This is a genomic window from Litorilinea aerophila (assembly GCF_006569185.2).
Classification (GTDB): Bacteria; Chloroflexota; Anaerolineae; order Caldilineales; family Caldilineaceae; genus Litorilinea; species Litorilinea aerophila.
Genome location: NZ_VIGC02000028.1, coordinates 1 through 56,994 on the forward strand (window position 1 = coordinate 1; position 56,994 = coordinate 56,994).

Here is a 56,994-nt window from a genome sequence, read left to right on the forward strand (position 1 = left end):
GTAAATCCCGGCAGAAATTCGCCGATGGTTTCCACCAGGGGGAGCGCGCCCAGAGGGCACCCGGAATTTCGGCCGTGGTATTTACGCCAGACTGTAACTGTACTCGTGCCTGGGGCGGCGGTGATGGGGACAGCAACACCTGCCAGGCAGGAACTGATCCGTTTGAGTGGTATCTACTGTGCCAGGGATCCTGGATCTGGGAGCGATCGGTCGATACAAGTTTGTCGATGCGTATCGACAAACTGCGTTGACATGATAACAGAAACCGAGAGCCCTTGTCAATCCGCCCAAAATGCCAAAATGTTGACTTCACTGCAGAAGCCACGGATTTTACAGATGGGCCGATTCTGTGTAGCCCGCCCTTCCCCCTTCCTCCGCCGGAGGAAGGGGGAAGAGATCGGAAGGGCTCAATAGCTCAATTCAGTTCGTTCTTCGATCTTCGCCTCGTCCAGCTCCATGCCGATGCCGGGGCCGGTGGGCAGGGTCACGTGGCCGTTCACCGGCTTGATGGGGTTCTTCAGGAAAAACTGGTGGATCTCGTTCCACTTCACCAGGTATTCCAGCAGGGGGCAGGTGGTCTGGGGCCAGGCGGCGATGAGGTGGACGGTGGCCGGCACCGAGTGGCCGTGGGGGATCACCGGCAGGTCATAGGCCGAGGCCAGGGCGGTGATCTTCATGGTTTCGGAGATGCCGCCCGCCCAGTAGATGTCCGGCTGTAGCACGTCGCAGGCGCCCGCGTCCATGAGCGCCTTCAGCCCCCAGCGGGTGTACTCGTGTTCGCCGCCGGAGATGGGGATGCGCACGTTGCGGCGGATCTCGGCGTACTGGGCGATCTTGTCTGGCAGGACCGGCTCCTCGATCCAGCGGGGGTGGTATTCCTCCAGGCGGGCCGCCATCTGGATGGTGTAGGGCACGTCCCAGCTCATCCAGCAGTCCAGCATGATGTCCACGTCCGGGCCGACCGCTTCCCGCAGGGTCCGCACCAGCCGCAAGTTGCGCTGGATGCCGGCCACGCCGTCGGTGGGGCCATCCCGGAAGAACCACTTGGTCGCGGTGTAGCCCTGGCGGACCACTTCCTGGGCCCGTTCGTGGACCAGCTCCGGATCCAGGGAGTAGCCCAACATGCTGGCGTAGGCGGGGATGCGCTCCCGGGTGGGGCCTCCCAGCAGGGTGTAGACGGGCGCGTTGGCCCATTTCCCCTTCAGGTCCCACAGCGCGCAGTCCACCACGCTCATGGCCATCATGGCGACGCCCTTGCGGCCGTGGACCATGAAGCGGTACATGCGGTCCCAGATGCGTTCGATGGCCAGGGGATCGTGGCCCAGGAGCAGGGGCTTGAGCTGGGTGCCGATGATGTAGGCCTGGTCGGCCGGCATGGGGCCGCCGATGCCGGTCAGCCCCTCGTCGGTCTCGATCTCCAGGAAGTGGGCGGTGATGCGATATTGGCCCTCGCCGGCCGGCTCCAGCCAGTTGGGGCCTTCCTGCTTGTGCTCCGGGTAGATGTCGATGGGGCGGATCAGGCGCTCCTCCCAGAATTCGCCCTCATGTTCCAAAATGCCGCTCAGCCGGAAGAGACGTACAGCGGTGATCTTCATGGCTTCCTCCTTGGTGAATGGTCTGGTGGATGGGCCACTCCCCACCAGGACGCACCGGTCTGGCTCCCGGAGGAGCCGGTGTGGACCGCGGGCATTGGGGAGCGCGTCCTGGCCGGTTGTGGGCAGGTGGGTGATTCACGGGTCGATCATACCCGTTCTTGGGACAATCATCAATGCCTCGACGGCAGAAACCACAAATTCCACAGATGAGCACGGATGCAGCCCTTCCCGATGGTGGCCCATGTGCGGAGTGCGCCTCCTCCGATGCGTTGTAATCCGTGGAATCGGTGGCTGAAAACGAATCATGATGGGCGTGAGCCGGGTAGGGCTCACAGCCCGGCCAGCAGATCTCGTTCCACCCGGCCGTCGGGCGCGGGGAAGGCCCGGGTGTAGGTATCTGTGGCCAAAAAGCGGCGTCGGAGGAAGGGCGGCAACACCCGGATGAAGGTGGGGCCGCCGCTGTACTGGCTGGCGTGGGCCTGGCTGGCAGCCAGCTTCTGGGCCAGATAAGGGCCCACGTCGATGCGGGCGTGGACGGGCGTGTGCCAGCGGCTGATCTCCACCAGGTTGATGTCCCGGTTACGGCCCACGGCCGTCGGGTCCTGGCCCATGAAGGGCATGATGCGCACCATGAGTTTCAGCATCCGCTTGTCAAAGGCGGTGTAGTAGAGCTTCTGGGGGCCGGGCCACTCGCTTCCGTTGACCCCGGGCATGGGCCGGCTGCGGGTCACGTAAAAAGCCGCGGTGGCCGCCTGGCAAACCCGCACATGGTCGGGATGGCCATAGCCGCCGAAGGGGTCGTGGGTGATGATTACCTGGGGCTGGAGCCGCCGGTAGTAGTCGGCCAGCTCGGCCACCAGCTTCTCCACCGGCTGCTGAATCAGGGCGTCCGGGTGCTGGTTGTCCGGCGAGTTGCGCATCCCGCTGTCCCGGTAGGGGAGGGACCAGATGCTGGTCAGCCCCAGGGCCACGGCCGCGTTGGCCAGCTCGGCGGAACGGACCTGGGCCAGGGTCTCGTGATCCCGCAGGCGGTGGCCCTCTTCCATGGAGCCGGCGATGCCATCGGTGGCAATGATCACGTGGACGGCCGCCCCCTGGGCCGCATAGCGGGCCAGGGTCCCGCCCGGGCCAAAACTTTCGTCGTCTGGATGGGCGAAGATGCCCAACAGCACAGGTCGCTTGTTCATCGACGTTCGTCCTCTCGACTCATGAATCACTCTTGATGGCTCACGGCAGAACTTCCAGGCTTCCCAGGAGGACATGGTCCCCGCCCCCGGCGTCCCCCTGGAGCCTCAGCCGTTCTCCTGACTGGGGCGAATACAGGCCCACCCGCAGCAGGTAACTCCCCGGGGAGATGTCGCCCTCCAGGTGGAGGGTCAGGCGATGGGCGATGATGTCCCCCGGTTCCAGGCCCCGCAGCGCGGTACGCCAGCCGTCAAACTGGGCCACGATCTGGGCCGGGTCGGTGCCGGTGAGGTGGACAAAGCTGGAGAGAGGGACGCCCCGGGTGGGCGCGGGCATGGGCATGGGGCGGCTGCCCACCTGCCACACCAGGGTCATGGCCACGTCCTCGCCGGGCCGCGCCGACGGAGTCTCTAGCTGGTAGCCCAACAGGGTGAAGACATCGCTGAAGTTGGCGTTCACCGGCTGGAAACCCGGCCCGGCGGGTGGCCGGAAGCCCTCGCCCAGGGGGTAGATGGTGGCCTCGTCCGACCGGCGCCACTTGACCTGCACCCGCCGCCCTGGCTGCAGGCCCAGCGCGGTGGGTGAAAGGTCCGAGGCTGCTTCGCCGGTGAGCACCACCCGATCCACAGGCGTCTCCGGCGGGTAGCTCACCTGGTAGAGGTAGATGGAGTAGCCGGCCCGGGCCACCGGCGTCAGCTTTCGGAAGTAGGCGTAGAGGTCCACTGTACCCGGCAGGGTCAGGCCCAGGCGCAGGCTGGTGGCGCTGATGGCATACCAGCCCGGCGCGGGGGTGTATGGATTGTAGGCCTTGAGTTCCTCGCCCTGGACAAAGCGCAGGTAGCCCGGCAGGGGCCGGTACTGCACACCGTAGGCTTCGGGCACTGCCTTGCCGAAGTAGGCTAAGTTGACCGTCTCAATGCCCAGCTCGTCCATCACCTGGCGCAGGGCCGGCAGATCCTGCCCCCAGTCCAGGTTGGAGTCCACCAGGATGCGGCTCCAGTTTTGCCAGCCGCCGGCCAGCTCATTGAAGTAGGCTTCCTGGTGGGGGTAGATGCGCGCCTGTCCCAGCACCACCCAGAGAAGCATCAGGCCGCCCAGGTAGGGCATCCAGGGGCGCAGCCGCGGGTGGAGCCGGGGCAACTGGACGCTGTAGCCGGCCAGGAGCATCAGGTAGGGGATGGCCGGCAGGATGTGGCGGTAGCCGATGGTCAGCACTCCGGTCATGCCCAGGGCCATGAACGCGCCCGGCAGCAGCCAGAGGATCCCCTGCCGGCGCCAGCGGGGTCGCCTGGCCAGGCAGTAGATCCCGACGGCCGCGGTCAGCAGCAGGGGCAGGGGCGTTTTCACGGCCAGGGCCACCGGGAAATAGGCCACCCAGCCCTGGGTGGAAGTCTGGCCCAGGAGAAAGCGATAGTGGATCTCGCCGGGGTCGACGATGCCCCGATAGGTATCCCAGAGCTGCTGCCAGTAGAAGGCCGCCGGCACCGGGATGGAGCCGGTCAACCCGGGGATGGGGCCGAAGTCAAAGCGGTAGAGGGCCCACAGCACCCCCCACGCCACCAGGCCCATGGCAGCCAGGGACCCCAGCCGGGAAGCGGGCGCATCCTGCCGGTCACGGGGCGGGTAGAGCAGGATCGCCACCAGGGCCACCGGCCAGAAGAGCAGGCTGTTGTACTTGGCGCCCATGGCCAGCCCGGCCCAGAGGCCGGTGGCCAGCAGATCCCGGCGGCGTCGCCGTTCCAGCCAGGCCCACAGCCGCCAGCCGGCCAGGAACAGGAATACGGTGATCCCCAGGTCGGTGGTCACCAGCCGGCTGTTGGCCACCAGGTTGGGGTCGAAAGTGGCCAATGCCAGTGCCAGCCAGCCACCCCATTCGCCGGTCAGCTCCCGGGCCCACAGGAAGAGGGCCACCACCAGCAGGAGCCCCACCGCCACCACGGGCACGCGCGCCGCCACCAGCAGGCCCTGGGGATCGGCGTTGACCTCCCACAGGAAGCGGTCCGAGAAGATGAAAAAGTCCCCCGCCTGCCACGAAGGATCTTCCAGGGGCAGCACCACATCTCTCCGGGGCAGCAAGGCCAGCCCGGCCAGGGCGCCCATCAGGAGAGGATGGTCTGTGGCCAGGCGGAAATCCCCGGTGCGCAAATATGCGTATCCGGTGGAGAGATGGTATTGTTCATCGAATGCAGCCGACTTCTGGGGCGAGGCCAGCAGCGCCTGCCCGGCAAAGAGCAGGAGCGCCAGGCCCAAGAGGGCCAGCTCCCACCCGCGGAGTCGGCCTGGGCCGCCATGGGGTGCATCCGGGTTGTGCATGGATCTCCCTGCTCTGTGCGCTGTCTGTGTCTTCATCCTGGTACAGTCTGGCGTAAATACCACGGCAGAAATTCGGCGGCATTCCCTCTGGTGGAAACCATCGGCGAATTTCTGCCGGGATTTACTGGGCGTCCGCAGGACATCGCGCAAGAAGCGGACGCGCGCCCGGCATGGCCCCCCGACCTGGGCTATGATGGACCCAGGCGGAGCGGGATGCCTCCAAACCCATCTATTTTGGCACGAATGGGGAACAAAACCCAAACCAGTGCGTAATGATTATGATTGTTACATCCAACCGTGGGGGGAATCGCTAGCCATGCGCATTGCACTCTTTTCCGATGTCTATAAGCCGGTGACCAATGGCGTGGTGCACCATGTGGCCATGCTCAAACATTACCTGGAAACCTGGGGCGAGCAGGTCTGGCTCTTCGTGCCGGGCAGCAGCCAGCAGCCCGACGACGAGCCCAACGTGATCCGCATCCCCGGCATCCCCATTGCGGACACGGGCTATCACCTGAGCATCGCCGTGGATCACCGCAGCCGGGAACTGTTGCAGCAGATGGACGTGATCCATGTCCATCATCCCTTCGTGAGCGGCAGTTTTGGCCTTTTCTTTTCCAACCGCTACAACATTCCTCTGGTCTTCACCAACCACACCCGCTACGATCTGTACGTGAAGCAATACCTTCCCCTGTTGCCCTCAGCCCTGTCGGAGACGGCCCTCCAGGCCTATTTTCAGATCTTCAGCCAGCGCTGCGCGGCCCTGATTGCACCCAGCGAAAGCATGGCAGAGGTGATGCGGGGGTGGGGCGTGGAAGGGCGCATTGTGGTCATCCCCAATGGCATCGACCTGGACCGCTTCGAGAACCCCACCTGCCAGGTGAACCGCAGCCAGCTGGGCATCCCCGAGGACGCGGTGGTGGCCATCTACGTGGGCCGGATGAGTGGCGAGAAAAGCGTGGATCGCCTTCTGCGCCTCTACCGCTACCTGGTTCAGGAAGAACAGGAGAGCCACCTGTTGCTGGTGGGCAGTGGTCCAGAGCTGGACGACTACCGGGCCCTGGCCCAGAAGCTGGGCATCACCGACCGGGTTACCTTTACCGGGGCCGTGCCCTACGACGAGATCCCGTGCTACCTGAAGCTGAGTGATTTCTTCGTCTCGGCCAGTGTCACCGAGGTGCACCCCCTGTCGTTCATCGAGGCCGCGGCCTGCCGCCTGCCGGCCCTGGGGATCCGCTCGCCGGGCGTCAACGACCTGATCCGCAACGGTGAGACAGGCTTCATCGCCGAGGACAACGACTTGAGCTTTGGCCTGCGCTTCTTGACCCTGGTGCGGGATGGAGATCTGCGCCGGCGCATGGGGGAGGCCGCCTATGCCTTCAGCCGGGGACTCTCTGCCCACAACAACGCCCGCCGTGTATTACAGCTTTATCAGGAGCTCCAATAGTACATTCGTATACTGATTGGCGGCGAATAAGGGTTTACAATGCTTTACAATAATGTTCTGTCAAGTTTTGACGTGGCTTGTTTGAGCTAGATAGGAGCAGGAGAAGTTTGTCTATGCGACTTGGCCCTGTGTTTCGGGTGATCGGGGCCCTGATCTATGGGTTCATCGGCTATTATCTGGGGATCGCCCTGGCAGGGACCACCCAACTCACCACCCAGTCGGCGCCCATCATCTGGGGGGCGATGCTGGCGGGGGCCGTCTTGGGTTACTTACTGTCCCCCTGGATCGTGATCGCACCAGCCCGGGCGGCGCGCAATAGCCTGCGCAGTGTGCCGCTGGTGGACCTGGTGGCCGGCACCATCGGCCTGGCCGTCGGCCTCTTCATCGCCGCGCTGCTGGCCTATCCCCTCTCCCGGCTGCCACCGCCCTTTGGCCCCATCATGCCCCTGATCGCGGTGGTCATTTTCGGCTACCTGGGGGCAGCGGTCATGGTGTTGCGCAAGGACGACCTGATGGCCCTCTTCCGGGGGACTCGGGGACTCCCCCTGGTGGATAGTCAGGAGGCCGCGCCCCTCCTCTTGTTGGACACCAGCGTGATCATCGATGGCCGCATCGCCGACGTGGCCAAAACCGGCTTCATCCTGGGCAAGATGGCGGTGCCCCGCTTCGTGTTGAACGAGCTGCAATACATCGCCGATTCGTCGGACGCACTGCGGCGCAACCGGGGACGTCGGGGCCTGGAGATGTTGGACCGGCTGCAGCAGAACCCGGATGTGGCGATTGAGTTCATCGACATCGACCCACCGGATGCCCAACAGGTGGACGACAAGCTGATCAGCCTGGCCATGGAGCTCAACGCCGCCATCATCACCAACGACTATAACCTGAACCGGGTGGCCCGGCTCCAGGGCGTTAAGATCCTCAACATCAACGAGCTGGCCAACGCGGTCAAATCGGTCTTCTTGCCGGGTGAAGAGATGCCCATCAAGATCATCCAGACCGGCAAGGAGATCGGCCAGGGCGTGGGTTACCTGGAGGATGGCACCATGGTGGTGGTGGAAAACGGCCGCCAATACCTGAACCAGGAGATCCTGGTCCAGGTCACCAAGGTCCTCCAGACCAACGCCGGCCGCCTGGTCTTTGCCGTGCCCGAAGAGTCCTGAGTCCATATTTCGCGAAGGTTGCCCATACGCGGAGCGCGCATCCTCCGATGCCGACCCGGACAGGACGGCGCCGCACCGGAGGATGCGCGCTCCGCGTCGTGGTGGTAATCCTTTCGAGGAGTGCGCATCCTCAGATGCGCACTCGCCCCATGTGGCGTTGTGCCGTCCGGGTCGCTGCGCAGCCGTTGCCGTCCCTGCACCTGTCCGGATTGGGTGCAACCCGTGCGTAGGGCGGGGCTCTGGCCCGCCGTGGGTGGCTGGTTCGACCGCGACAGCGGGCGGGCACGGAGGCCCGCCCCGACGGGAACGGGCGCCCTTCCGGGCACCACCGTGCGGCCGGAGACCGCACCTACGAGAGGAGCCGTCATCCGCGCAGATCGGACGCCACGGATAGGTGGGGCGGCTGTGAAATCGATGGGGCGGATCTGCAAAGATAGTGATCCGTGTTATCTGTGCAATCTGTGGCTGAAAATAAAGTGCAAAGATAAAGGTGATCCTGGATGCCAACGTCTACATCAGCTTCGGTTGCTCTCCCAGCAGATGCGTCACCGTCCACCTCAGTCCTTCCTTCAGCCGCTGCGCCCCCCGACTCTCCCCGTTTTGATCTTTGCCCTCGTCGACTAATCAGATTACAATCGTCTCAACGAGATCAAACCACCACGCAAAATCGGGAAGAACTATGGGTCTACGCATTTATAACACGTTGACGCGCACCAAAGAGGAATTCGTCCCCCTGGAGCCGGGCAAGGTCAAGATGTACGTCTGTGGCCCCACGGTCTACGCCGACGCCCATGTGGGCCACGCCATGGCGGCCATTGTCTTCGACATGGTCCGCCGCTATCTGATGTACCAGGAGTATGACGTCCACTACGTCACCAACTTCACCGACGTGGACGACAAGATCATCCGTCGCGCCCAGGAGACGGGCCAGGATCCCATCGCCCTGGCCAACCACTACGCGGAAAAATACCTCCGCCACCTGGCCGACCTCAACGTGCTGCCGGCGGACGAGTATCCCCGGGTGAGCCAGGAGATCCCCCACATCATCCAATTCATCCAGGCCCTCATTGACAAAGGGTTCGCCTATGTGGTCGACGGCGACGTCTACTTCCGGGTCACCCGGGACGAAGATTACGGCAAGCTGAGCCGGCGCAGCCTGCAGGAAGCCCTCAGCGGTACCCGCATCGAGGAGGACGCCCGCAAGGAGAACGTAGCCGACTTCGCCCTCTGGAAGTCGGCCAAGCCGGGTGAACCGGCCTGGGATAGCCCCTGGGGACCCGGCCGACCCGGCTGGCACATCGAGTGCTCGGCCATGTGCCTCCACCACCTGGGCGAGACCATCGACATCCACGGCGGCGGGAATGACCTCATCTTCCCCCACCACGAGAACGAAATCGCCCAGAGCGAAAGTCTGACGGGCAAGCCCCTGGCCCGCTACTGGATGCACAACGGCATGCTCCAGCTGGCCGGCGAGAAGATGAGCAAATCCCTGGGCAACCTGGTCACCATCGACGAATTCCTGTCCCGGCGGAGCGCCGATACCCTGCGCATGTTGATCTTCTCCGGCCACTACCGCAAGCCTGTGGTCTTCAACGAGGAGACCCTGGACAGCGCCGAGCGCAGCCTGGCCCGCCTGCGGGGTGGCCTGCGGCCGGCCCGGGGAAACAAGACCACCGGCCCGGAGGCCGATGCCCTGCGGGAGGCCTGCGAGAACGCCCGGGTCCAGTTCATCGAGGCCATGGATGATGACTTCAACACCAGCAACGGGCTGGCGGCCATCTTCGAACTGGTGCGGGCCATCAACACCGCCCGGGAGGCTGGCGTCAGCGGCCCCTTCTACGACGCCGCCCAGCGCACCCTGCGGGAGCTGACCGGCGTCCTGGGCCTGACCCTGGCCGGTGGTGTGCCCGCGTCCACGACCAATGGCGTGGAGGTGCGTCCCTTCATCGAGCTGCTGGTGAGCGTCCGCAACGAGCTGCGGGCCCAGAAGCAGTGGGACCTGGCCGACAAGATCCGGGATGGGCTGCAGGAGCTGGATGTGGTGCTGGAGGACACGCCCGAGGGTACCACCTGGCGCTTCCGGGATGAGTAGCCCCCCATGAGCGAACTGATCTACGGACGGCGGGCTGTCTACGAGACGCTACGCGCCCATCGGCGCCACATCTTCCGCCTCTGGGTGGAGGGGGAAGGCGAGCCCAAAGGCGGCGGCCTGGAACCTATCCTCGAGCAGGCCGCCGCGCTGAAAGTTCCGGTGCGGGCGGTCAAGGGGGGCGTCTTCACCCGGCTGGCCCAGGAGAACGTCAACGCCCAGGGGGTGGCCCTGGAGGTGGGCGACTATCCCTATGTCCAGGTGGACGAGATCCTGCGCCACGCCCGCAAACAGGAGGAGCCCCCCTTCCTCCTGATCCTGGATCACCTGCAGGATCCCCAGAACCTGGGCACCCTCATCCGCACCGCCGAAGCCATGGGCGTCCATGGCATCCTCATTCCCTCCCGGCGGTCAGCCCGGGTGACGCCGGCCGTCAGCAACGCCAGCGCCGGCGCGGTGGAGCACATGCGCCTGGCCCAGGTGGTCAACATCAACCGGCTCATCGACGAGCTCAAAGAGGCGAACATCTGGGTGGCCGGGCTGGACAGCGACGACTCCACACCCCTCCTGGATCCCGCTACCCTGGATGGCGCGCTGGCGGTGGTGGTGGGCAGTGAGGGCCGTGGCTTGAGCCGCCTCACTCGAGAGAAGTGTGATTTTTTGGTCCGGTTGCCCATGTACGGCCAGGTGGCCAGCCTGAACGCAGCCGTCGCCGGCAGCATCGTCCTCTATCTGGCACGCCAGGCCCGTACCCGCTGAACGGTTCACCGGCACGCCCATGGATATCGCGATCCTGGATAACCGAGATCCCACCTGGAACGGGGAAATCGACCGGGCCGGTGCAGCCCTGGGCGCGCCGGACAATCCCCACCTGTTCCCCTACCACTTTCTGCAGGTGGTCTTGCCGCGTCTGGGTGGAAAAATGGTGGTCGTCAAAAACGACGGCCGCCGGGTGGGTGTGGGGTTCCTCTTTCCGCGCGGCTATCGCCAGGAGGGTGGCCGCCCGCGGCGGATCTACACCCTGCGCTATCATGCGGTGGAACCACTGGCGCCTTCCCAGCGGGATCATTTGCTGGCCCATCTGCAGGCACACCTGCACGGCGCGGAAGTGGTCTACTACGACCCGGCCCATGCATCCTGTTTTTCTGCCACGGGCGAAGCGATAGGCACCATCAACGTGGGGCGGCCCAGCCGAGACGAGGCCTTGGGCATCCGCCAGCTCCAGCAGGCTGTCTGGGGGAGCCCACCCGAATTCCTCTACCCGGCCGACATCCACAGCCGGGAGTTTGGCCTGGGGACTTCCCTGGTGGCCCGGGTGGAGGAGCGGCTGGCCGGTTTCCTCTTTGGCTTCTACAAATTCGGCGGCCCCGCGCTGCCGGCGGACTGGCACCAGCGCTTCGGCGGGGATCTCCGCCTGGAGTCCCAGACCATGGCCGTGTTGCCCGAGTATCGGGGCATGCGCATCGGCCATCTCCTGAAGCGGATCCAGGCCGAGCAGGCGTGGGCCAACGGTATCGGCATCATCCATTGGACCGCGGACCCGCTCCAGTTTCCCAACGCGGCCCTGAACTTCGGGCTGCTGCGGGCCGTGGCCTTCGACTTCTACCCCGACCTCTACCCCTTTCGCAACAACCTCAACCGGGTGCCGGCGTCTCGCTTTGGGTTGACCTGGCTGGTGGGCACTGAGCGGGTGCGCAACGTGCCCCGTTTCGGCTCCCGCGCCCTGATTTTGGACCTGCGCCACCATCCCGACGTGGTGCGGGTGAATCAGGGCTGGGAGGAGGTGCGCCTGGATGTGGACGCCCCGCTGATCGCCGTGGAGATCCCGGCGGACTGGACCGGGCTGCAGGAACGCTCCCTGGAGGCCGCGCGGCGCTGGCGCGAAACGACCGACCGGCTACTGGCCCACTACGTGGGCCGGCAGCCGGGGCAGTATGTGATCACCGGAGTGGGGACAGACCAGGATCGCTGTTTCCTGATCGGTGAGCAGGTCAGCGATGCCCTGTGGCAACACCTGGGCACGTGACGCGAAGGCAGGTCAGGAGCTGCTGGTCGCCACCTGACCCGCAGCGCTCATGGCGGCCAGGGATTCCTCGGGGTGCTCCTGCCAGGACCAGTTGCGGTGGCGCAGGTAGAGGATGAAGGCGCTGCCCAGCACGGAGGCGATGGCGATCCATTGGGCGGTGGCCAGGTTGCCAATGACCCAGGCATCGGGTCGGAACATCTCCACCCAGAAGCGCCCCAGGGGGTAGGCGATGAGGTAGAGGAGCAGGCCGTCGCCGGTGCGCAGCCGGTGGCCGTAGCGCCGGATGATGAAGGTCAGCACGCCGAACATCAGCAGGTTCCAGCCCGCCTCATAGAAAAAGGTGGGGTGGAAGCCGTTGCTGGCGTACCACTCCAGGGTGCGCTGCGTCAGGTCCGGAGCACCGCAGAATTGCACGTCGGGCGGCAGATTGGGCGGGAGCTGGCAGGGGTACTTGGGGTTGATGTGAAAGGCCCAGGGCACGTTGGTGGGCGGGCCGTAGAGCTCCTGGTTGACGAAATTGCCCATCCGGCCGATGGCCTGGGCCAGCAGGACGTTGGGGGCGATAAAGTCCAGCCAGCGCAGGGGGTTCAACTTGTGGTACCAGCAATAGACGGCCACGGCCAGGGTACCGCCGGCCAGCCCCCCGTAGATACCCAGCCCCCGGAAGCCGCCGTTCCAAAAGTTGATGATGTCCAGCGGATGTTCCCGATAGTAGGCCCAGCCCAGCCCGTCCGCCGGCGAGCTAAAGACGTGGTACAGGCGGGCGCCGATGATGCCCACGATCAGGGACCAGGCCAGCAGGTTCCAGATGTGATCTGGATTCTCGCCGGCTTTGGCCGCGTAGCGGCTGGAGACCCAGGCGGCGATCACCGCGCCGCCGACGATGAACACCCCGTACCAGTGCAGGGCGAAAGGGCCAAATTGGAAGATGACCGGATTCATGCACGTTGCTCCATCATGGTTTGAGACGCCTCACCGTAGTGGTATGTCACAGGAGAGGCATGGCAGGTCATGGGTAATCGTTCACTAAGTATAGACCGGATGCAACGAAAACCCAAAGGGCGACGGGGTACGTTCATCTGGGCTGTGCTGCTCCTGGTGGTGGGGCTCCTGGCTGCCTGCGGGCCGCGCACCGCCCGGGTACTGCCCCCTGCCACGGCGACCCCACCTCCACCGCCGTCCTTCGCCCTTGCCCCCCTGGCCGAGGCCGCCCCAGCCCTGATCGCCGCGGAACGGCAGGCCGCCCGAACGGGCAATCTGGCCCTGTTGGCCCAAATCTGGGCCGAGGATGCCACCATCGTGGATGGCCGGGGCACGCCTTCACCCCAGGACGACTACCGGTGGCAGGGCCGGGACGCCATCCTGGATCGCTACGTGGTGGCCGTCTTTCCCCATCCACCCCCGCCCCTCACCCTGCCGGAATCCTTGCCCATCCAGGCGGACGACGGAGAGGCCACCTTCCAACTCGGCCAGGACCACTGGGTCCTGGTTCAGCGGGATGGACGCTGGTGGCTCTACTCCCTGGCCTATGCCCTGGGAAGCGAACCTTAAAAGGGCGCCCCTGCCTCCAGCCAGGCCTTGAGGGTGCGGCCGACCCGCTCCAGGGTGTCCGGGCTCAGCTTGTCCACCGTGTCCTGCATGGTGTAGAGGTAGGGGTAGTCCCGGGCGGCGATGAGCGCGGCGGGGATCTCTTGTTCCAGGAACAGGAGGTGGGCAGCCGTGGTCGTCCAGTTGGCATTGGGGGGGAACCAGCGGCCGTAGCCCAGTTCGTCTGCCGTGCGCCAGATGGCCTGGCGGAGCTCTTCGCTGCTGTTGCTCTCGGGGATGAAGCGGCTTTCCACGCCGCCTACCCGATCCAGATAGACGGCGAAACGGGGATCCCGGCAGCGGGCCAGGTCCGTCTCCAGGCGCTGCAGGAGGTAGGCGCTGCCAATGGCGCCCTGCCAGCCGGGCAGACCGCCGTTGTCGTCAGCATCCACAAAGGCCAGGCAGACCGTGTGTTCCACCGCCGTCAGGTCCAGGGTGCGGGCCAGTTCCAGCAGGACGGCCGGCCCCGATGCGCCGCTGTTGGCGCCGGGTGTGGGCTGAATGTGGTTCGCCGGGTTTGGATCCTGGTCGGCGAAGAGGCGGCTGTCGTAGTGGGTGACCAGGAGCGCCACCGGACGCCGCGCCCCGGCGCTATCCCGCACGGCGACAATGTTCCGTGCGGCCACCGTGTCGGCGATGGTGTAGGGCTGGATGATGACGTCCCAGCCCATGTTGCGCAACTCCTCCACCAGCCAATCGCCGGTCCGGTTGTTGCCGGCCGTCCCCACGCTGCGCTCGCCGAACTCCAGCTGGCGAACCGCGTAATCCAGGGCCCGGGCGCCGGAGAATTCTTCGACGCCCACGGTGGGCTGGAGCAGGCCGTAGCCCAGGTAGACGAAGAAGGCGATGGCCAGGCCCAGGATGCCCAGGAGTGTCAGTTCGATGCTGTAAAACCGGATGGAGCGGAAAGGATTCATGCCAGGCTCTGGTTCGTCCTCCATCACTTCCGGTTGCTGGTGCGTTGCCGGAAGATCAGCCGAATGGGCGTCCCGGTAAAGGGATAGTAAGCCCGGATCTGGTTTTCCAGGTATCGCTCGTAGCTGAAGTGAACCAGCTCTGGGTCGTTGACAAAAATCACGAACGTGGGCGGCTCAATGCTCACCTGGGTGCCGTAGTAGATGCGCAGCACCCGGCCACCCTTGCCGGGCGGCGAGGTGGCGTCGTAGGCGGCCCGGAGCAGCTCGTTGAGCTCGCTGGTGGAGAGCCGGTGGCGTCGGGCTTCGGCCACCTCCAGCGCGGTGGGCAGCACCGTGTGGATGCGCTGGCCGGTGCGGGCGCTGATGTAGATCACCGGCACATAGCTCAGGAACTGAAGTTCCTGGCGCACCATCTCGGTGAAGTTGTGCATGGTGTAGGCGTCCTTTTCCAGGGCGTCCCACTTGTTGACCACCACCACCACCCCTTTGTACTTTTCCAGCACGTAGCCGGCCACGTGGGCATCCTGGGCGGTCACCCCCTCGGTGGCGTCGATGAGCAGCAGGGCCACGTCGGCCCGGTCGATGCTGCGCATGCTGCGCAGGACGGAGTACTTTTCGATGCCGGGCTCCACCTTGCCCCGCCGTCGGATGCCGGCCGTGTCGATGAGGACGATCTTCTGGCGGTTGTAGACCACGTGGGTGTCGATGGGGTCGCGGGTGGTGCCGGGCACCTCGGACACGATGGCCCGCTCGGTGCCCAGGAGGGCGTTGAGCAGGCTGCTCTTGCCCACATTCGGCCGGCCCACAATGGCGATGGAGACCGCCTCGTCCTCTTCTTCGTCGTCTGTGGGGTGGGGCGGGAGGGCGGCCACCACCGCGTCCAGCAGGTCGCCGACGCCGTGGCCGTGGTAGGCGCTGATGGGGATGGGCTCGCCCAACCCCAGGTTCCAGAACTCCACCGCGTCCAGGCGCCGCTGTTCACTCTCGGCTTTGTTGACGGCCACGAAGACCGGCTTCTGGGTGGTGCGCAGCACTTCAGCCACGTCCAGATCCGCCGCGGTGAGCCCTTCCTTGCCGTCCACCACCAGGATGATGGCGTCGGCCTCTTCCATGGCCAGCCGGGCCTGGTTCTGGATGTGCTCCACGAACAGGGCCGAGTCGGTGGCCAGGGCCAGGTTGGCCGGGGATGAAGGTTCGCCGGCCAGGCCCGTGGGGGCTTCCAGCCCGCCGGTGTCGATGACCACGAAGGCAACGCCGTTCCAGTCGCTCTCCCCGTAGATGCGGTCTCGGGTGGTGCCGGGCACGTCTTCCACAATGGCCGTACGCCGGCCGATCAGCCGGTTAAACAGGGTTGATTTTCCCACATTGGGGCGCCCAACCAGGGCGACCACCGGTTTACGAGGAGTCATATTTGATTTCTTTCCGTAAATTTCGACCTTTTCAATGTCCATCCCTACCAGAAGGGATCCATGACTTCCCCTGCAAAAAGGGTTTGATTATCACGGAGACGCAGCGGAAGTCCAGAGAGAGCTCAGAGAAAACTCCGCATGCTCTGCGTCTCTGCGCTGTTCTTGCAGCAGAGCCATCCATCCATTGTACCAGAGGATCCACCGATTGCACAGCAATATCGCACCGCGCGCCGTCACCAGTTCGCCTACTGGGCCGGATTGCGCCCTGGAATCAGCCCCGAGGGGGCCACCGGTGTGCCGGTAGGTGTGGCCTCGGGCGTGGCCGGCGCCTGGGGGCTGATGATCACCTCCACGCTCTCGGGCAGCACCCCCTCGGCCCGGATCCCGGCAGGCACCACGACCCGAGGCACCACGATGTGGTTGCCGGGCAGCAGGCCAGTCAGGTCCAGGATGACGAAGATATCGTCAGGCCCCAGGGATTCCAGCAGGGGCAGGGGACCGCTCAGGATCACGTCCACTGTGCGCAGGGAGACGGTGGCCGTCAATCCCGGCGCCAGCCCCTGGATCACCGGCTCCTGGCGCACGGTGGTCCCCCCTTCGATGGGTGTGATGCTGACGGTGACGTCCACGGCGTTCCCTTCCAGCACCGTCACCCCCTCCGGCACCAGCAGCTGCACCCGCCGTTGAATCTCGCTGGTGGCATTGGTCAGGGTCATGGGCTCGGTCTCCACAAAGCCCGGCACCTGGGCCAGCACTTCGGTGCTCCCCACCAGGACCACGGTGGAGGGGTTGACCCGCACGTTGCTCAGGCGGTAGCCGGCGGCTGGTTGTCCCTGCAGGTTGACCCGTACTGCGACCTCCTTGCGGCCGGGCCATTGTTCCACCGGCACCACGATGTGGACCTGGGACGGTTCCACCTCAACGCGGGGCACCGGCTGGTTTTGGGCGTCCTGGGGCGTCACCGTCTGTTGCCGCTCCACCTGGCTCTTGGCGTTGCGCAGGTAGACCTCGGCCCGGGCTGAGATCACCTGGTCCACCAGGGTGGCAGGCCCGCGGACGGTCACCGAGATGGGCTCCACGATAGGCGGCTGCCAATCATAGCCAAAGGCCGTGGTGTCCATCACCTCCACCTTCACCGGCACCTTTTTCTCCACCACCGGATCCAGTTGCACCCGCAGCTCTGGCCGCTGGATGCTCACCACCTTGACCTTGGGATCCACCACCACCACATGGACCTCCACGTCGTGGACGCCCGCCTCCAGCCCAGAAAGGTCGATGTAGGCGGAAAAGTCGCTGGCCTCCAGGTTGTCCCAGGAGCTTCTGGGGGCCTGAATCACCACCCGCACCGCTTCCTTGCTCAGGTCCTGGACCGGCTGGAGATCGCCGCTCAGCCCCCGGACGGTCACGGGGATTCGCTCGGGAAATTCCGCCTGGATGATGGGGTTCTCCTGGTTCACGGCAATCAGCCAGACCACGAAGCCCAGGATAATCGAGAGGGCCAGGGTTCCCAGTTGTTCAGCCAGGCCTCGCCATTTGGTGCGCAATGTGCGGTTCGTCAAGATGTCCAACGCATGTTCTCTGCTAGGGCCGATAGAAGTCGCTTAACAGGGTGCGCAGCCGGCTGCTGTCCAGGCGCAGGATCCGCCCGTTGCGAGCCACCGAGATGTTGCCGGTTTCCTCAGAGACCACCACCGTCAGCGCGTCGGCCTGTTCGGTCACGCCGATGGCCGCCCGATGGCGGGTGCCCATCTGGCTGTCGGAGAGCTCCCGCTGGGTCAGTGGGAGGACGCAGCTGGCCGCCGCGATGCGCATGCCGGAGATGATCACCGCGCCGTCGTGGAGGGCGGTGTTGGGATAGAAGATGGTGGTGAGTAGCTCCGACGAAACCTCCGCGTCGATGGCCACGCCCCGGTCGATGAACTCGCCCAGCCCTGTCCCCCCTTCGAAGACGATCAGGGCGCCGTGGCGATGGTCCGACATCTGTTCCACGGCTTTGATCACCTCGTTGATCACCCGCTGGGTGCCGGCGTTGTCCCCCCGGCGCACCAGGAGGGGCGCCGTCCGGCCCACCCGTTCCAGCGCCCGCCGGATCTCGGGCTGGAAGATGACCGGGATGGCCACCAGCACCAGGGATGTGCTCTTGCTCAGCAGCCAGTTGAAGGCGGTCAGCTGGACCGTCTGGCTGACGATCAGGGTGATGACAAAGATGACCAGAATGCCCCGGGCCAGTTGAACGGCCTGGGTACCTCGAAAGAGCAAGAGCACCACGTAGAAGATCATCGACACCAGCGCGATGTCGATGATGTTGCGCCAATCCTGTAGACGGGTCAGGGCCAGGAGAAAGGTGTCCATACTACTTCAGGGGAATGCCTCCTAAGAGATGGGCCAGGATGGCCTTTTGGGCATGGAGCCGGTTGTGGGCCTGGGGGAAGAGCAGGCTGTGGGGGCCGTCGGCCACGTCGTCGGTGATCTCCTCGCCCCGGTGGGCCGGCAGGCAGTGCATCACCTTCACGTCGGGGTTGCGGGTGCGATCCACCAGCGCCCCGTTGACCTGGTAGGGGGGGAAGATGCGCAGGCGCTCTTCCCGCTCGGACTCCTGGCCCATGCTGGTCCAGACATCGGTGTACAGGATGTCGGCGCCCACCACACCATCCAGATCGTCGGTGACCGTCACATCCGTCCCGCTGTGGGCCAGGACGGCCGGGTCAGGCTGGTAGCCGGGGGGCGCGACCACCCGCATGGTGAGGCCCACCTTGGCCGCCGCCATGACCAGGCTGGTGGCCACGTTATTGCTGCCATCCCCCACGTAGACCAGGGTCAGGCCGGCCAACTGGCCCAGCTCCTCCCAAATGGTGAAGAGGTCGGCCAGGGCCTGGCAAGGGTGGCTGAAGTCGCTCAGGCCGTTGATGACCGGTACGCTGCCCCACTCGGCCAGCTGCAGGATATGCTCGTGGTCGAAGACCCGGGCCATGATGCCGTCCGCGTAGCCGCTGAGGACCCGGGCGACATCGGGCACGCTCTCCCGGGTGCCCAGGCCAACCTCCTGGGGGCTGATGTAAAACGCGTGGCCGCCCAGGTGTTGCATGCCCATTTCGAAGCTCACCCGGGTGCGCAGGCTGGGTTTCTGGAAGACCATGGCCAGGGATTTGCCGGCCAGGATGGGGGCGTTCTGCCCCAGGCGGATGCGCTCATCCTTCAGTTCCCGGGCCAGGCGCAACAGGCCCCAGAACTGTTCGTCGGTCAGGGATTGGATGTCCAAAAAGTGTTGCAATGCGGGTATCGCCATGGTCAATCACTCCTGCGCTTGAGTCGGGTCGGCATCTTCGGCCACGACTGGATTGGAAAGTTGACCCAGGCCGGGAATTTCGACCGTCATCACATCTCCCGGCTGGACCGGGCCCACGCCCGCCGGCGTGCCGGTCAGGAGCAGGTCGCCCGGCTCCAGGGTCATGAAGCGGGTGACAAAGGCCAACACCCGGGCAATGGGGTAGATCATCAGGTCGGTGTTGCCTTCCTGGCGCACCTGGCCGTTGACCAGGCAGCGCACCGTGCGGCCACGGGGGTCAAAGGCAGTGTCCACCCAGGGCCCCACCGGCCCAAAGGTATCGAAGCCCTTGCCCCGGGTCCACTGGCCGTCCTGCCGCTGTAGATCCCGGGCGGTGACGTCGTTGGCCAGGGTGTAGCCGAAGATGACCTGGGCCGCGTCCTCCTCCCGCAGGTTGCGGCAGCGCCGGCCGATTACCACTGCCAGCTCGGCCTCGTGGTCCACCCGACTGCTGATGGACGGGTAGACCACCGGCTGATCCGGGCCGATGACCGAAGACGGGGGCTTCAGGAAGATGAGCGGCTCCGGCGGCACTTCATTGCCCAGTTCCGCTGCATGTTCCGCGTAGTTGCGGCCCACGCAGACCAGCTTGCTGGGCTGGGCCGGCGCCAGCAGCCGGACGTGGGCCAGCGGCCTGGGCGGACCCACGACCCGGGGCGCGTAGACCCCGTCGCCCAGGGGATCCAGGTAGGGGGCCTGGGCCAACGGGTAGACAATCTGATCCTCCAGCAGCCCCCACTGGGCCAGCGAGCCGGGCTGCCCTTCCAACATTTCGATGAAACGAACGATGCGCATGGATAGTTCCTGATATGGGTGGGTGGTTGAATGTCCGTCGGCTATGAAAACCGGGTGTCATTGATGATCAACTGGAAAGAGCAATCCAGGAATTCGGTGGCCTGGCGCACCATGGTCATCCGGTCCAGGAAGATTTCGAAGTATTCGATGACCTGGGCGTAGTTGGTGTCGATCTCCAGTTCCAGGGCAATGACCCGCTCTTCCGGCCGTACCCGGACGAAACTGCGGGTGGTGGCGTAGTTGACCCGGTCGTGGATGTCGAACTCGTCCATGTTGGGGTTCTGGACCCGGCTGCGGTGGACGTCGGCCTTGTCGGCGATGATCAGTGCAGCAGAGACGGGCGTGGTAGCCGTGCCCCGCTCTTCCTCGTGATTGCCGATGGCGTTCATGACGATGGCGCATTCGTGGGGCGGGACGCCCATGCGCGCCAGGATGCGCCAGGCCATCAGGCTGCCGCTCAGGGCGTGGTTCTGGCGGTGGATGCAGTTGCCGATGTCGTGGAGATAGCCGGCGATGTTGGCCAGTTGATAGGTGCGCTGGTCGTAGCCCAGCCGCTCCAGCACGTTCTCGGCGATGTGACCCACCAGGCCGGCGTGACGCTGGCCGTGTTCCGTGTAGCCCAGGATGCGCAGGGATTCGTTGGCCTGCTGGATGAACGCGATCACTTCTGGATCTCGCCGCACCTCCTCCACAGTGATCACGGGGGTGCCGGGCGGTGTGCCCCCATCGGGAGACAGGGCCTCGGGCACCGCGGGAGGCGTCGAGGGTAGGGACTGTTCAGTTGTGTTGTTCATGACGACGACCTTTCGTTTACGACGACGGTACCTGACCCAGGGCCAGACCACTGATCAGCATGGCCAGGAGCCACCAGAACTGGAGGTGGCCCATGGCGCGGCGCTGGTAAACGGTCAGCCATGTGGGCAGCCAGAGCACCGCCACCAGGGCCAGCCAGAAGGGCATCCGGGCCACGATGAACAGCAGGCCCATACCCAGGTCGGCGGCAGCCATCAACCCCAGCCCCAGCCGGTCGCCCGCCACCCGCAGACAGCGCCCCTCGCCCCAGTTGTGGAGGGACCACAGGAGCACCAGGGTCAGGTGAGCGGCCCAGGCCCCGTGGGCCGGCGTCACATCCAGCTGAGTCAGAGTCAGCAGCCAGGGCAGGGAAATGGTGACCGCGGTATGGAGCGCCGCCGGGACATAGGAAAAAGTGTGCCGGCCCGTCCAGCCCAGGGCACTTACTACAGTTACCACAATTGTCAGCCAGACGGCTGTAGGACCCAACACCAAAGCCACGGCTATCGCCACCAGCACCGCCGGCAGCGCCACCCGAAACAGGAGCGGCAGCGCGTTATGGGCGTCCCAGCCCAAGAGCTGTGCAGCCGGCGAGTCCGGCTGGAGATAGGGGAGCCAGAAGCGCTGCTGGATGGCCTGTCCCCGCAGGGGGAGAACTTCCAGACGGCCGGCGGCCAGACGCCAGATGCTCCCCCACAGGGGATCCACCAGCAGCAGCAACAGCGCGATCTCGCGCCAGTCCCACCCCGTTGGTCGGGCCATCAGGCCGGCGGCCAACATGGCCGCCACCGCGGCCCACCCGGCCGTGGGACGCCAGGGCAGGTAGGAGAGCCAGAACTGCGCGTTGACGGTGGCGCTGCTGCTCAGATGCAGGGTAGCGTCCGGGTTTGCGGAAGCGGAAGTGTGGGCAAAATCGCGCCACCACCGGGCCAGATCCGGCCCGATAGCCAGGCGCCTGTGCAAATTGTGCCAGGTCACGTCAGTCCGATATCCTCTGGATCCGCCGGGAGCCCCCGGTATCACCACTGAAATGTCACAGCGAAAAAAACCCACGCAAGCCCAATCCTCGCTCGCATGGGTTCTTAGCCCTCTTCAATTATACCAGACGTTCAGGACAGCGCGAAACTATTCCGGGCCATGGCCGCCCACCCCCACCACCTCCAGACGGCCGGGCTGGATGGTCACATCCACCCGGATGGCCTGGTCGCTGACCACCTCGCCGTCCAGGTGCAGGGGAAAGCCGTCGGCGCCGGCCACCGAGATGCGCCGGCAGCGGATCATGGTCACCGCCGGGTGGCCGGTGTGTCGTCCAAAGAGGGCCAGGGGGAGCAGGGTCAGCACCTGCCAGGCCGGGATGGCGTCAGCGATGCCCACGTCCAGCAGGCCATCATCCACCACCGCGTCTGGGGTGAGGTAGAAGCCGCCGCCGGTGCGCCGGGTATTGCCCACCGTCACCATCAGGGTAGCCCGGGCGCGGCTCTCCACCTGGCCATCGGGCCGCTCCCAGGCCAGCTCCAGGCGAGAGCCAGCGTACCGGTGCAAGGCCCGCAGGGCTGCAACCACGTACAACGGAGTGCCGCTCAGCCACCGGATCTGGTAGCTCTCCAGGGTGACCCGGGCCTCCAGACCGATGCCCAGGTTGTTGTCAAAGTAGCGCTGGCGGGTTTCTCCGCCTTGGGGGGCGTAGGTGGCAAATCCCAGGTCCACCCGGCGGCTGCGGCCGGCGGCAATCTGGCGCGCCACCTGGTCCAGCCGGCGGGGGCACCCCACCATGGCGGCGAAGTCGTTGGCCGAGCCCATGGGCATGAGGCCCAGCCTGCCCACCACCTGGTCGGGCCCGGCGGCCTGGGCCAGGCCATTCATAACCTCGCTGACCGTGCCGTCGCCGCCGGCAGCCACCACTGTGGTGTAGCCCATCTCCCGCGCGGCCCGGGCCAGCTCGATGGCGTGGCCGGGCCCCCGGGTCTCCTCCAGGTCGAACGCCAGGCCCGCCTGCGCCAGCGCCCGGCAGAGGGCTTCCCGTTGCCGGCCGGCCCGGCCCCGCCCGGAATAGGGATTCAGGATGACCTTCACTGGGCTCTCCACCGCTGACATGGGCTTCTCCCGGGCTGGGGTTAGGGGTGGGCCATGAAAATTCGGGCCGCGCGGGCCGGCACAGTCACCTGGGACAGGCTGCCGTTCTGGACCACCACGTCCCTGCCTTCGCCCCAGACATCCTGAAGCCGGGTGCCTTCGGGGAGGGGGTGCAGATCCTCCAGGCGGAGGGTGGCCTGCTGGTTGCCGGCGTTGAAGACGATCACCGCCGCTTCCCGGCCCAGGTGGCGCAGCATGGCAAAGGTCTGCCCCTGGGCATAGAGGATGCGCAGGTCCCCCCGACGCAATACGGGATAACGGTGGCGGAGGGCGATGGCCCGCCGGTAGAAGTCCAACAGCGCCTCATTCCACTGGCCGCGATCGTGCCAGGGGAACGCGGCCCGGCAGTAGGGGTCGGACGCGCCGCTCATGCCGATCTCGTCGCCGTAGTAGATGCAGGGCGCGCCGGGCATGGTCATTTGAAAGAGGACGCAGAGCCGTGCCGCGCCTTCGTCCTCCTGGACGGTCCAGAGCAGGCGGGCGGTGTCGTGGCTGTCCATCAGGTTGAGCTGGGCCTGGGTGACCTCCCAGTCGTAGAGGGAAAGCAGGTGGGCCACGGCCCGGGCGAAGGCCGGCGCGTCCAGCGGGCGTAGCTCGTAGCCGCCGGGCTTGTAGTCGGTGCGCAAGGTCTGGGCGCCGAAGAAGCCGAAGGCGGCCCGGCTGAAGCCATAGTTCATCACCCCGTCGAAGCGGTCGCCCTGGAGCCACTCCTGGGCATCGTGCCAGATTTCGCCCACGATGTAGGCGTCCGGGTTGGCCCGTTTGACCACCCGTCGAAAGTCCTGCCAGAAGGCTTCGTCGTCGATCTCCTCGGGAACGTCCAGGCGCCAGCCGTCGATGCCGAAGTGAATCCAGTACTCGGCCACGTCCAGCAGATAGTCCCGCACCCCTGGGTTGGCCACGTTCAACTTGGGCAGGGCTGGAATGCCCCACCAGGCGCCGTAGTTAGGCGGCGTCTTCTCGTCGGGCGGGTAGGGGTGAAGGGGCCAGCCGTGGATGTAGAACCAATCCACGTAAGGGGAGTCGCCGCCGTTCTCCAGGATGTGATGAAAGGGCCAGAAGCCCCGGCTGGCGTGGTTGAAGACGCCATCCAGGACCACCCGAATGCCTCGGGCGTGGGCCTCCTGGAGCAGCTCCCGCAGGGCCGCATCCCCGCCCAGGAGCGGATCCACCCGGTAGTAGTCGTAGGTGTGGTAGCGGTGATTGGCGGCCGACTGGAAGATGGGGTTGAGGTAGAGGGCGTTGACCCCCAGCTCCTGAAGGTAGTCCAGTCGATCCACGATCCCCAGCAGGTCCCCGCCCTGGAATCCCTGTTCCTCGGGCGGTGATCCCCACGGCTTGAAGTGGATGCCCCGGGGGTGGCGCAGGCGTTTGCTGCGGGCGAAACGGTCAGGAAAGATCTGGTAAAAGACGGCGTCTTTCACCCATTCGGGCGTGCGAACCGGCATGACGTCAACGACTCCTGCGGTGTGACTCTGGGATGGGACCGGGCGACAGCGATCTAGCCGCTGTCTCCACGGTGAAAACGTCGGGGGAAGGATCTGAGCCTGAGGATTTTGGCACAGCCTGGGGGAAGTTGTCAATGTGCCCTAGGAGGGCGGTATAGTTCAGAATCGTCGATGCAGAATGTAGGGACAGGGGCCCAGAGGCGCGCCCGGGGGGCACCCGCCATTGGGCGCCGCCCTGTCCGATGGGCGAAGCCCGGCGTATACCCGGGGAGGACCGATTGGAACCGACGCCAGCCTACGGTATAATGCCGCAGCGGGGCCATGGGGGCCCTGTCCTTCCGGAAGACCAACCTGCCGGAACGGTGTCGCGCCTGAGCCCTGCCGGACGGCTGGACAAGGCCGTTCGGGCCAACAGAACAGCTTTGGAGTCCTATGCCCAACTCTGGTCCTTCTGAAATTCAACAGGCCCAACCTGCCGAGCAGCAACCTTCCGGGCAGGAGGAGTCTGCCCTCTCGCCCTGGTTCAAGCCCACAGCCGACCACGCCCGGCCGGGTGACCTGGCCCTGCTGGTCACTTCGGACCAGAAGCGCTACCTCCTCACCCTCCAGCCCGGCCAGGAGTTTCACACCCACCAGGGGATCTATGCCCACGATCAGATCATCGGCAGCCGCTGGGGCAGTGCGGTCTACAGCCAGCTGGAGCAGCCGGCCCTGGTGCTCCAGCCCGGCCTGGGCGATCTGATGATGCACCTCAAGCGGGGCACCCAGATCATCTATCCCAAAGACGCCGCCTACCTGGTGCACCGGCTCAACCTGCGGGCCGGCTCCCGGGTGGTGGAGGCCGGCACGGGAAGCGGTAGCCTGACCACGGCCCTGGCCTGGGCCGTGGCGCCCACCGGCGTGGTCTACAGCTACGAGACCCGGGTGGAGATCCACCACCTGGCCCGGCGCAACCTGGAGCGCATCGGCCTGCTGCCCTACGTCCGCCTCTTTCAGGCTTCCATCGACCAGGGGTTTGGCCAGAAGAATGTGGACGCCGTCTTCCTGGACGTGCGAGAGCCCTGGCGCTACCTGGAACAGGTGCGGGCCGCCCTGTGCCCGGGAGGCTTCTTCGCTTCCCTGGTGCCCACCACCAATCAGGTGAGTGACCTCATCGCCGCCCTGGAATCGGCCAACTTTGCCGACGTGGCGGTGGAAGAGCTCCTCCTGCGCCGCTACAAGCCAGTGCCCGACCGGCTGCGCCCCGAGGATTCCATGATCGCCCACACGGGTTACCTGATCTCCGCCCGCTGCATCGACGCCGGCCTGGATCCGGCCCGCTGGGTGGCCCGGGAACGCCAGCGCTACCGGGCCCGACAGAAGCTGGCCGCAGAGATCGCCGCCCGGGAAGCCGAACGGGCCCAGGGGGAAGAGTCCGGCCGCAAGTATCCTCGCCTGCCCCTCCCTGGTTAGCTCCGATGCCTGGCCCGATAGCATGGACATGGGGCATGAACCATGTGGCATGAATATCACGGGAACATCCACCTGCACACCACCCACAGCGACGGCACCGGCACCTTCGACGAGGTGATCGACGCCGCCCGGGCCGCGGGGCTGGACTTCGTCTACGCCACCGACCACAACGTGCTGGTGCGGAGCCAGGAGGAAGGCTATCGCCGGGGGGTGTTGACCCTGGTGGGCCAGGAGGTTCATGACGTCCATCGGGTCCCCCAGCGCAACCACCTGCTCTGCCTGGGCGTCCGTCAGGATGTGAGCCACCTGGCACCATCTCCCCAGTCCCTGATCGACGGGGTGCGCCGCCAGGACGGCCTCTCCTTCCTGGCCCATCCGGTGGAGGAATATACGGCGCTCATGCCCCAACACTACAGCTGGGAGGATTGGAACGTTTCCGGTTACACGGGCGTGGAGATCTGGAACTACATGTGTGGCTTCCGGGGGTTCATCACATCCCGGCTGCGGGCCCTGTTGGTGGCCCTCTTTCCCCACCGCTTCACCGTCGGCCCGGTTCCGGACATGCTGCGCAAGTGGGATGAGCTGACCCAGAGTCGGGCTGTGGTGGCCATCGGCGGGACCGATGCCCATGCCTGGCGTTTCCGCATGGGGCCGCTGGAGCGCTGCTTCCTGCCGTACCTCCACTGTCTGCGGGCCCTCAACACCCACATCCTGGCGGAGCGGCCCTTCCTGGGCGCAAACGGGGAGCTGGATGCATCTGCAGAGCCGGTGCAACATGACCACCAGCTGCTACTCTCCGCCCTCCAGGCTGGCCACTGTTGGGTCGGCTACGACCTGGTGGCGCCCAGCCGGGGCTTTCGCTTTCAGGCCTGGCAACTGCCCGACGGTGAGCTGCCGCCGGCCAACGGCGCTCCCCACGCCATCATGGGCGACACCCTGGAGGTCCCCACCCCTGGCCGGCGCACCTGTTTCCGGGTCCAGGTGCCCAGGCTGGCGGAGATCCGGCTGCTGCGCAACGGCCGGACCGTGGCCAGGCAGGTGGGTCGGGAGCTGTTCCACCAGGATCCAGCACCGGGCGTCTACCGGGTGGAGGTCTGGCTGGAGCGGTGGGGCAAGTCCCGGGGCTGGATTTTCAGCAATCCTATCTATGTGCGGCGGTGACGCTGCCAGAGATAGGCGGCCGCCAGGGCCAGCCCAGCCCCGATGCCGTCCGTGAGCAGATCCCGCCAGTCGGTGTGGCGACCCGGCACAAAGTGCTGGTGCCACTCGTCGGTCAGGCCGTAGAGGAGGGCGCCCAACCAGGCCAGCCGCCAGGCCCCAGGCCGGGCCGGCCACTGCCGCCGGATCCCCCAGAGGAGGGCCAGGGCCAGACATCCATAGGCCACCAGGTGACCGGCCCAGGAGGTGTACGGCTCCACCCAAGCCACCACGGGCAGCACCCGCTCCAGCAGGGGACCTTCTTGCAGCCAGCCGCGCACCAGCTCTTCCAGCCAGTGGGGGCCGCCCAACTGGGGCTGGCTGCTCAGCCAGAAGATGACGGCCATGTTGATCAGGGCCGGCCCCCAGCTGTGGATCAGCCTGCCCAGGGGCCAGGCCTCCCACGGGGACGCGGCGTCCCTGGGGTTGGCGGAGAGCGGTTTAGCCTTGAATGGTTCCATAGAACTCCTCCAGCCGTCGGCCCAGATGGGCCCATGCGTATCGGGTGAGCAGCCTTTCCCGGGCGCGTTGGGCCAGGATACGGCCCCGCTCCGGTGTCTGGAGCACCTGGGCCACCGCGGCCGCGAACTGGGCCGGCGTGGCGTCGGCGGGCAGTAGCCAGGCTGCGCCCTCGGCGCCATAGGCCGCCTGTTCGCCCACCGCGCTGGCCACCACCGGGATGCCCTGAAGCAGGGTGGTAGCCAGGCGCACGCTGCACTTGGCCTGGTGCAGGGGCGTCTCCATGGCCGGAAAGATGGCGCACCCGGCCCGGCGATAGAGCCTGTCCAGAGTGGACGGGTCCACGTAACCCAGCCACTGGATGCCTTCCTGTTCATCATGGGGGAGGGGCAGACGCTCTCGGAAGCGCCGCGCCACGGCGGGATTCACGGCCTGGCCGGCCACCAGCAGTTGGGTGTCGGGGGCCTGTGGCCGCAGGGCCTGCCAGAATTGGGCCAGCCAGGCGGGCTCCACTTCCACGAAGCGGGTGAAGAAGAGCACATCCCGCCCCGCGGCTACCGGTTCAGTCGACTCTTCCGGCGGGTCTACCCCATTGGGCAGGTAGCAGACGGGGAGGTGGGGCGCCACCTGGCTGATGCGCTCTACCAGCCAGCGGCTGGCCGCGGTGATGCCATGGGCGTGGCGGATGCCCCATTCCTCCTGCCAGGCCAGGAAGCGGGCCAGGGGCCAGGGATAGCCGTTGATGGGCGCCCAGGCCTGCTCCCAGTCGTCCACATCCAGGAGCAGGCGGAGGTGGGCAGCTCCCCGGCGCTGCCAGAGCCACCACTGAACCAGCCCGGCGTAGGCCCGGGGCTTGACCACGTGAACGATGTCTGGCCGGCTGCGGCCTATCTCCTGCAGGAGCCGCGCCAACACCAGGGGCGGTCCGCCAGCCAGGGGCACATGCACCACATGGACGCCCTGGTCATCCCAGCGGTGGCCGGCATCCTGGGGGCTGTCCCAGGGGGGAATCAGCACCGTAACCGAATGGCCGCGGCGGGCCAACTCTCGGGCCAGGGGCAGGGTGCGGGCCCGGACGGTGCCCTTCTGGCGCAGCCCGAAGGGCGCCACGAAAAGGACGGTCGGTGGGGTAGCCATGGCCGGCCGGGTCCTTCAGTCGGTGTGGATCTGGCGTGGCCAGTCCGGCAGCGTGCGCTCCAGGCGTTGCCACACGGTCTGCTCCACGGTTTGCGGGTAGGGGATCTGATAGCGGTCCACCAGTTGGGGCGCGTACCAGCGGTAGATGACCACCAGGGCAACGGCGTGGCCGATCCAGCTTTCCGCGTTGACCCTGGGCACGAGCAGGGTCTTTTCCAGCGCGGCCCGCTGGCTGTCGCTCAGGTAGGTGTTGAGGTGGCGGGTTCGTTCTGGCCGGCGGATGCCGTTGAGGGCCAGCATCATCTCCAGGATCAGCGCGCGCAGGGAGGCGATACACTCGGCTGCCAGCAGGTGTTCCTCCCGCTGAAGCAGATCGGGCAGCTCGTCCAGCTTCTGCCAGAAGGCTTCCAGCAGCCAGGCCACCCGGGCGGGCTCCGGACGTTGTAGGGGATCGGGCCAGGATTTACCGGTCATGGGCGCATGATAGCCGGGCCAGGCCATTCCCGCAAGTTGCGGACCTGCCTGGGAATGGGTCCGATGCGCCTCCTGGAAGGCATCCCACGGGCAGGATCGGTCAAAGTCTGTTACAATGACAGGGACCGATTGACAGACGACCCCCTGGATTGAAGCCGTTAAGCCGTTTCAGGCACGGTCCTCCCGGCCTGACGTGAGGTTTGAGGAAGCGAGCATGCGACAAAACGATCCTTTTGCCGATCTGATCCGCTCCATTGAAGAAAACCTGCAGGGCGAGGGCGACTGGATCCCGCCCGAGTCGGAGCGCCGCGCGGCGGGTTCCCAGGGCAACCCCCGGCGGATCCTCTGGTTCCTCCTGCCCTTGCTCCTGTTGATCTTCTTCAACCGGATCGTGGGCTTTTACACCGACTGGTACTGGTATGAGAGCCTGGGCTTTGAGCGGGTCTTTGTGACCCGGTTCCTGGCTTCCTTCGGGCTCTTTCTGGCCGGGGCCCTCTTCTTCTGGATTTTCCTGGCCTTGAATGTTCTCCTGGCTCGGCGGCTGGCGCCGGCCGGGTTGGCCAACACCGCGCTGGACCAGATCGCGAACGCACTGGGCATCCGCATCACCTCCATCATCCTGGGCGGCGGCGTCCTGCTGGCCCTGATTCTGGGGGGCAGCCTCTCCTCTCACTGGGAAGAGCTCCTCCTCTACTTAAACCAGGCGCCGTTCCAGGTCACTGACCCTGTCTTCAACCGGGATGTGGGCTTTTTCATCTTTACCCTCCCCATCTGGCAGCTGGCCCGCAACTGGCTCATGAGCGTCATCGTCATCACCCTGCTGGCCACAGCCTTTGTGGCTGGCGTGGGCTGGCGAACCTGGCGGGTGCGGACGCCCGTACTGGCCCATCTGAGCGTGCTGGGCGCGTTGATCCTGTTGCTGATTGCCTGGCAGTATCGTCTGGATGCCTACCAGCTGGTCTACAGCACCCGGGGCGCCGTCTTCGGGGCCGGCTACACCGACGTCAAGGCCCAGCTGCCTGCGTACAACATCCTGAGCATCGTCACCCTGGTCACCGCGGTGCTGCTGGTGGTGACCGTCTACCTGCGCCAGGCGTGGCGGGCCATCGTGGCCGTGCTGGTCATCTGGGTGGCCGTGGCCATTCTGGCCGGCAATTTCTATCCCGGCCTGGTGCAGCGTTTCCAGGTGAGCCCCAACGAGCTGAACCTGGAGCGCCCCTACATCGAGAACAACATCCAGTTCACCCGACTGGCCTATGACCTGGATCGCATCGAGGTTCGCTCCTACGACGCCTCCAACCAGCTCACGGCCGAATCCCTCCTGGCCGAGCCCCAGACCGTGCGCAACATCCGCCTCTGGGATTACCGGCCCCTGCTCCAGACCTACAACCAGATCCAGGCCCTGCGTCAGTACTACGAGTTCAACGACATCGACATCGACCGCTACACCATCGAGGGCGAGCGGCGCCAGGTGATGCTGGCTGCCCGGGAGTTGGTGCCGGAACGGCTGAACCAGAACGCCCAGACCTGGGTGAACCGCAAGCTGGTCTATACCCACGGCTATGGCGTGGCCGCCTCGCCGGTGGCCCAGGTCACCCGGGATGGTCTGCCCGAGTTTCTGCTCAAGGACCTGCCGCCCCAGGGGGCCATTCCCATCACCCAGCCCCAGATCTACTTCGGCGAGCTCACCAACGACTACGTCATTGTCCGCACAACCGAGCCCGAGTTTGACTTCCCCCGGGAAGGCGAGAACGTCACCACCCGCTTCACGGCAGACACGGGCATCGCCATGACCTTCTGGAAGCGCCTGCTCTTTGCCGTGCGTTTCGCCGATATCAACATCCTCCTCAACCAGGACATCCAGCCCGACAGCCAGCTCCTGTGGCGGCGCAACATCCTGGAGCGCATCCAGGAGGTGGCGCCCTTCCTGCGCTACGACCAGGACCCGTACATCGTCATCGGCGAAGATGGCCGCCTCTACTGGATGTTGGACGCGTATACGGTCAGCGATCGCTTCCCATACAGCGAGCCCTTTGGCTCCATCAACTACATCCGCAACCCGGTCAAGGTGGTGACCAACGCCTACGACGGCACCATGGCCTTCTACGTCATGGACGAGAACGAGCCCATCACCGCGGCCTACCGGCAGATCTTCCCGGACCTCTTCCGGCCTCTCAGCGCCATACCCGCCGGCCTCCAGGCCCACATCCGCTATCCGGTGGGCCTCTTCTCGGTGCAGGCAGAGATGTATCGCACCTACCACATGACCGACGTCAACCAGTTCTACAACAAGGAGGACGTCTGGGCCTGGCCCGAGGAGATCTTCGCCGATCAGCCCCAGCGCATCGAGCCCTACTACGTGCTCATGCAGCTGCCGGGCAGCAACGACCTGGACTTTGTCCTGATCCTGCCCTTTACCCCGGCCAATCGGGAAAACATGATCGCGTGGATGGCCGTCCAGAACGACCCGGGCAAGTACGGTCAGCAGCTGGTCTATGAATTCGGCAAGGATACCCTCTTCTACGGGCCCAAGCAGATCGAAGCCCGCATCGATCAGGACCCTGTCATCAGCGCCCAGCTCAGCCTCTGGAACCAGCAGGGCAGCGACGTGATCCGGGGGAACCTGCTGGTCATCCCCATCAACAACAGCCTGCTCTACGTGGAGCCCCTCTACCTGCAGGCGGCCAACGGCAAGATCCCCGAGCTGAAGCGGGTCATCCTGGCCACGGCCGACCGGGTGGTGATGGCCGAAAATCTGGGGTTGGCCCTGGTGGAGCTCTTCGGGCGGGATGTGCTGGCGGACAGCGCCGTGGCCGAACTGGCAGCCAGTACCGGCTCGCCCCTCCCGGGTGAAAGTAGCGGCGCAGTGGATGGCGGGAGCCCGGCTGCTGGGTCCACCGGCTCCGTGGCCGAGTTGATCCGCCAGGCCAACGAGCATTTCCAGCGGGCCCAGGACTATCTGCGGGACGGCAACTGGGCTGGCTACGGTGCTGAAATGGATGCCCTGCAGGCGGTTCTGGAGCAGCTGGCTGCCCTGACGGGCGTCAACCCCGCCGAGCCTGCCGCCACAACGCCGTAGGACAGCGCCAGCATCTCTGTCCAGCGATCTGGGTCCGGCCCCATGGGGCGGCTGGGAGCCGCTACAGCAAACCGGCACCCTTTCGCGATTGGCGACAGCGGGGGGCACAGAGGCCCGCCCCTACGGAAACGGGCACCAGGTCGTAGGCGGGGCGAATCATGATTCGCCCCGCCTACGACTACATGCTGCGCAGCCGTCGTCATCCTTTCATCCGCCTGGGTTCTGTGGATCGGATCTGCAAAGATAGTGGCAGGAGAGAATCACCCGAATCCGCGTTCATCTGCGTGGGGCAGCGTCCTCATTTGACCCTTTTGCAGCAGAACCTGGAGATGGAACGGGGAAAGGGGCGGGGCCTGGGGGAGGAGGGAAGTCCCGACTGCAGCCGCCGGCGGAATCGCCGGCTCAGTCGGCGGCGCCGGGCTTCCCGGGGACCTGGTGACAGTTTCGGCAGCGGGCCTCGTAGCGCTCGCTGCCGCCTACCAGGATGATGGGATCGTCGTAGCGGGCAGGCCGGCCGTCGATGAGGCGCTGGGTTCGGCTGGCCGACGCGCCGCAGACCACACAGATGGCGTGGAGTTTATCCACCCGTTCGGCCAGGGCCATGAGCAGGGGCATGGGACCAAAGGGCTCGCCCCGGAAATCCTGGTCCAGCCCAGCCAGGATCACCCGCCTGCCCTGGTCGGCCAGCACGGTACAGACGTCGGCGATGCTCCAGTCGAAGAACTGGACCTCGTCGATGGCGATCACCTCCGTCTCGGGCAGTACCAGGGGCAGGATCTCTTCGGCCTTTTCCACCACGATGACCTCTTCCCGGGAAAGGCCGTTGTGGGAGGTGACCCGGTCCAGGCCATAGCGGTGGTCCAGCTGGGGTTTGAAGAGCTGCACCCGTTTGCGGGCAATCTCGGCCCGACGTACCCGGCGCAGCAGTTCTTCCGTCTTGCCGCTGAACATGGAGCCGCAGATCAGCTCAATCCAGCCGCCACTGGGTTGGTAGTGCATGGGGTCCATTCCTGCCAAGGGGAAAATCAACAGGGCAGAGACGCCAGCCTCTGCCCTGAATTTCTCACTTTCTTGCCGATCTCGCTGCAGCCGTTAGCTGTCCAGGTCGTATTTGGCCAGGACCTCGGCAGCGGCCGCCTCGGGATCGTCGCCCCGGGCGCGTGCTTTGCGGGCCGCTTCTTCGGCTTCCCGGCGGGCACGGGCCTGCAGCTCCCGGCGGGCGGCGTCGCTCTGCCGGCGCTCCAGGCGCTTCATGAAACGTTCCACCTGGCCGGCCGTGTCCACGATGCGCTGCTCACCCGTGTAGAAAGGGTGGCAGGTGCTGCAGACGTCGGTGCGGATCTCCGGGACCGTGCTGCCGGTGATCCAGGTGGCGCCACAGGAACAGATCACCCGGGCGTTGGGATAGTAGGTGGGGTGAATATCCGGCTTCATTTTACTGTACCTTCTCTGGATAGACGCTGACTCGCTTCCGCTTCCCTCGAGCCCACTCGAAGGCCACGTAGCCATCGATCGTCGCGAACAGGGTGTCATCCTTGCCCTTGCCGACGTTCACACCAGGATGGAACTTGGTGCCCCGCTGGCGCACAAGAATGTTGCCAGCCCGGACGAACTGGCCGCCGAAGCGCTTCACGCCCAGACGCTGTGCATTCGAATCACGGTTGTTGCGGCTGGAACCACTACCTTTTTTGTGTGCCATTGCTCTTTGCTCCTTACTCTCCGCTCACGCACCCCACAGACTCTGGGATCCCGTCACGCGTCGATGGACTCAATCTGGAGGCGGGTCAAATATTGACGATGGCCGCGGCGTACCCGAATGCGCTTCTTGGGGCGGTAGCGGAAGACCAGGATCTTCTTGCCCCGATATTGGCCCGTGATGCGCGCCGTGACGCTGGCCCCTTCTACCTTGGGCTGCCCCACCTTGAGCTCACCGTCATTGGCGACCAACAAGACATCGTCCAGCTGGATCTGGTCACCCACCTCTCCATCCAGCTTTTCCACTTCGAGGATGTCGCCGACGGCCACCCGATATTGTTTGCCGCCGGTGCGAATGACTGCGTACATGCCGTTTTTCCTTTCTAGCCGCGTTCAGGCGGGTCTCGTATGAATCCTGAAGCTTCGTCAGCGGCTTTGCGCCCGCAACGGCCGGGCACAATTCCTGAAAAGTTTGATCTTTTTCGGCGCTGTTTTTGGACGCCAGGCGAATATCAAAGCGAGCCGGCTGCAGCCCACCAGGGTGCACCTGCCCGATATCAGAATCGCCCACAAAGGCCGATTATACCCCACTTCAATCCACCCGGTCAAAATCCAGAAGCCCCCTGACGTCATGCCATTGCCGCGGGCGTTTGGGCGTATCCCAAGTGTCTGATGTTTGGGAGGATAACCTACCTGTCGATAGGTAGGTTTGTGTTAGAATGCAGGAACAGGTTCCGGGTTCATGCGTGAAACCTGTGGTTTCTGCAGTGAACTTCGGCACGAATCTGCAACGAGAGAGGCCGCGAACGGATAGGAGTGTCTGGTGGAGATTGAAAGCAGCGAGTCCCGTCAGCGGGTCTTGGATGCAGCCGAAAGGCTGTTTATGGAACATGGCTACGGCGCCGTGACCCTGCGGGACATTGCCCAGAGCCTGGGGATCCGCCAGGCTTCCCTGTACTATCACTTTCCCGAGGGCAAGGAGCAGCTCTACGTGGCCGTGGTGGAGCGCCTCATGGCCCGCCATCAGGCCGGGTTGGAGGAGGTCATCCAGCAGGCCGGGCCGGACCTGGCCGCACAACTGGAGGCTGTGACCCACTGGTTTGGAGGGCAGCCCCCCATCCACTTCCTGGGCATGATGCACGCGGACCTGCCGGCCCTTTCCCCGGAAGCCCGGGCCCTTGTGGCCCGGCTGGCCTACCAGGCCCTGTTCATGCCCCTACGCACGGCCTTCACCGCGGCCCAGGAGCGGGGAGAAGCCCGTCCCATCGATCCAGATTTGCTGGCCGGCCTCTTTGTCTCCATGCTGGATGGGATCACCTTCAGCCTCAGCCAACAGCAGCGCCTTTCGCGCCAGGCCATGTTCGAAGCCATGCTTTCCCTCTTTTTGGATGGCCTGCGTTCTCGTCCCCGATTCACATCACAGGATGAAAATCGTTGAAGATGAAAGCCAAAATTTTTCGCAAGCCCTTATTCTTTTCTGCCCTGTTGTTCTTGGTCGTACTGGTGTTGACCGTGGTTGGCCTGCAGGTTTGGGCCGGCCCTACAGCGCAAGATGAGCGGGTCAATGTGGAGTCGGCCGATCCCAATGCCCCGCCGTCCCCGGAGCTGGCCGCCATCACCGTGGACGCCCGGGTCGTGCCTGTACGGCAGGCCACCCTGAGCTTCCAGGCGGCCGGCATGGTGGCCCAGGTCCTGGTGACAGAGGGCCAGGCAGTGACGGCGGGTCAACGGTTGCTGGCTCTGGATGCGGCGCGGGAGCGCACCGCCGTGAGTCAGGCCGAAGCCACCCTGCGCCAGGCCCAGGCCCGCTATGACCAGTTGCGCGCCGGCCCCCAGCCTCAGGAGGTGGAACAGATGCGGGCCCAGCTGGCCGCGGCCCAGGCCCGGCTTGACCGGCTGCGGATGGCTTCGGCGCCCGGGCAGTTGGCCGCGGCAGAAGCCGCCCTGGACGCGGCCCAGGCCAATTTGCAGCAGGTTCTGGATGGGCCTTCCCAGCAGACCCTGATCGCCGCCCAGGCAGAGCTGGCCAACGCCGAGGCAGCCCTGCGGCAGGCCCAGGCCGCCTACGACCGGGTCAAGTGGCGCAACGACGTGGGCGCCCTGCCGGAATCCGCCGCCCTGCAGCAGGCTACCAACAATTACGAGGCCGCCCGAGCGCGATGGTTGGACCTGCAACAGGGCCCCACCCAGGCTGAGGTGGATGCGGCCGTGGCCCAGGTGCAGCAAGCCCAGGCCCGGGTGGATGAATTGAAGGCCGCCCTTTCGCCAGACCTGGCCGCAGCAGAGGCCGAGGTGCGCCAGTTCCAGGCCAGCCTGGAACTCCTGGAGGCGGGCCCCACGCCGGAAGAGCTGGCCGTGGCCCAGGCCGAGGTTGCCGCTGCCACCGCCGCCCTCCAGCAGGCGCTGGTAGCCCTGGGCCGAACGGAGTTGCGCGCCCCCTTTGACGGCACCGTGGCCCGGCTGGACATTAACCCGGGTGAGCAGGTCAACGGCGGCGAGCCGGTGCTCCAGCTGGCTGATCTCTCCCGTTGGGAAGTGCGTACTGAAGACCTGACCGAATTTGAAGTGGTGGGTATTCGAGTGGGGGCGCCGGTCCAGATAACTTTCGACGCCCTGCCCGGTCTGCGCCTTCCCGGCCAGGTGGTCCGGATTCGGCCCATCGGGGCTGATCAGCGGGGCGACATCGTCTATACCGCGGTCATCGCCCTGTTGGAGAGCGATGACCGGCTTCTGTGGAATATGACCGCAGTGGTAAACCTGGCGCCGGGCCAGGAATGAGCCATGGCTATCGGGAGCAGCAATAAAAGATGAAACAAGGACGCGTGGCCTTTCACCTGGCCTTCAAGGAAATCTGGCACAACCGAAATCGCTACCTGCTCATCAGCCTGGTGGTGGCCCTCATCACCACCCTGGTGCTCTTCATCGCGGCGCTATCCGAAGGATTGGCGCTCGGCAACCGGGAGTACCTGGAAAAGCTGAACGCCGAGTTGTTGGTCTATCAGGGCAATGTGGACCTCTCCATCGGGGCCAGCCGGCTGGGCCGTTCCAGGCTGAACGCCATCCGCCGGGTGGAGGGCGTGGCCGACGCGGGGCAGATCTGGACGGCCTCGGCCACTCTGGTGTTGGGGCCCGGCCAGGATCCGGTGGACATTGCCCTCATCGGCGTGGAGCCCGGTAAGCCCGGGGAGCCTCCGGCCCTTTTGGGGAGACCGCTGGCCCGCAGCCGGGGCAATGAGGTGATCCTGGACCGCAACACAGCCGTGCGTACCGGCCTGACGGTGGGCGACAAGGTCACCATCCAATCCATTCAGGGCACAGAGGAACAGTTCTATACCCTGGATGTGGTCGGCATCAGCGATGGCCAGAGCTTCCTGTTACAGCCATCCGTCTTCCTGCCCTACCTGACCTGGGAAAAGGTGCGCCCCCAAGGCGAAGAAGGAAATGCGGAGGGTGAGTTGGTTTCCAACCTGATTGCCGTCCGCCTGGAGCATCCCGAAGAGATGGCCGTTGTGGCCAGCCGCCTGACCCAACAGGTGGCTGGCATTCAGGTGGTCGATCGTCGAACCGCCTACGAAGCCACCCCCGGCTACACGGCCCAGAAAAGCACCCTGGACACCCAGCGCTACTTTACGTTCTTCATTGGCGTGCTGGTGGTGGGCGGCTTTTTCCAGATTCAGACCTTGCAAAAGGTCGCCCAGATCGGCATGCTCAAGGCCATCGGCGCTACCCCGTGGACCATCGCCCTGGCGGCCCTGGTGCAGATCGTTGCCATCAACGCCCTGGGGGTATTGTTGGGCAGCGGGGGGTCCCTGGCGCTCTCCCTCAGCTTCCCACCCACCATTCCCATCGTCTTCACGGGGCAGTCGGTGCTCTCTGCTGTCCTTGCCCTGCTGCTTATTGGCCCGCTGGGCGGATTGATCTCGGTCTGGATGCTGTTGCGGGTGGAGCCGTTGACCGCATTGGGGCTGGCCCAGTGAGCGGCCCAGGGGAACGGCGTTTGAGGAGTCCTTCTGGATGCCCGGAAGGATCCTGGAGACTAGAAGGCAGAAGCAGGAGGCGAAAGCATGGATGAAGCGCTCCAGGTAATAGAGGTCAGCAAGGTGTATGGCGAAGGGGTCACCGCGGTCACCGCAGTGGATCATGTGTCGCTGGCCGTGGCCCCTGGCGAATTTGTCGCCCTGGTGGGCCCCAGCGGCTCCGGCAAGACCACCCTGCTGGCCATCCTGGCCGGGCTCCTGCGGCCCACGACGGGAACCGTACGCATCGATGGTCAGGATCTGCATGCCATGGGGGAAGTGGAGCGAACCCGTTTTCGCGCCCGTTCCATCGGCTTTGCCTTCCAGTCCAACAACCTGGTGCCCTACCTGACAGCCCGGGAAAATGTGGAGCTTATGTTGCGCCTCAACGGGCAAGATGGTCGAGAAAATCGGCGACGGGCAGCGGAGCTGCTGGAGCGCCTGGGGTTGGGGGGCCGCCTGAACAACTACCCGGAACAGCTTTCCGGCGGCCAGCAGCAACGGGTGGCCATTGCCCGGGCCCTGATCCACGAGCCCAGCGTGGTCTTGGCCGATGAACCCACCGCCAGCCTGGACACCGAACGGGCCCACCAGGTGGTGGAGACCTTCGCCAGCCTGATCCACGAGCAGAACCGGGCCGGCATCATGGTGACCCACGACCTGCGCATGTGTCGGTACGTGGACCGGGTGGTGCGGATGATGGATGGCAAAGTCGTTCAAGTCCTCACCGATCGGGCCGAGATCCTGGCCCTGGCCGATTTCAGCGCCTTTCAGGAGGCAGCCTGACCAAGCGGCCGCCGTCTGCTGGGGAGTGCCAGCAGTGTTTGCCGTTTTCTCCGACTTTTGACGTAGAAACGGCTGCAGAAACTCCCGACATCTGACCGATGGCGGCGGGCGGCCAGGCTGATAGAATCCCATACAGAACAGAATTGGTGCATCTGTTCTCCTCCTTTCGGGTTTTCTTTCTCCTGGCAAATGCCGCCAATGGGTTCCCATTGGCGGCATTTGCTGTTGGATCGGCTTGACTCTACTGCACAAAGGTCAAATGAGGAAGCTGACCCGCGCAGATGAACGCTGCTTCGGGTTACTGTCTCCTGCGTTTCTTTGCGCCTTTGCGTTCAAAAATGCCCTTTTTGCAGGGAAGTCATCGGCTATTTGGCAGGCGCTGCCAGCGGAATCGGGATGCGCCGCCGTTGAACCTCTTCGGACTCCCCATCCTGCTGGAAGACCACCATCCACAGGGTATCGACCACAAACTGGGCGGCCAGGCCGATTTCCCGCAGCTGCTCCACCATCTCATCCGCCTCCGGTTGGGCCAATCCCAGGGCCAGGGTGATGTGGGGGATAAAGTCCGTCCGCTTCAATTCCGGGTAGAGGTCGCTGCGTAGCTCGGCCGTGGCCTGGTCCAGCTCTTCCTGAAGTCGGCGGAGCACCCGCATGCCCATGTCGTCCTGGTCGGTGAAGGAAAGGAAGACCGCGTGGTAGCGGGGGCGGGTCCAATCCGGCACGGCCCGGGGCTGGGCCAGGCGTACTTCAAACGGGTGATAGCGCGCGCAGACGGCCTCCACCCGTTCCTGGATTTGGGCCAGAGGGGCCCTGGCCTGGGCTGTGGGCAGCAGGGTGATGTGGCCACCCCAGGCTGGCCAGCTGGCGCCCGGTGTTTCCTCGGCCCAGCGGCGGAAGCGCCGTTCAATGGTCTCCGGCAGGAAGATGACGATACTGAAGGTATCCGGAGGAGGGCTCATGGACGGGTCACGCAGGGGCGGGATCGCCGGGATCGTCGCTGGCCGGGCCGGCCTGGGGTTTCAGCCGGTAGCGGAAGTCGCAGCAGGGCGCCCCTTCCATGATGGTCTGGGTGCGGGTGAGCTCCACGTCCGGGTTGAAACCCTGGATGAGGGCGTAGTCCCGGTTGCAGGAGAGGACGGCGCCCAGCTCGGGGATGCCCAGGGCCCGGTACAGCTCGGCATAGCGACAGCGAGTGACGTTGAAGGAAAATTCCTGGGGAGAACGGGCCACTTCCTGGATCTCCAGGGCATTGTCCCGAGTCCAGAACTGCAGGGACTCGGCGAAGTGCTCCAGGGAGTTGCCGCCCATGACATGGACCAGATCCCGGCCCTGCTCCTGGGCAATGCGGATGATGGTCTCCCGCACCACCGCCAGAACCTCGTCCCGGCCAAAGGCCTCCCCCAGGGCCTCCAGGATGGGGGCCAGGATGCGGGCTTCCACCTCCCGGCGGGTGAGCACACCGATGCGGGCGTTGAGATCGTCCGGTGGTGGAGTGGGCTTTGCGCCCGGTTGGACGGATGCGGTGGACTGGCTCATGGTGACATCTCCTTTCTCTGTGATGTCGCCGGCATGGGCCCTTTCACAGCCAGCCGGCCTGGGAATGCCCCCATTGTACCATACCCCGCCGCTGTGGCCGTGCCTCCGCGGCGTTCAGAACACCCGATGAGGGGAAATTTGACAGCCCGGGGCCATCCACCTATAATCGCGCCAGTCTGCCCGGTATGCAGACGAATTCGCGGCGGCTGATGCCGCCCCGGAGAAACCCAGCCTCGGAGAAACCCAGTCCAGAGTCATGCTTTCACTGCAATCCAGCCGTCTCAATTTGACCTGTTGCATCTGTCCAGGGCGGAGGCAGTGTCCTTCGGCTCTGGCCGGGTGACCCACGGGTTCGCCAGCCAAACCGACCCACTGCCTCCGCTGCGCAACCGGCGGTAGAGAAGTGGGGAGATGCGACCAACAGCGCTCAATCCCCTTGAGCGCTTTTTTATTGACCTGCATAGACCAGCGCCGCCGGATCTGCTCAGCCGGCGGCGTTTTTGTTTTTCTGCAAGCAGAAAGGAGCCTGCGTGACGGAACAAGGGAAAACGATGTCACAGCCGCAGACACAGCCCCGTCCACCCGGCCTGATCGTCCAGCCCGGGTGGCTGGCAGCCCATCTGGATGATCCCAGCCTGCGCCTGTTTGACCTGCGCCCGGAGGAAAGCTATCGGGAAGGACACATCCCCGGCGCCATCCACCTGGACCTGGAGGAGCTCCGCCACCAGGTGGACGGGGTGGAGGGGATGTTGCTTCCGGCGGACCAGTTCGCCCGGCGCCTGGGGGAGCTGGGGGTGGATCACACCACGTGGGTGGTGGCCTACGACGGGAACTGGGGACTCCTGGCGGCCCGCCTGGTCTGGTCCCTGGCCCGCTACGGCCACACGGGGGCGGCAATACTCAACGGTGGCGCGGACCGCTGGCAGGAGGAAGGCCACCCCTGGACCCAGGAGGTGGCCCGACCCCGGCCCACCACCTTCGTCCCTGTCCCCCGAGACGAACACCTGGCGGAGCGGGCATGGCTGCGTCGGCAACTGGGGCGGGCGGACCTGGTGGTGGTGGACACCCGCACACCTGGCGAGTATGCCCAGGGCCACCTGCCCGGCGCGGTCAACTGGGATTGGATGAACGGGGTGCCGGTGGGCAGCTGGGATGCCGTGCGTGATGACGATGGGCTGCGCACGGAGCTGGCCGTCCGGGGTATCACGCCAGATCGGGAAGTGGTGACCTACTGCCAGTCGGGCGTCCGTGCGGCCCACACCTATCTCCTGTTGCGCCATCTGGGCTATCCCCGGGTACGCAACTACGACGGTTCCTGGGCCGAGTGGTCCCACTATGGCGAGCCCCGGGAGCCGTGATGGATCCATCCATGCCAACCTTTCAGCAGCCGTGAGGGTTTATCATGAGCAGTAACCTGGAGCGTAACCGGCCCACCGGGTGGCAGGCCCTGGCCTGCTCCCTGGGCTACGAAGAAGGGATTCGGCTGGCGGCCCATGTACGGATGGGGTTGCTGGCCACCCTGGCTGCCCTGGCCATCCTGTTGATGGCCAGCGCCGTCGGCGGCGAGATGGGGCTCTTTTGGGCCTTTGGCCTGGCGTTTGGCTTTGTGTTGCAGCGAAGCCGCTTCTGTTTTGCCAGCGCGTTTCGAGACATTTTCCTGCTGCGCCATGGCCGCAACATGAAGGGCGTGTTGGTGGGGCTGGCCGTGGCCACGGTAGGCTTTGCCCTGCTCATGAGCAAGCAGGTGCCCAACCCGAGCCTGGGCATCCTGCCGCCCAGCGCCAACGTCCTTCCCCTGGGCTGGCACGTGGTGTTGGGCGGGCTTCTCTTCGGCCTGGGCATGGTGGTGGCCGGGGGCTGTGTCTCGGGCAGCATCTACCGCATGGGCGAAGGGTACGTGGCCTCGTGGGTGAGTTTCGGCGGCATCATGGTGGGCCTGCTGGTGGCCGGCTACACCTGGAACTGGTGGTGGGATCACCAGATCGCCAGTGGAGCCCGGCTCTGGCTGCCCGCCTATGTGGGCCATGGCGGCGCCGTGGCGTTGACCCTGGTGGGCCTGGCCGCGGTCTATCTCCTGGTGCTCTGGTGGGAGAGCCGGGGTGGGCTGGTGATCCCGGACCTGCCCTTCCGCGGCAGCGATGAGGAGACCTTTGCCGCCCGGCTGAACGACGCCCTGCGGCGGGTGTTCGTCCACGGCTGGACGGCCACCGTCGGGGGGGCGGTGTTGGGCGGGCTGAACGTCTTGCTCTTCCTGGCCTCCCACCCCTGGGGCTTCACCGGCGAGGTCTCCCGCTGGGTGATCGGCTTCACCAACTGGCTGGGCGTGGGGCCGGGGGAACTGGCCGGCGCGGCCAACCTGCCGGGCTGCGCCCTGGAGCTGGGCGATGGGGGGATTCTGCACCACATGCTGTTCCTGGTGTGGGGCATGGTCTTCGGTTCGTTCATCGCGGCCCTCTTTGCCGGCGAGTTCAAAATCCGGCTGCCCCGCCAGAAGAGCCGCTACGTCCAGGCCCTGGGCGGCGGCGTGGTGATGGGCTACGGGGCCGGCATCGCCATGGGCTGCACCATCGGGGCGTTCTTTTCTGCCATCCCCTCTCTGGCGGTCAACGGTTGGGTTTTCGCCGTCTTCCTGGCCATGGGCGCCTGGCTGGGGACACAGGTGATCCAGCGGATTCAGTAGGGATTGGGGATCCAGTGATTGGGGCGTGGCGTCGATTCGTCAATTGTTGAAAGATCAAATAAAGAAAGCGATGAGGAAGGAGGAGTGAAACGATGGCATTGAAGCAGTTGGATGTGCGGGGTGAGATCTGCCCCTACCCCATGATGAAAGCGGTGGAAGCGTTGAAGAAGTTGGGGCCCAACGACGAGGGCCTGGAGGTGATCACCGACCACGCGCCGGCCCTGGAGACCATTCCCACCCAGGCCGCACGGCTGGGCTATCGCGCCGATATCCAGGAGACCGGTTCCCCCGAATGGCGCATCACGTTGATCAGAGCCAAGTGAGGAAGGAACCCATGAACGTACGCAAGTGGATTCTCGTCCCCCTGTTGTTGCTGGCCGTGGTGGCCGGAGCCTGTGCTGCCCCGGCCGCGCCGGCTGCCAGCCCGGCCGGTGAACAGGCCGCGGCGCCGGAAGGCTATGCCCGGCCAGAGGTGTTGGTGGATACCGAGTGGGTCCTGGCCCACCTGGACGACCCCAACGTGCGCTTTATCGAGCTGGGCAGCCAGGAAGATTACGACGCCGGCCATCTGCCAGGCGCAGTCCACGTGGATCTCTTCGCCGACATGACCAACCCGGAGGATTCCACCCGCGGCCAGATCCTGACCCAGGAGGCCCTCTCCGCCCTGATGAGCCGCCTGGGCGTCACCCGGGACCAGACGGTGGTCTTCTATGACCGCAACGACAACCTGCTGGCGGCCCGGGCCTATTGGGTGCTGAAGTACTACCAGCACGAGGACGTGCGCATCTACAACGGCGGCACCAAACAGTGGGAAGCGGCCGGCCAATCCTACAGCACCGACCCGGTGGAGGTAGCGGCCACCGACTACGTGGCAGGCGAGCCAGACCTCTCCATCCGCACCACGGCCGAGTACGTGCTGGAGCATCTGGACGACCCGTCCACCGTGCTGTGTGACACCCGGAATCCCAACGAGTACGCCGGCACGGACGTGCGCGCGGCCCGGGGGGGCCACATCCCCGGCGCCATCAACGTCGAGTGGGTGCACGCGGTCAACAGCGACGGAACCTTCAAGGATGCCCGCAGCCTCTACGAGCTCTACACCAAAGCGGGCTTCACGCCGGACAAGGAGATCATCACCTACTGCCAGACCGGCGTGCGGGGCGCCCACACCTGGTTCGTCCTCCGGGAGCTGTTGGGCTTCCCCAACGTGCGCAACTACGACGGCTCCTGGGAGGAGTATGGCAACCGGGAGGATACCCCCATCGAGTCGTAGGTCGAAACCGGCGACAGCCCAGCATCAATAGCGGTAAATACCGGCTAAATACCACGGCAGAAATTCGGCGGTGCAGCCGCCGGTGGAAACCATCCGCGAGTTTCTGCCGGGCAAAGTGCGATGCCCTGCCACAAGGGCGTCGCACTTTTTATATTGGCCGGTTATATTATATTGGCCGGAGCCGCGCCGCGTCAGGGTGTAGTTATCCCACCGCAGGTAGAGCCCGCAGCTGGGCTTCGTCATGAACTTAAAGAGATGGCTCTACTGCACAAAGGTCAAATGAGCACGCTGACCCACGCAGATGAACGCGGATTCGGGTGATTCTCTCCTGCGTTTCTTTGCGCCTTTGCGTTCAAAAATGCCCTTTTTGCAGCGGAGTCAAGAGATACGAATCGCCCGGCATGCTTGAGCGAAGGGGGGTCGCGTGCTATACTCTGGCCGAAGGTTGGCGCCTGCGTCCGAAGCTGGGGACGGACTGTTGCCAGGAGCGGCGCATGGGGCGCAGGGGCGCAGGCCCGCCCGTCGCCACCCGGTTGGTCCGTCCGCACGATGTTTTCATCATGGGCACAAAGGAGATGTGCATGCACGCTTGGTGTCGGCTTCGACTCAATTCCCTGGCCAGGCATTGGATAGTGCTGGGGATCCTGATCCTGCTGGGGCTGGCCACTGTGACCGGGACGGCCCAGGCCGCCCAGATGGGCGGTGGCGAGACCTACTACCTGCCCGCTGGGGAGGTAATCCAGGATGACCTCTACGTGGCGGGGGGCGAAATCATCATCGACGGTACGGTGGACGGCGACCTCATTGCCGCGGGCGGCTACATCGAGGTCAACGGTGTGGTCACCGGCGATGCCATCCTGGCCGGTGGCGGCATCCAGGTGACCGGCGTCATCCAGGATGACGCCCGCCTGGCCGGCGGCGGCATTGTGATTTCGGGCGATGTGGGCGATGATCTGCTGGTGGCAGGCGGCGGGGGCCCCGGCATGTTTCTCTTCCCCACCGGTCCCCGGCAGGTGGCCCAGGGGATCCAGCTGTTGGGGAGCGCCACGGTGGGCGGTGATGCCTTCATCGTGGGCGGGCAGGGCGCGCTGGCCGGTTCGGTGGCCGGTGATTTGACGGCCGGCATGGGGGCCATTGACTTTAGCGGCCGGGTGGCGGGCAACGCTTCCCTGAACGCCAACACCTTGCGGGTCAACCCGGCCAGCCAGGTGGAGGGCGTCCTGCGCTACTCCACGCCCCAGGCCGAGGAAATTCCGGCCGGGGTGGCGGCCGCCGTGGAGTATGAAGCTCCCGCGAGCCGGGAAGAAACCACACCGGGCCGCAACCCCTTCCTGGGCTTCCTGGGCTGGATCTTACGGACATTTCTCATCCTGCTGGGGCTGTTGCTGTTGGCGTGGATCCTGCTCCGGCTGGCTCCTCGCAGCCTGACCGGGCCGGCCGAGGCCCTGGCCACGCAGCCGGTGGAGGCCGGCATCTACGGCGTTCTGGCGGCGGCGGCAGTGCTTCCCGTGGCGGCGGGCCTGGCTTTTCTGGCCGGCCTGTTTTGGGGGTGGTTTTCCGGCGGCCTGGTGGTGCTGGCCTTTCTGCTGGGGGCGGCGGCCCTGCTCTGGCTGCTCAGCCCCCTGGTGACCGGCCTCTGGCTGGGGCGGCAGCTTGCGCCCTACGTGGGGCTCTCCGCCGGGGATTCCCTCCCGGCCCTGATCCTGGGCGTGGCTGTGATCGTGGTGGTCAGCCGGGTGCTGGGGGCCGTGCCCTGCGTGGGGGTGCTGGTGGCCGGCACCATCTACCTGTTGAGTTTTGCCCTGGCCGTCGGCGGCCTGTTCTTGAGCTGGCGAGGGCAGCGGGGCCAGGCTATCCCCCTGCCGGAGCCTGCCTCTTGATGGGAGCGGGGAGAGAACGGTACAGCCATGGAGATCCATGAGCAGCTTTATCCTGGCGACGTGGTGGAAATGCGCAAGGCCCACCCCTGTGGCGGCCAGACCTGGGAAGTGGTGCGGGTCGGTGCGGACATCGGTCTGGTCTGCCAGACCTGTGGGCGACGGGTGCTGTTGCCCCGGCGCAAATTTGCCCGCCAGGCCCGGCGTTTTGTCCGACGGGGCCGCCCGGGGATCAACGGAGAGGATGAACAAGTAGCATGAAGCGTGCGGATCTGATCAACTACCTGGACGAATATCTGCGCATCGAGGAGATCAAGGACTACGGCCCCCAGGGGCTGCAGGTGGAAGGGCGGGAAGAGGTGCTGCGCATCGTGGGCACGGTGGATGCCGGCCTGCCCTGTGTGGAAGCGGCCCTCCGACGCCAGGCCGACCTGCTGTTGGTGCACCACGGCATCTTCTGGGGGGAGGCCAGGCCCCTGCGGGGTTCCTTTGGCCGCCTGGTGCGCACCCTGGTGGAGGCCAACCTGAACCTCTACGCGGCACACCTGGCCCTGGATGCTCATCCAGAGGTGGGGAACAATGTGGAGCTGGCCCGTCGTTTAGGGTTGGAGGTGATCGATTGGTGGGCGCCGGTCAACGGCGTCAACCTGGCCGTCCTGGCCGTCGCGCCCCACGGGATCAAGCTGGACTACCTGGTGGATCGCTTCGAGCAGCTGGTGGGGCCGGTGAAGCTGGTGCAGTCCCACGGCCCCCGCATCATCCACCGGGTGGGGATCCTCAGCGGTTCGGGTGCCCGGCAGATCCAGGAGGCAGCGGCCCTGGGCTGTGATACGTTCCTGACCGGGGAAACCAGCCATGCCCAATACTACGAGGCTCTGAATGCCGGGATCAACGTCATCTACGGGGGGCATTACACCACCGAAACGGTGGGGGTACAGGCCCTGGGGCAGCATCTGCAGGCGGAATTCGACATCGAGTTCGAGTTTATCGACATCCCGACCGGGATTTAAGCCACCCGAAAGGGGGGCTGTCCCCTGGGGGACAGCCCCGTTCCTGCCATCCCGGGGCAGCCTGGCGACTGGCGGGATGGCATCGACCGGTTCACTCCCGGGGCATGGGCTTGACGCCGGTGGCCTCTTCAAAGAGCCGGGCCACTTCCCCCTCCTCGGCATGGCGACCGGTGGCCTTTTTGCTGTAGATCAGCCGGTCGTCCACGGTGACTTCAAACCGGCCGCCGCTGGAAGGGATGAGGGTGAACTGTTCGATGACGGGCGTGTATTTTTCCAGCATCTCGGCCATCAGACTGATGGCCCGGGGCGTGTAGTTTCACTGCACGCAGTATTCGATGCTGACCCGATACTTCTGCATGATGCAACCTCCTTCCATGATGGGGGTACGCACCCCTTTGGGAGGCCACAGCAGCGAACAACGGGCTGCCAGCGGGTATCTCCCAAGGTGGGACGCACCCGTTTGGTTTGGTTGTACCGTCCCCGACCCGGACGGGGTCACCGTGAGGGGACGATGACTGCGGTAAGAATCGGTTGATGGTTGTGGCACGAGCAGATAGACTGTCCCACGCCACATCTTTTTATTGTACGGGAATGTTCCGTTTGGGGCAAGCCTATCGGAAATGCTATAGTGAGGACTATGGAGAATCGAGACGTACCTGAGAAAGCCGGCCAGCTCCCCCCGGAGAAGTCCACGTCGGACGGGGAGACGAAACGATGGAGCCGGCGCTTTTTCCTGAGCGGTATGGCCAGCGGCGCCGCGGCCCTCTGGATGGCCGCCTGTCGCCGTTCCTCGTCCCCCTCGGCGGACCCCACGGCCACCGCCACCCCCGTTTCCCGGTCCAGCCCCCTTTCACCCGCCGGATCGGATACCCTGGACCATCGGGCCTACCTGCCCCTGGTGAGCAAGGATGGCGCTCCTGCGGAGGCTGCCCTCCTGCCCGATCCCACGGAGACGCCCACGCCCACCCAGACGCCGGCGCCGCCCACCCCCACGCCGACGCCGGTGGCCACACCCTTTCCCCCGGGCCCGCCCAGTAAGCTGGGCATCCACGTGGAGCGCAACCTGCCCCAGCTCTTCGACCTGCTGGCCACCCAGGCGGTGACGGTGGTGACGACCCTGGAGCTGGATCCGAACTTTGCTGCCCAGATCAAATCCACCTCGCCCAGGACCCGGCTGATCGGCCGCATCCACGTGGAGCAGGCCAACCTCTCTCAGATGGACCCCGCGGCCGCGGCCCGGGCCTTCGTGGAGCAGCTCCTTCCCTACGCGGACGATCCCCGGCGCCGTCCCTACTTCGACGGCTGGATCTCCTTCAACGAGCCGGTGGCCGCCAATCCCGACGAGATGAAGCGGCTGGCCGATTTCGAGGCCGAGCGGACCCGGCTGCTGGGCGAGCGGGGCATCCGCAGCGTGATCGGCAATTTCGGCACGGGCCAGCCCACCGGGGAACAGCCCTTCGAGCTCTGGCCCTACTTCTTCCCGGCCCTGCAGGCCGCCCAGGAGTATGACGGCTGGCTGGGTCTGCATGAATACTCGGCGCCCACCATCTACTACCTGACCACCCGGCAGGATCAGGGCCGTTATCCGGGCATCTCGCCCGAGGATACCGGCTGGCTGACCCTGCGCTATCGCCAGGTCTACCGCCAGATCCTGCAGCCCAACGGCCTGGCCATCCCCCTGGTGATGACCGAGTTGGGGGTGGACGGCCTGGTCTCCAACCGGCCGGGCCCGCCCGATGCCCACGGCTGGCAGGACTTCCAGGAATACTGGCGGGAGAATGGCTACGGCCTGTGGGGGCCTGGCGCCTACATCGAGCAACTGGTCTGGTACGATGAGGCCATGCGTCAGGACGACTACGTCATCGGCGGCTGCATTTACGGCCTGGGCACCAGCTCCCGCTGGCTCAGCTACGATATCAGCGGGCCGGCCGCGGCCGTGCTGCAACAGTATCTCAGCGTGCACGCGCCGGTATAGTCAACAACCCTACGGCACCCCGCCCATTACCCAAACCAACACCAATGGAACCAACGCCAATGGGGAGATATTCATGAGCCTGGTTGAGATCCATGCACGCCTGGCGGACACCAGCACCCTCTTTGTGGCCATCCTGGGGCTGTGGGCGCTGTTCCTGCGGCTCCGCTCCCGGCCCCTGGACGCCAGCTGGTACGGCGCGGCCGTGGTGGCGGAGCTGCTCCTCCTGGTCCAGACGGGGCTGGGGGCCCTGCTCTACTGGCAGGGGCTGGATGTGGCCTTGCAGCGCCCATTCATGCACATCCTCTACGGCGTGGTCGCCCTCATTACCCTGCCTGCCGCCTACACCTATTTTGGCAACCTGGAGGATGAGCGGGTGAAGTCCCTCTCCATGGCGCTGGTCTGCTTTTTCCTTTGGGGGATTCTGCTGCGGGCCACCTACGTGGCCCGCTTTCCGCCGCCCGCCTTTTGAAGGAGGGGGGAGGGATGGGCCCAGCAAGCAGCGCCCCTACAGCGGCGTCCGTCCCATGGAAGAACTCCAACGATTGTAAACGGTACCCGCCGTCTGGCGCCTACTTGTTTTGATATCTGCTTCCTGCTAAAATTGGGCTGGTTTCATGGCTCGGTACGTTGAAAAAAGAGTAGGGAGTATGTCCAAACAAGTTCTGGTCTTGAATGCCAGCTACGAACCCTTGAGTCTGGTCTCCGTACGGCGAGCGATTGTCCTTTTGTTGCGGGAGAAGGCGGAACTTTTGGAGGCGACCCAGCAGATGTTGCACAGCTCTAGTTGTTCCATGCCGGTGCCGCTGGTGATCCGCCTGGTCCACTACGTGCGCCTTCCCCACCGCCGGGTGCCTGCGACCCGCGCGGCCGTGATGCTACGGGACGCCTACACCTGCCAGTACTGTGGCGACGCGCCCGGCCGTACCAACCTGACCGTCGATCATGTGGTGCCCCGGAGCCGGGGCGGCTCCCATGGCTGGGAGAACCTGGTCACCGCGTGCACCCGCTGCAACCAGAAGAAAGGCTCCCTGACGCCCGAAGAGGCGGGCATGTCCCTGCGACGGAAACCGTTCGAGCCTAGCTACGTGGCCCTGGTCCTGTTGAGCAACCCGGTGGCTGCTGCCCGGTGGGAAGATCTGGTCAACGGCTCCCGGGAGACCATCCGGCCGATTCCCATCGGCGCCACGCCCTAAACCCGGCATGGGAGGATGCGCGGCCGTGGGAGCCAGCCGGGCCGCACCCTGCTGTTCTAAATCAAAACGAGCCTGGTCTTTATGTCTACCTACAGCGCGCGCGAAAACGCCCGAAAAGAAACCATCGAAGCCATCGTGCGGCGGATCGCCGATCTCAACGAACAGTCGCTCACCCAGCTCTCCCAGTACATCAGCTACCTCAAATGGCAGGAAGAGCTCTGGCATAGCCTGCTGGACGAGGAAGCCCAGCCCGGCCCCGATCAAGTCCTCATCTGGCAATATGACTTCCTGGAAGGCTTTCCCGCCGCGCGCAAAGTCTCCACCCGCCAGCCGGACCTGATGGAGATCAAGGTGGGCATGGCCCACTGTGGCATGGTTCAACAGATGGCCCTGTGGGAGCATCCGCCGGTGGTGGGCAGCGCCGTCTGCGAATACCAGATCCACGTGCCCAGCCAGGTGGATACCCTGCGCCTGCGCTTCGGCGTCGGGATCCGGGACGGCGCCCTGATGGAAGGGGACAACTGGTGCGCCTTCCGCATCTACGTCAACGGCGTGCGCATCTGGAGTACCACCAAGCAGACCAACGAGTGGGAACGCTACATCATTGACCTGCCCAGCCTCTCCGGCCAGGATATCGTCGTCCAGTTTGTGACGGACGGCCTGGGCGACAACCGGTGGAACTGGGCCGTCTGGGCGGAACCCATGCTCCTGGGCTACGGACCCCGCCAGGCCACCTGAAGCCAGTCACACCGGCTGGCCATCGTCTCGCCTGTGCCTCCTGCCGTCCGTCCTTTTCCCCTGGCGAGGAGTGAAATGTCTCAAGAATCCCGGCAGACCCGTCCTTTTCCCTTCGGACAGGCGGTGGTCTGGGAGCCGGACCCCGCCTGGATGGCCGCCAGCAACCTGCAACAGTTCATGACCCGCCACGGCATCGCCAGCTACGATGAGCTGTGCCGCCGGGCCACGGCCGACATCGGCTGGTTCTGGCAGGCGGCGCTGGAAGATCTGGGCATCGAATTTTATCAGCCCTACACCCAGATCGTGGACCTCAGCGCCGGCGTGGAATTGCCCCGCTGGTGCGTGGGGGGCAGGATGAACATCATCCACAACTGCCTGGACAAGTGGCAGTCCACACCGGTGCGCAACCGGGCCGCCCTGCGCTGGGAAGGGGAAGAAGGGGACCGGTGCACCCTCACCTACGCCGACCTGCACCAGGAGGTGAACCGCTGCGCCAACGCCCTCCGTCAGTTGGGGCTGGGCAAGGGGGACCCGGTGGGCCTCTACATGCCCATGGTGCCGGAGCTGGCCATTGCCCTGCTGGCCGTGGCCAAGATCGGCGGCATCATCCTGCCTCTCTTCAGCGGCTACGGCCATAGCGCTGTGGCCACCCGCCTGGCCGATGCCCAGGCCCGGGCCATTTTCACCGCCGACGGCCTCTATCGCCGGGGGCAGCCCGTGGCCCTGAAGCCCGTGGTGGACCAGGCCCTGGCCCAGGCGCCCACGGTGGAGCATGTGATCGTCTTCAACCGCACGGGCCAGCAGGATTTGCCCTGGACGCCCGGCCGGGACCACTGGTGGCATGAGCTGGTCCACAGCCAGCCGGCCCAGGCCCCCACCGAGCCCACCGAAGCAGAAGACATGCTCATGATCATCTACACCAGCGGCACCACCGGGCGCCCCAAGGGTGCGGTCCACACCCACTGCGGTTTCCCCATCAAGGCGGCCCAGGACCTGCGCCATGCCATGGACCTCAAGCCCGAGGATACCCTCTACTGGATGACCGACATGGGCTGGATGATGGGGCCGTGGGAAGTCTTCGGCGCCCTGCTCAACGGGGCCACCATGGTTTTCTATGACGGCGCGCCCGACTACCCGGACGTGGACCGGGTCTGGGCGCTGGTGGAGCGCCACCACGTCACCCACCTGGGCGTCTCCCCCACCCTGATGCGGATGCTGAAGCGGGCTGGCCTGGAACCCGTGCGCCGGCATGACCTCTCCAGCCTGCGTCTGGTCGGCTCCACAGGCAGCCCCTGGGATCCCGAGAGCTGGCGCTGGCTCTTTGAACAGGTTCTGGAAGGGCGCAAACCCATCCTCAACTACTCCGGCGGCACGGAGATCAGCGGCGGCATCCTCTGTGGCAACCTGTTCAAGCCCCTGAAACCCTGCTCCTTTGCCGGGCCCGTGGTGGGCATGGACGCAGATGTGGTGGACGACGCGTGCAACCCGGTGCGGGGCGCGGTGGGTGAGCTGGTGGTCCGCCAGCCCTGGATCGGCATGACCCGCAGCTTCTGGCAAGACCATGATCGCTACCTGGACACCTACTGGCGCCGGTTCCCCGGCCTGTGGGTTCACGGCGACTTTGCCGCCATTGACGAGGATGGCCTCTGGTACATCCTGGGGCGCAGCGACGACACCATCAAGGTGGCCGGCAAACGGTTGGGGCCGGCGGAGGTGGAGGCGGTGCTCAACGCCCACCCGGCCGTGGTGGAGTCCGCCGCCATCGGCGTACCCCACCCCCTCAAGGACCAGGAAGTGGTCGCCTTCTGCGTGCTCCAGCCGGAGTACGAGCCGTCGGATGCCCTGCGCCAGACCTTGCTGGACCAGGTGGCTGCCGCCCTGGGGAAGCCCCTTCGTCCCCGGGAGGTGAAGTTTGTCACCGCCCTGCCCAAGACCCGCAACGCCAAGGTGATGCGGCGGGTCATCCGCGCGGCCTACCTGGGCGAGCCCCTGGGCGACCTGACCAGCCTGGAGGATCCGGACACGGTGGAGGCGATCCGCCGCGCCGTGTAACCCAAACCCATTTCGAGAAACCCCTGTGAACCTGATCACCGTTGAAAACCTGACCAAACATCTGGGCGAACGTTTGCTCTTCGACGGCGCCCATCTGCAGATCAACCGGGGCGACCGGGTCGGCCTGATCGGCGTCAACGGCAGCGGAAAAAGCACCCTCCTGCGCATCATCGCCGGCCTGGAGCCCCCGGACGCGGGCACCGTCACCATCTGGGGGGGCGTGCGGGTGGAGTACCTGCCCCAGGAGCCGGAGCTGGACGAACGGCTCACCGTCCTGGATCAAATTTTCGCCAGCCCTTCGGAGTCCATGCAGCGCCTGCGTGCCTACCAGGAAGCGGCCCAGGCCCTGCAGCAGCGGCCCGAAGATCCGGCCGTCCAGGCCCGCTTTGCCGAGATCACGGCGGAAATGGAGCGCACCGGCGGCTGGGCCGCGGAAGCCAACGCCAAGGCCGTGCTGACGCGCCTGGGCATCACCGATTTCCAGGCGCGCATCGGCGAACTGAGCGGCGGCCAGCGCAAGCGGGTGGCTCTGGCCCGGGCCCTCATCGAACCAGCCGACCTCCTGATCCTGGACGAACCCACCAACCACATCGACGCGGAGACCGTGGCCTGGCTGGAGGAGTACCTGGCTGCCTTCCCCGGCGCCCTGCTCATGGTCACCCACGACCGCTACTTCCTGGACCGGGTGGTCAACCGCATTGTGGAACTGGACCGCCGACAACTGGTCAGCTACAGCGGCAACTACACCCGCTATCTGGAGGAGCGGGCTGCCCGTCAACAACGCCTGGCCGAAGCGGAACAGAAGCGCCAGAAGCTGCTCCAGCGGGAGCTGGAATGGCTCCGGCGCAGCCCCATGGCCCGGGGCACCAAGCAAAAAGCCCGCAAGCAACGGGTGGAGGAATTGCTGCAGATCCGCTACGACCGGGGCGACGAGACCGTCTCCATGGCCCTGGCGGGCCGACGCCTGGGCACCCAGGTGCTCCGGGCCCAGGGCCTGGTCAAACGCTTCGACGGCCGGCCGGTGGTCAACGGCGTGGACCTGGAGCTGGAACCCGGCGAACGCGTGGGCATCCTGGGGCCCAACGGCGCCGGCAAGAGCACCCTGTTGGACCTCCTGGCCGGCAAGCTCGAGCCGGATCAGGGCACCGTCCACTGGGGCGAGACGGTGCGCCTGGGCTACTACGATCAGGAAGGCGACGATCTGGACGACGACCTGCGGGTCCTGGAGTTCATCGAACAGGAGGCGCCCCTCATCCACACCAAAGACGGGTCCCGGGTGGAAGCGGCCCAGATGCTGGAGTGGTTCCTCTTCCCCCGCCCCATGCAGCGGGCGCGCATCGGCAGCCTCAGCGGCGGCGAACGGCGTCGCCTCTACCTCCTGCGCACCCTGGTGCACCAGCCCAACGTGCTGCTCCTGGATGAGCCGACCAACGACCTGGACATCCAGACCCTGACCGTGCTGGAAGAATTCCTGGACCACTTCAGCGGCTGCGTGGTGGTGGTGAGCCACGACCGCTACTTCCTGGACCGGACGGTAGACTTCCTGGTCAGCATGGAAGATGGCCGCCTGGGCCCCCGCTACCCCACGCCCTACGAGACTTTCCAACGCCTGCGCCAGGCCGCCACCCCGGACGACCGCCGGCCCCCTGAACCGACCCGGCCGACCCCGCCTCCGCCGGCCTCCCGACAGGCCCGGGGTCTGAGCTGGAAGGAGCAGCGGCTGCTGGAGGAGCTGGAAGCCCGCATCGATGAACTGGAGCAGCGCCGGGAAACCCTCCTGGCGGAGATGAACGGCTGCGGCGATGACTACCTGCGCCTGCAGGCCCTCTCCGCCGAGCTGGAAACGCTGGACGCGGAGCTGGAGTCCACCCTGGAACACTGGCTGGCCCTGTCTGAACGGGCCGAGGCCGTATAACTCAAGCTCTTCTGACCCCAAATCTGACCTAAAGGCTGGATCATGTCCTACGATTTTGCCCGTTATCTGAACATTCGTAGCGCCATCAATCCTGTGCTGTCCCCGGACGGACAGCGGGTTGCCTTCCTCAGCGACATCACCGGGATCTTTCAGGCCTGGAGCGTGGGCATCCAGGGGGAAGGGGTGGCCCGATGGCCTCGCCAACTCACCTTCTTCAGCGACAAGATTTGGGAGATCCACGGCACGCCGGCGGCCGACCATCTGCTGGCCGTGGGCGATGTAGCCGGCAACGAGCGGCAACAGTTTTACCTGATCACCAACTACGGCGCCGGCGAGGGCGGGCGGGAAGGCCACCACGTGATCCGCCTGACCCAGGACGATCAGGCCATCCACACCTTTGGCGCCTGGAGCCAGGATGGCCGACGTCTGGTCTACACCAGCAACGCCCGCAACCAGGTGGATTTCGACCTCTACCTGCTGGACCTGGAGAGCGGCACAGCCCGCTGCCTGCGGGAGTGGGCGGGGCGACGGAGTGTGGTGGCCTGGGGCCGCGGCGACCGCGCCATCCTCAGCGTAGACACGGTGGCCACCGAGCAGATCGAGCTCTACCTGCTGGATCTGGAGAGCGGCCAGGAGCGGCACCTGGCCGCCGGGCAGCCCCATGCCCGCTACAGCGAAATCCGCTGGGTGCAGGACCAGGTCTACCTGCTCAGCGACCGGCTCCATGACCGGGGCGCCCTCTGCCGCCTGGATCTGGCCAGCGGCGAACTGGAGCCCCTGCTCTTCGCCGAGGAGCTGGACGCCGCGGCGGCGCCCCATCGGGGGGAGTTGGAGCTGCTCGCGGTGGCGCCCCAGGGGGATCAGGCGGCGCTCACCTACAACGGCGACGGGTACAGCCACCTCTTCCTGGTGGATCTGGTCAACCGCCGCTGGCGCCGGGTGGAGTCCCTGCCCTTGGGCGTGATCGGCCACCTCCAGTTCAGCCGGGACGGCCGCCGGCTCATCCTGGACCTGCAGAGCCCGGTGCAGCCGCCGGATATCTGGCTGCTGGAGCTGGAGACGGTGGAGGCGCGCCAGCTCACCTTCAGCAACCTGGCCGGCCTGGACCCGGCTACCTTCGTGGCGCCGGAGCTGATCCGCTACCCCACCTTCGACGGACGCTCCATCCCCGCCTTCTTCTACCGGCCCCGCCAGTCACCGCCATCCCAGGGCTATCCCTGCATCCTCTACGTCCATGGCGGCCCGGCGGGCCAGCAGCGGCCCGACTTCGATGTGCGCTTCCAGTATTTCCTGCACCGGGGCTACGCCCTGCTGGTGCCCAACGTGCGGGGGAGCACCGGCTATGGCCGCCACTACATGATGCTGGACGATGTGGAGCGCCGCCTGGACAGCGTGGCGGACCTGAAGCACGCGGTGGCCTGGCTTCACCAGCAGCCCCTCATCGATTCCCGACGAATTGCCATCTACGGGCGCAGCTACGGCGGCTACATGGTCCTGGCTGCCCTGACCGAGTATCCGGAGCTCTTCGCGGCCGGCATCGACGTGGTGGGGATCGCCAACTGGGTCACCTTCCTGGAGCGTACCAGCCCCTGGCGGCGGGCCCACCGGGAGCGGGAGTACGGCAGCCTGGCCGAGCACCGGGCGTTCCTGGAGCGGATTTCACCCATCCACAAGGCCGACCGCATCCGTGCGCCCCTGTTGGTGCTGGCCGGCGACAACGACCCCCGGGTGCCCCTGTTCGAGTCCGAACAGATCGTGGCCCGGGTGCGGGAAGCGGGGGGCACAGTAGAGTTCGTCCACTACCCGGACGAGGGGCACAAGTTCAGCAAGCTGGCCAACCGCATCGACAGCTTCACCCGCATGGCCGATTTCCTGGACTGGCATCTGGGCGGGGAGGCGGGCTGAGCGCTGGCCCGTTTGCACGGCTTTTTCAGGCATGCTACACTGACCACCCATCCAGCCCAGGATGGCGTAACCCTGCCCCTATCATCGTTGGAGATGACATCGAGCCATGCAAGAGGTGACCTGTTTCCGCTGTGGCCATGTGGCGTATGTGACGCCGGACGCATCCAACTGTCCCTCCTGTGGCCAGGACCTCCAGCAGTTGATCCCGCCGGAATTTGTGTCGGGCTACTTCTATGAGCGGGCCAGCCACATCGCAACCGGCGGCAACTGGCAGGCCGCCCTGGCCGAGGTGGAGCGCGGCCTGGTCCTGGTGGACAGCGC

51 protein-coding genes and 2 pseudogenes (1 of these 53 only partly in view) are annotated in these 56,994 nt (G+C 65.6%); 29 read left to right on the top strand and 24 right to left on the bottom strand.

The window, feature by feature from the left end; genetic code table 11:
* Positions 1–251, top strand: a 251-nt coding sequence (locus FKZ61_RS18380; RefSeq protein WP_211358629.1) for a hypothetical protein, incomplete at its 5' end; no start/stop codon positions are given.
* A gap of 156 nt (positions 252–407) precedes the next feature.
* Here the strand turns inward: FKZ61_RS18380 and FKZ61_RS18385 are convergent.
* From FKZ61_RS18385 to FKZ61_RS18395, 3 genes are all read right to left on the bottom strand, one after another.
* Positions 408–1,595 carry an enolase C-terminal domain-like protein gene (locus FKZ61_RS18385; RefSeq protein ID WP_141611605.1) on the bottom strand — a complete coding sequence of 396 codons (1,188 nt, stop codon included), beginning with the start codon at positions 1,593–1,595 and terminating at the stop codon, positions 408–410.
* A 329-nt stretch (positions 1,596–1,924) separates the two neighbouring features.
* Positions 1,925–2,782 carry a PIG-L family deacetylase gene (locus tag FKZ61_RS18390; protein ID WP_141611606.1) on the bottom strand — a complete coding sequence of 286 codons (858 nt, stop codon included), beginning with the start codon at positions 2,780–2,782 and terminating at the stop codon, positions 1,925–1,927.
* Positions 2,783–2,822: 40 nt separating this feature from the next.
* A complete protein-coding gene (locus FKZ61_RS18395; protein WP_170199977.1) occupies positions 2,823–5,093 on the bottom strand; it encodes a glycosyltransferase family 39 protein in 2,271 nt (756 codons plus the stop codon).
* A gap of 316 nt (positions 5,094–5,409) precedes the next feature.
* Between FKZ61_RS18395 and FKZ61_RS18400 the strand changes: the two genes are divergently transcribed.
* The 5 genes from FKZ61_RS18400 (at position 5,410) to FKZ61_RS18420 (ending at position 11,818) form a co-directional block, all read left to right on the top strand.
* Complete coding sequence (locus FKZ61_RS18400) at positions 5,410–6,540, top strand: glycosyltransferase (protein ID WP_170199979.1); 1,131 nt, start codon at positions 5,410–5,412, stop codon at positions 6,538–6,540.
* 113 nt (positions 6,541–6,653) lie between these two features.
* A complete protein-coding gene (locus tag FKZ61_RS18405; RefSeq protein ID WP_141611609.1) occupies positions 6,654–7,703 on the top strand; it encodes a PIN/TRAM domain-containing protein in 1,050 nt (349 codons plus the stop codon).
* Positions 7,704–8,382: 679 nt separating this feature from the next.
* Positions 8,383–9,795, top strand: coding sequence for a cysteine--tRNA ligase (cysS, locus tag FKZ61_RS18410; protein ID WP_141611610.1), 1,413 nt, complete (start codon positions 8,383–8,385; stop codon positions 9,793–9,795).
* A 6-nt stretch (positions 9,796–9,801) separates the two neighbouring features.
* Positions 9,802–10,551 (top strand): 23S rRNA (guanosine(2251)-2'-O)-methyltransferase RlmB, encoded by a 750-nt coding sequence (gene rlmB / locus FKZ61_RS18415; RefSeq protein ID WP_141611611.1) that lies wholly within the window; start codon positions 9,802–9,804, stop codon positions 10,549–10,551.
* A gap of 19 nt (positions 10,552–10,570) precedes the next feature.
* The gene (locus tag FKZ61_RS18420) at positions 10,571–11,818 is read left to right on the top strand and encodes a GNAT family N-acetyltransferase (RefSeq protein ID WP_141611612.1); all 1,248 of its coding nucleotides are present in this window, start codon (positions 10,571–10,573) and stop codon (positions 11,816–11,818) included.
* Between the two features lie 12 nt (positions 11,819–11,830).
* Here FKZ61_RS18420 and lgt read toward each other — a convergent pair whose 3' ends face one another.
* Entirely contained in the window at positions 11,831–12,760 is a 930-nt protein-coding gene (gene lgt, locus FKZ61_RS18425; protein ID WP_141611613.1) for a prolipoprotein diacylglyceryl transferase, read from the bottom strand.
* Positions 12,761–12,859: 99 nt separating this feature from the next.
* Here lgt and FKZ61_RS18430 point away from each other — a divergent pair, with 99 nt between their 5' ends.
* Positions 12,860–13,369 (top strand): hypothetical protein, encoded by a 510-nt coding sequence (locus FKZ61_RS18430; RefSeq protein ID WP_141611614.1) that lies wholly within the window; start codon positions 12,860–12,862, stop codon positions 13,367–13,369.
* On the opposite strand, the gene FKZ61_RS18435 is transcribed toward FKZ61_RS18430, so the two are convergent.
* The 10 genes from FKZ61_RS18435 to FKZ61_RS18480 form a co-directional block, all read right to left on the bottom strand.
* Positions 13,366–14,346, bottom strand: a complete 981-nt coding sequence (locus tag FKZ61_RS18435; protein WP_141611615.1) for a M28 family peptidase — start codon at positions 14,344–14,346, stop codon at positions 13,366–13,368. The genes FKZ61_RS18430 and FKZ61_RS18435 overlap by 4 nt on opposite strands.
* Complete coding sequence (gene der / locus FKZ61_RS18440; RefSeq protein WP_141611616.1) at positions 14,346–15,731, bottom strand: ribosome biogenesis GTPase Der; 1,386 nt, start codon at positions 15,729–15,731, stop codon at positions 14,346–14,348. Before der ends, FKZ61_RS18435 begins: the two co-directional genes overlap by 1 nt.
* A gap of 245 nt (positions 15,732–15,976) precedes the next feature.
* Complete coding sequence (locus FKZ61_RS18445) at positions 15,977–17,299, bottom strand: CdaR family protein (RefSeq protein ID WP_141611617.1); 1,323 nt, start codon at positions 17,297–17,299, stop codon at positions 15,977–15,979.
* A gap of 13 nt (positions 17,300–17,312) precedes the next feature.
* Positions 17,313–18,083, bottom strand: coding sequence for a diadenylate cyclase CdaA (gene cdaA, locus FKZ61_RS18450; protein WP_141611618.1), 771 nt, complete (start codon positions 18,081–18,083; stop codon positions 17,313–17,315).
* 1 nt (position 18,084) lies between these two features.
* On the bottom strand, positions 18,085–19,017 hold the full coding sequence (gene argF, locus FKZ61_RS18455; protein WP_141611619.1) for an ornithine carbamoyltransferase: 933 nt from the start codon (positions 19,015–19,017) through the stop codon (positions 18,085–18,087).
* Positions 19,018–19,023: 6 nt separating this feature from the next.
* The gene (locus FKZ61_RS18460; RefSeq protein WP_141611620.1) at positions 19,024–19,851 is read right to left on the bottom strand and encodes a fumarylacetoacetate hydrolase family protein; all 828 of its coding nucleotides are present in this window, start codon (positions 19,849–19,851) and stop codon (positions 19,024–19,026) included.
* A gap of 41 nt (positions 19,852–19,892) precedes the next feature.
* Positions 19,893–20,645: an HD domain-containing protein gene (locus FKZ61_RS18465; protein WP_141611621.1), complete on the bottom strand. Its 753-nt coding sequence runs from the start codon at positions 20,643–20,645 to the stop codon at positions 19,893–19,895.
* A 16-nt stretch (positions 20,646–20,661) separates the two neighbouring features.
* A complete protein-coding gene (locus FKZ61_RS18470) occupies positions 20,662–21,621 on the bottom strand; it encodes a hypothetical protein (RefSeq protein WP_141611622.1) in 960 nt (319 codons plus the stop codon).
* Between the two features lie 147 nt (positions 21,622–21,768).
* Positions 21,769–22,737, bottom strand: coding sequence for a diacylglycerol/lipid kinase family protein (locus tag FKZ61_RS18475; protein WP_141611623.1), 969 nt, complete (start codon positions 22,735–22,737; stop codon positions 21,769–21,771).
* Positions 22,738–22,757: 20 nt separating this feature from the next.
* Positions 22,758–24,224, bottom strand: a complete 1,467-nt coding sequence (locus tag FKZ61_RS18480; RefSeq protein WP_141611624.1) for a glycoside hydrolase family 13 protein — start codon at positions 24,222–24,224, stop codon at positions 22,758–22,760.
* A 432-nt stretch (positions 24,225–24,656) separates the two neighbouring features.
* Between FKZ61_RS18480 and FKZ61_RS18485 the strand changes: the two genes are divergently transcribed.
* Complete coding sequence (locus FKZ61_RS18485) at positions 24,657–25,676, top strand: tRNA (adenine-N1)-methyltransferase (protein ID WP_141611625.1); 1,020 nt, start codon at positions 24,657–24,659, stop codon at positions 25,674–25,676.
* Between the two features lie 42 nt (positions 25,677–25,718).
* Positions 25,719–26,837 (top strand): CehA/McbA family metallohydrolase, encoded by a 1,119-nt coding sequence (locus tag FKZ61_RS18490; RefSeq protein ID WP_141611626.1) that lies wholly within the window; start codon positions 25,719–25,721, stop codon positions 26,835–26,837.
* Here the strand turns inward: FKZ61_RS18490 and FKZ61_RS18495 are convergent.
* Genes FKZ61_RS18495 through FKZ61_RS18505 form a run of 3 tightly spaced genes read right to left on the bottom strand, consistent with a single transcriptional unit; the run spans position 26,822 to position 28,943 of the window.
* A complete protein-coding gene (locus tag FKZ61_RS18495) occupies positions 26,822–27,334 on the bottom strand; it encodes a VanZ family protein (protein ID WP_141611627.1) in 513 nt (170 codons plus the stop codon). The two genes, FKZ61_RS18490 and FKZ61_RS18495, sit on opposite strands and share 16 nt — an antisense overlap.
* Complete coding sequence (locus tag FKZ61_RS18500) at positions 27,315–28,469, bottom strand: glycosyltransferase family 4 protein (protein WP_141611628.1); 1,155 nt, start codon at positions 28,467–28,469, stop codon at positions 27,315–27,317. The genes FKZ61_RS18495 and FKZ61_RS18500 overlap by 20 nt, the downstream gene beginning before the upstream one ends.
* A gap of 15 nt (positions 28,470–28,484) precedes the next feature.
* Positions 28,485–28,943 (bottom strand): hypothetical protein, encoded by a 459-nt coding sequence (locus tag FKZ61_RS18505; protein WP_141611629.1) that lies wholly within the window; start codon positions 28,941–28,943, stop codon positions 28,485–28,487.
* Positions 28,944–29,157: 214 nt separating this feature from the next.
* Here FKZ61_RS18505 and FKZ61_RS18510 point away from each other — a divergent pair, with 214 nt between their 5' ends.
* Entirely contained in the window at positions 29,158–32,022 is a 2,865-nt protein-coding gene (locus FKZ61_RS18510) for a UPF0182 family membrane protein (protein WP_141611630.1), read from the top strand.
* 402 nt (positions 32,023–32,424) lie between these two features.
* Here the strand turns inward: FKZ61_RS18510 and FKZ61_RS18515 are convergent, their stop codons facing one another.
* From FKZ61_RS18515 to rplU, 4 genes and pseudogenes are all read right to left on the bottom strand, one after another.
* Complete coding sequence (locus tag FKZ61_RS18515) at positions 32,425–33,021, bottom strand: thymidine kinase (RefSeq protein WP_229964314.1); 597 nt, start codon at positions 33,019–33,021, stop codon at positions 32,425–32,427.
* A 231-nt stretch (positions 33,022–33,252) separates the two neighbouring features.
* Positions 33,253–33,456: pseudogene (gene rpmE, locus FKZ61_RS24515) on the bottom strand (50S ribosomal protein L31); the annotation flags it as partial.
* A gap of 1 nt (position 33,457) precedes the next feature.
* The gene (gene rpmA, locus FKZ61_RS18525) at positions 33,458–33,721 is read right to left on the bottom strand and encodes a 50S ribosomal protein L27 (protein WP_141611632.1); all 264 of its coding nucleotides are present in this window, start codon (positions 33,719–33,721) and stop codon (positions 33,458–33,460) included.
* A gap of 53 nt (positions 33,722–33,774) precedes the next feature.
* Entirely contained in the window at positions 33,775–34,086 is a 312-nt protein-coding gene (rplU, locus tag FKZ61_RS18530; RefSeq protein WP_141611633.1) for a 50S ribosomal protein L21, read from the bottom strand.
* A 454-nt stretch (positions 34,087–34,540) separates the two neighbouring features.
* On the opposite strand from rplU, the gene FKZ61_RS18535 reads away from it, so the two are divergent.
* The 4 genes from FKZ61_RS18535 to FKZ61_RS18550 all read left to right on the top strand — a co-directional run bounded on the left by FKZ61_RS18535 (position 34,541) and on the right by FKZ61_RS18550 (position 38,519).
* Positions 34,541–35,155: a TetR/AcrR family transcriptional regulator gene (locus FKZ61_RS18535; protein WP_211358631.1), complete on the top strand. Its 615-nt coding sequence runs from the start codon at positions 34,541–34,543 to the stop codon at positions 35,153–35,155.
* Positions 35,156–35,157: 2 nt separating this feature from the next.
* A complete protein-coding gene (locus FKZ61_RS18540) occupies positions 35,158–36,495 on the top strand; it encodes an HlyD family secretion protein (protein WP_141611634.1) in 1,338 nt (445 codons plus the stop codon).
* A gap of 29 nt (positions 36,496–36,524) precedes the next feature.
* Positions 36,525–37,694 carry an ABC transporter permease gene (locus FKZ61_RS18545; RefSeq protein ID WP_141611635.1) on the top strand — a complete coding sequence of 390 codons (1,170 nt, stop codon included), beginning with the start codon at positions 36,525–36,527 and terminating at the stop codon, positions 37,692–37,694.
* Between the two features lie 87 nt (positions 37,695–37,781).
* Positions 37,782–38,519, top strand: coding sequence for an ABC transporter ATP-binding protein (locus FKZ61_RS18550; RefSeq protein WP_141611636.1), 738 nt, complete (start codon positions 37,782–37,784; stop codon positions 38,517–38,519).
* A gap of 365 nt (positions 38,520–38,884) precedes the next feature.
* On the opposite strand, the gene FKZ61_RS18555 is transcribed toward FKZ61_RS18550, so the two are convergent.
* Positions 38,885–39,478 carry a 2'-5' RNA ligase family protein gene (locus FKZ61_RS18555; RefSeq protein ID WP_141611637.1) on the bottom strand — a complete coding sequence of 198 codons (594 nt, stop codon included), beginning with the start codon at positions 39,476–39,478 and terminating at the stop codon, positions 38,885–38,887.
* A gap of 7 nt (positions 39,479–39,485) precedes the next feature.
* Complete coding sequence (locus FKZ61_RS18560) at positions 39,486–40,055, bottom strand: L-2-amino-thiazoline-4-carboxylic acid hydrolase (RefSeq protein WP_229964315.1); 570 nt, start codon at positions 40,053–40,055, stop codon at positions 39,486–39,488.
* Positions 40,056–40,606: 551 nt separating this feature from the next.
* On the opposite strand from FKZ61_RS18560, the gene FKZ61_RS18565 reads away from it, so the two are divergent.
* The 7 genes from FKZ61_RS18565 (at position 40,607) to FKZ61_RS18595 (ending at position 46,895) form a co-directional block, all read left to right on the top strand.
* Positions 40,607–41,413, top strand: a complete 807-nt coding sequence (locus FKZ61_RS18565) for a sulfurtransferase (RefSeq protein ID WP_141611638.1) — start codon at positions 40,607–40,609, stop codon at positions 41,411–41,413.
* A gap of 44 nt (positions 41,414–41,457) precedes the next feature.
* Positions 41,458–42,735, top strand: coding sequence for a YeeE/YedE family protein (locus FKZ61_RS18570; RefSeq protein ID WP_141611639.1), 1,278 nt, complete (start codon positions 41,458–41,460; stop codon positions 42,733–42,735).
* A gap of 92 nt (positions 42,736–42,827) precedes the next feature.
* Positions 42,828–43,058, top strand: a complete 231-nt coding sequence (locus tag FKZ61_RS18575; protein WP_141611640.1) for a sulfurtransferase TusA family protein — start codon at positions 42,828–42,830, stop codon at positions 43,056–43,058.
* A gap of 11 nt (positions 43,059–43,069) precedes the next feature.
* Positions 43,070–44,008 (top strand): sulfurtransferase, encoded by a 939-nt coding sequence (locus tag FKZ61_RS18580; RefSeq protein WP_141611641.1) that lies wholly within the window; start codon positions 43,070–43,072, stop codon positions 44,006–44,008.
* Between the two features lie 581 nt (positions 44,009–44,589).
* A complete protein-coding gene (locus FKZ61_RS18585; RefSeq protein WP_141611642.1) occupies positions 44,590–45,888 on the top strand; it encodes a DUF342 domain-containing protein in 1,299 nt (432 codons plus the stop codon).
* Between the two features lie 27 nt (positions 45,889–45,915).
* On the top strand, positions 45,916–46,146 hold the full coding sequence (locus FKZ61_RS18590) for a DUF951 domain-containing protein (RefSeq protein WP_141611643.1): 231 nt from the start codon (positions 45,916–45,918) through the stop codon (positions 46,144–46,146).
* On the top strand, positions 46,143–46,895 hold the full coding sequence (locus tag FKZ61_RS18595; RefSeq protein WP_141611644.1) for a Nif3-like dinuclear metal center hexameric protein: 753 nt from the start codon (positions 46,143–46,145) through the stop codon (positions 46,893–46,895). Before FKZ61_RS18590 ends, FKZ61_RS18595 begins: the two co-directional genes overlap by 4 nt.
* A 91-nt stretch (positions 46,896–46,986) precedes the next feature.
* Here FKZ61_RS18595 and FKZ61_RS18600 read toward each other — a convergent pair.
* A pseudogene (locus tag FKZ61_RS18600) lies at positions 46,987–47,199 on the bottom strand (SelT/SelW/SelH family protein); the annotation flags it as partial.
* A gap of 333 nt (positions 47,200–47,532) precedes the next feature.
* On the opposite strand from FKZ61_RS18600, the gene FKZ61_RS18605 reads away from it, so the two are divergent.
* From FKZ61_RS18605 to FKZ61_RS18640, 8 genes are all read left to right on the top strand, one after another.
* Positions 47,533–48,870, top strand: coding sequence for a hypothetical protein (locus FKZ61_RS18605; RefSeq protein ID WP_211358633.1), 1,338 nt, complete (start codon positions 47,533–47,535; stop codon positions 48,868–48,870).
* A 73-nt stretch (positions 48,871–48,943) separates the two neighbouring features.
* Positions 48,944–49,339 carry a hypothetical protein gene (locus FKZ61_RS18610; protein WP_141611646.1) on the top strand — a complete coding sequence of 132 codons (396 nt, stop codon included), beginning with the start codon at positions 48,944–48,946 and terminating at the stop codon, positions 49,337–49,339.
* A 178-nt stretch (positions 49,340–49,517) separates the two neighbouring features.
* Positions 49,518–50,063: an HNH endonuclease gene (locus FKZ61_RS18615; RefSeq protein ID WP_141611647.1), complete on the top strand. Its 546-nt coding sequence runs from the start codon at positions 49,518–49,520 to the stop codon at positions 50,061–50,063.
* A gap of 81 nt (positions 50,064–50,144) precedes the next feature.
* Positions 50,145–50,801 (top strand): NPCBM/NEW2 domain-containing protein, encoded by a 657-nt coding sequence (locus tag FKZ61_RS18620; RefSeq protein WP_141611648.1) that lies wholly within the window; start codon positions 50,145–50,147, stop codon positions 50,799–50,801.
* Between the two features lie 75 nt (positions 50,802–50,876).
* The gene (locus FKZ61_RS18625) at positions 50,877–52,853 is read left to right on the top strand and encodes an AMP-binding protein (protein ID WP_211358634.1); all 1,977 of its coding nucleotides are present in this window, start codon (positions 50,877–50,879) and stop codon (positions 52,851–52,853) included.
* A gap of 25 nt (positions 52,854–52,878) precedes the next feature.
* The gene (locus FKZ61_RS18630; RefSeq protein WP_141611649.1) at positions 52,879–54,768 is read left to right on the top strand and encodes an ABC-F family ATP-binding cassette domain-containing protein; all 1,890 of its coding nucleotides are present in this window, start codon (positions 52,879–52,881) and stop codon (positions 54,766–54,768) included.
* A 42-nt stretch (positions 54,769–54,810) separates the two neighbouring features.
* The gene (locus FKZ61_RS18635; RefSeq protein ID WP_141611650.1) at positions 54,811–56,673 is read left to right on the top strand and encodes a S9 family peptidase; all 1,863 of its coding nucleotides are present in this window, start codon (positions 54,811–54,813) and stop codon (positions 56,671–56,673) included.
* A gap of 106 nt (positions 56,674–56,779) precedes the next feature.
* Positions 56,780–56,994: the 5' portion of a LysM peptidoglycan-binding domain-containing protein gene (locus FKZ61_RS18640; protein WP_141611651.1), read on the top strand. It continues 973 nt past the right edge of the window; the window shows 215 of its 1,188 coding nt (coding positions 1–215); it begins with the start codon at positions 56,780–56,782; its stop codon lies beyond the right edge, outside the window.

Coding starts and splice junctions, on each gene's coding strand:
- FKZ61_RS18385 (WP_141611605.1), bottom strand. CDS start 1,595: ATGAAGATCACCGCTGTACGTCTCTTCCGGCTGAGCGGCATTTTGGAA.
- FKZ61_RS18390 (WP_141611606.1), bottom strand. CDS start 2,782: ATGAACAAGCGACCTGTGCTGTTGGGCATCTTCGCCCATCCAGACGAC.
- FKZ61_RS18395 (WP_170199977.1), bottom strand. CDS start 5,093: ATGCACAACCCGGATGCACCCCATGGCGGCCCAGGCCGACTCCGCGGG.
- FKZ61_RS18400 (WP_170199979.1), top strand. CDS start 5,410: ATGCGCATTGCACTCTTTTCCGATGTCTATAAGCCGGTGACCAATGGC.
- FKZ61_RS18405 (WP_141611609.1), top strand. CDS start 6,654: ATGCGACTTGGCCCTGTGTTTCGGGTGATCGGGGCCCTGATCTATGGG.
- cysS (WP_141611610.1), top strand. CDS start 8,383: ATGGGTCTACGCATTTATAACACGTTGACGCGCACCAAAGAGGAATTC.
- rlmB (WP_141611611.1), top strand. CDS start 9,802: ATGAGCGAACTGATCTACGGACGGCGGGCTGTCTACGAGACGCTACGC.
- FKZ61_RS18420 (WP_141611612.1), top strand. CDS start 10,571: ATGGATATCGCGATCCTGGATAACCGAGATCCCACCTGGAACGGGGAA.
- lgt (WP_141611613.1), bottom strand. CDS start 12,760: ATGAATCCGGTCATCTTCCAATTTGGCCCTTTCGCCCTGCACTGGTAC.
- FKZ61_RS18430 (WP_141611614.1), top strand. CDS start 12,860: ATGCAACGAAAACCCAAAGGGCGACGGGGTACGTTCATCTGGGCTGTG.
- FKZ61_RS18435 (WP_141611615.1), bottom strand. CDS start 14,346: ATGGAGGACGAACCAGAGCCTGGCATGAATCCTTTCCGCTCCATCCGG.
- der (WP_141611616.1), bottom strand. CDS start 15,731: ATGACTCCTCGTAAACCGGTGGTCGCCCTGGTTGGGCGCCCCAATGTG.
- cdaA (WP_141611618.1), bottom strand. CDS start 18,083: ATGGACACCTTTCTCCTGGCCCTGACCCGTCTACAGGATTGGCGCAAC.
- argF (WP_141611619.1), bottom strand. CDS start 19,017: ATGGCGATACCCGCATTGCAACACTTTTTGGACATCCAATCCCTGACC.
- FKZ61_RS18460 (WP_141611620.1), bottom strand. CDS start 19,851: ATGCGCATCGTTCGTTTCATCGAAATGTTGGAAGGGCAGCCCGGCTCG.
- FKZ61_RS18465 (WP_141611621.1), bottom strand. CDS start 20,645: ATGAACAACACAACTGAACAGTCCCTACCCTCGACGCCTCCCGCGGTG.
- FKZ61_RS18475 (WP_141611623.1), bottom strand. CDS start 22,737: ATGTCAGCGGTGGAGAGCCCAGTGAAGGTCATCCTGAATCCCTATTCC.
- FKZ61_RS18480 (WP_141611624.1), bottom strand. CDS start 24,224: ATGCCGGTTCGCACGCCCGAATGGGTGAAAGACGCCGTCTTTTACCAG.
- FKZ61_RS18485 (WP_141611625.1), top strand. CDS start 24,657: ATGCCCAACTCTGGTCCTTCTGAAATTCAACAGGCCCAACCTGCCGAG.
- FKZ61_RS18490 (WP_141611626.1), top strand. CDS start 25,719: ATGTGGCATGAATATCACGGGAACATCCACCTGCACACCACCCACAGC.
- FKZ61_RS18495 (WP_141611627.1), bottom strand. CDS start 27,334: ATGGAACCATTCAAGGCTAAACCGCTCTCCGCCAACCCCAGGGACGCC.
- FKZ61_RS18500 (WP_141611628.1), bottom strand. CDS start 28,469: ATGGCTACCCCACCGACCGTCCTTTTCGTGGCGCCCTTCGGGCTGCGC.
- FKZ61_RS18505 (WP_141611629.1), bottom strand. CDS start 28,943: ATGACCGGTAAATCCTGGCCCGATCCCCTACAACGTCCGGAGCCCGCC.
- FKZ61_RS18510 (WP_141611630.1), top strand. CDS start 29,158: ATGCGACAAAACGATCCTTTTGCCGATCTGATCCGCTCCATTGAAGAA.
- FKZ61_RS18515 (WP_229964314.1), bottom strand. CDS start 33,021: ATGCACTACCAACCCAGTGGCGGCTGGATTGAGCTGATCTGCGGCTCC.
- rpmA (WP_141611632.1), bottom strand. CDS start 33,721: ATGGCACACAAAAAAGGTAGTGGTTCCAGCCGCAACAACCGTGATTCG.
- rplU (WP_141611633.1), bottom strand. CDS start 34,086: ATGTACGCAGTCATTCGCACCGGCGGCAAACAATATCGGGTGGCCGTC.
- FKZ61_RS18540 (WP_141611634.1), top strand. CDS start 35,158: ATGAAAGCCAAAATTTTTCGCAAGCCCTTATTCTTTTCTGCCCTGTTG.
- FKZ61_RS18545 (WP_141611635.1), top strand. CDS start 36,525: ATGAAACAAGGACGCGTGGCCTTTCACCTGGCCTTCAAGGAAATCTGG.
- FKZ61_RS18550 (WP_141611636.1), top strand. CDS start 37,782: ATGGATGAAGCGCTCCAGGTAATAGAGGTCAGCAAGGTGTATGGCGAA.
- FKZ61_RS18555 (WP_141611637.1), bottom strand. CDS start 39,478: ATGAGCCCTCCTCCGGATACCTTCAGTATCGTCATCTTCCTGCCGGAG.
- FKZ61_RS18560 (WP_229964315.1), bottom strand. CDS start 40,055: ATGAGCCAGTCCACCGCATCCGTCCAACCGGGCGCAAAGCCCACTCCA.
- FKZ61_RS18565 (WP_141611638.1), top strand. CDS start 40,607: ATGTCACAGCCGCAGACACAGCCCCGTCCACCCGGCCTGATCGTCCAG.
- FKZ61_RS18570 (WP_141611639.1), top strand. CDS start 41,458: ATGAGCAGTAACCTGGAGCGTAACCGGCCCACCGGGTGGCAGGCCCTG.
- FKZ61_RS18575 (WP_141611640.1), top strand. CDS start 42,828: ATGGCATTGAAGCAGTTGGATGTGCGGGGTGAGATCTGCCCCTACCCC.
- FKZ61_RS18580 (WP_141611641.1), top strand. CDS start 43,070: ATGAACGTACGCAAGTGGATTCTCGTCCCCCTGTTGTTGCTGGCCGTG.
- FKZ61_RS18585 (WP_141611642.1), top strand. CDS start 44,590: ATGCACGCTTGGTGTCGGCTTCGACTCAATTCCCTGGCCAGGCATTGG.
- FKZ61_RS18590 (WP_141611643.1), top strand. CDS start 45,916: ATGGAGATCCATGAGCAGCTTTATCCTGGCGACGTGGTGGAAATGCGC.
- FKZ61_RS18595 (WP_141611644.1), top strand. CDS start 46,143: ATGAAGCGTGCGGATCTGATCAACTACCTGGACGAATATCTGCGCATC.
- FKZ61_RS18605 (WP_211358633.1), top strand. CDS start 47,533: ATGGAGAATCGAGACGTACCTGAGAAAGCCGGCCAGCTCCCCCCGGAG.
- FKZ61_RS18610 (WP_141611646.1), top strand. CDS start 48,944: ATGAGCCTGGTTGAGATCCATGCACGCCTGGCGGACACCAGCACCCTC.
- FKZ61_RS18615 (WP_141611647.1), top strand. CDS start 49,518: ATGTCCAAACAAGTTCTGGTCTTGAATGCCAGCTACGAACCCTTGAGT.
- FKZ61_RS18620 (WP_141611648.1), top strand. CDS start 50,145: ATGTCTACCTACAGCGCGCGCGAAAACGCCCGAAAAGAAACCATCGAA.
- FKZ61_RS18625 (WP_211358634.1), top strand. CDS start 50,877: ATGTCTCAAGAATCCCGGCAGACCCGTCCTTTTCCCTTCGGACAGGCG.
- FKZ61_RS18635 (WP_141611650.1), top strand. CDS start 54,811: ATGTCCTACGATTTTGCCCGTTATCTGAACATTCGTAGCGCCATCAAT.